Annotated in this window: 46 protein-coding genes; 29 read left to right on the top strand and 17 right to left on the bottom strand. The window is 32.6% G+C overall.

The window, feature by feature from the left end:
• The first annotated feature begins 313 nt into the window (after positions 1-313).
• Entirely contained in the window at positions 314-1,438 is a 1,125-nt protein-coding gene (locus HMPREF3247_RS02440; protein WP_000684141.1) for an FAD-dependent monooxygenase, read from the top strand.
• 91 nt (positions 1,439-1,529) lie between these two features.
• Here HMPREF3247_RS02440 and HMPREF3247_RS02435 read toward each other — a convergent pair whose 3' ends face one another.
• The 3 genes from HMPREF3247_RS02435 to HMPREF3247_RS02420 all read right to left on the bottom strand — a co-directional run bounded on the left by HMPREF3247_RS02435 (position 1,530) and on the right by HMPREF3247_RS02420 (position 4,004).
• Complete coding sequence (locus HMPREF3247_RS02435) at positions 1,530-2,483, bottom strand: 2-hydroxyacid dehydrogenase family protein (protein WP_000417016.1); 954 nt, start codon at positions 2,481-2,483, stop codon at positions 1,530-1,532.
• 361 nt (positions 2,484-2,844) lie between these two features.
• Positions 2,845-3,345: a CHAP domain-containing protein gene (locus HMPREF3247_RS02425; RefSeq protein ID WP_000737705.1), complete on the bottom strand. Its 501-nt coding sequence runs from the start codon at positions 3,343-3,345 to the stop codon at positions 2,845-2,847.
• 236 nt (positions 3,346-3,581) lie between these two features.
• Positions 3,582-4,004, bottom strand: a complete 423-nt coding sequence (locus tag HMPREF3247_RS02420) for a DUF4870 domain-containing protein (protein ID WP_000206114.1) — start codon at positions 4,002-4,004, stop codon at positions 3,582-3,584.
• 247 nt (positions 4,005-4,251) lie between these two features.
• Here HMPREF3247_RS02420 and HMPREF3247_RS02415 point away from each other — a divergent pair, with 247 nt between their 5' ends.
• The 3 genes from HMPREF3247_RS02415 (at position 4,252) to HMPREF3247_RS02405 (ending at position 7,245) form a co-directional block, all read left to right on the top strand.
• Positions 4,252-5,334 carry an NAD/NADP-dependent octopine/nopaline dehydrogenase family protein gene (locus tag HMPREF3247_RS02415; protein WP_070866185.1) on the top strand — a complete coding sequence of 361 codons (1,083 nt, stop codon included), beginning with the start codon at positions 4,252-4,254 and terminating at the stop codon, positions 5,332-5,334.
• Between the two features lie 94 nt (positions 5,335-5,428).
• Positions 5,429-6,829, top strand: coding sequence for a Na+/H+ antiporter NhaC (gene nhaC, locus HMPREF3247_RS02410; protein WP_000977737.1), 1,401 nt, complete (start codon positions 5,429-5,431; stop codon positions 6,827-6,829).
• 173 nt (positions 6,830-7,002) lie between these two features.
• Complete coding sequence (locus tag HMPREF3247_RS02405) at positions 7,003-7,245, top strand: hypothetical protein (protein WP_001789136.1); 243 nt, start codon at positions 7,003-7,005, stop codon at positions 7,243-7,245.
• A gap of 16 nt (positions 7,246-7,261) precedes the next feature.
• Here HMPREF3247_RS02405 and HMPREF3247_RS02400 read toward each other — a convergent pair whose 3' ends face one another.
• The gene (locus HMPREF3247_RS02400) at positions 7,262-8,065 is read right to left on the bottom strand and encodes a CHAP domain-containing protein (RefSeq protein ID WP_000717381.1); all 804 of its coding nucleotides are present in this window, start codon (positions 8,063-8,065) and stop codon (positions 7,262-7,264) included.
• Between the two features lie 610 nt (positions 8,066-8,675).
• Between HMPREF3247_RS02400 and HMPREF3247_RS02395 the strand changes: the two genes are divergently transcribed.
• The 4 genes from HMPREF3247_RS02395 to sarR all read left to right on the top strand — a co-directional run bounded on the left by HMPREF3247_RS02395 (position 8,676) and on the right by sarR (position 12,566).
• Entirely contained in the window at positions 8,676-10,631 is a 1,956-nt protein-coding gene (locus HMPREF3247_RS02395) for a helix-turn-helix transcriptional regulator (protein ID WP_000131836.1), read from the top strand.
• Positions 10,632-10,657: 26 nt separating this feature from the next.
• Positions 10,658-11,401 carry a SarA family transcriptional regulator gene (locus HMPREF3247_RS02390; RefSeq protein ID WP_000032848.1) on the top strand — a complete coding sequence of 248 codons (744 nt, stop codon included), beginning with the start codon at positions 10,658-10,660 and terminating at the stop codon, positions 11,399-11,401.
• 63 nt (positions 11,402-11,464) lie between these two features.
• Positions 11,465-11,791 (top strand): PH domain-containing protein, encoded by a 327-nt coding sequence (locus tag HMPREF3247_RS02385; RefSeq protein WP_000599587.1) that lies wholly within the window; start codon positions 11,465-11,467, stop codon positions 11,789-11,791.
• 427 nt (positions 11,792-12,218) lie between these two features.
• Positions 12,219-12,566, top strand: a complete 348-nt coding sequence (sarR, locus tag HMPREF3247_RS02375) for an HTH-type transcriptional regulator SarR (RefSeq protein ID WP_000036076.1) — start codon at positions 12,219-12,221, stop codon at positions 12,564-12,566.
• A 188-nt stretch (positions 12,567-12,754) separates the two neighbouring features.
• Here the strand turns inward: sarR and HMPREF3247_RS02370 are convergent, their stop codons facing one another.
• The 7 genes from HMPREF3247_RS02370 to HMPREF3247_RS02340 are packed head-to-tail and all read right to left on the bottom strand — an operon-like array spanning position 12,755 to position 17,803.
• Positions 12,755-13,591, bottom strand: coding sequence for an urease accessory protein UreD (locus HMPREF3247_RS02370; RefSeq protein ID WP_000344349.1), 837 nt, complete (start codon positions 13,589-13,591; stop codon positions 12,755-12,757).
• A complete protein-coding gene (gene ureG / locus HMPREF3247_RS02365) occupies positions 13,591-14,205 on the bottom strand; it encodes an urease accessory protein UreG (RefSeq protein ID WP_000002973.1) in 615 nt (204 codons plus the stop codon). Before ureG ends, HMPREF3247_RS02370 begins: the two co-directional genes overlap by 1 nt.
• Before the next feature lie 12 nt (positions 14,206-14,217).
• Positions 14,218-14,907, bottom strand: a complete 690-nt coding sequence (locus HMPREF3247_RS02360) for an urease accessory protein UreF (protein ID WP_000565255.1) — start codon at positions 14,905-14,907, stop codon at positions 14,218-14,220.
• On the bottom strand, positions 14,900-15,352 hold the full coding sequence (gene ureE / locus HMPREF3247_RS02355; protein ID WP_000634589.1) for an urease accessory protein UreE: 453 nt from the start codon (positions 15,350-15,352) through the stop codon (positions 14,900-14,902). The genes HMPREF3247_RS02360 and ureE overlap by 8 nt, the downstream gene beginning before the upstream one ends.
• A gap of 12 nt (positions 15,353-15,364) precedes the next feature.
• On the bottom strand, positions 15,365-17,080 hold the full coding sequence (ureC, locus tag HMPREF3247_RS02350; protein ID WP_000008673.1) for an urease subunit alpha: 1,716 nt from the start codon (positions 17,078-17,080) through the stop codon (positions 15,365-15,367).
• Positions 17,077-17,487 carry an urease subunit beta gene (locus HMPREF3247_RS02345; protein ID WP_000612128.1) on the bottom strand — a complete coding sequence of 137 codons (411 nt, stop codon included), beginning with the start codon at positions 17,485-17,487 and terminating at the stop codon, positions 17,077-17,079. The genes ureC and HMPREF3247_RS02345 overlap by 4 nt, the downstream gene beginning before the upstream one ends.
• 13 nt (positions 17,488-17,500) lie before the next feature.
• Positions 17,501-17,803, bottom strand: a complete 303-nt coding sequence (locus tag HMPREF3247_RS02340) for an urease subunit gamma (RefSeq protein WP_000545928.1) — start codon at positions 17,801-17,803, stop codon at positions 17,501-17,503.
• A gap of 259 nt (positions 17,804-18,062) precedes the next feature.
• Here HMPREF3247_RS02340 and yut point away from each other — a divergent pair, with 259 nt between their 5' ends.
• The 6 genes from yut to HMPREF3247_RS02310 all read left to right on the top strand — a co-directional run bounded on the left by yut (position 18,063) and on the right by HMPREF3247_RS02310 (position 24,284).
• Positions 18,063-18,968, top strand: coding sequence for an urea transporter (gene yut / locus HMPREF3247_RS02335; protein WP_000691094.1), 906 nt, complete (start codon positions 18,063-18,065; stop codon positions 18,966-18,968).
• A 178-nt stretch (positions 18,969-19,146) separates the two neighbouring features.
• On the top strand, positions 19,147-20,301 hold the full coding sequence (locus HMPREF3247_RS02330; RefSeq protein WP_000999206.1) for an acyl-CoA dehydrogenase family protein: 1,155 nt from the start codon (positions 19,147-19,149) through the stop codon (positions 20,299-20,301).
• Between the two features lie 213 nt (positions 20,302-20,514).
• On the top strand, positions 20,515-21,423 hold the full coding sequence (locus HMPREF3247_RS02325; RefSeq protein ID WP_000735036.1) for an ABC transporter substrate-binding protein: 909 nt from the start codon (positions 20,515-20,517) through the stop codon (positions 21,421-21,423).
• Positions 21,424-21,820: 397 nt separating this feature from the next.
• A complete protein-coding gene (locus HMPREF3247_RS02320) occupies positions 21,821-22,762 on the top strand; it encodes a nucleoside hydrolase (RefSeq protein WP_000163416.1) in 942 nt (313 codons plus the stop codon).
• Between the two features lie 120 nt (positions 22,763-22,882).
• Positions 22,883-23,437 (top strand): biotin transporter BioY, encoded by a 555-nt coding sequence (locus HMPREF3247_RS02315; protein WP_000208737.1) that lies wholly within the window; start codon positions 22,883-22,885, stop codon positions 23,435-23,437.
• A gap of 76 nt (positions 23,438-23,513) precedes the next feature.
• Entirely contained in the window at positions 23,514-24,284 is a 771-nt protein-coding gene (locus HMPREF3247_RS02310; RefSeq protein WP_000146745.1) for a GNAT family N-acetyltransferase, read from the top strand.
• A gap of 171 nt (positions 24,285-24,455) precedes the next feature.
• On the opposite strand, the gene fdhD is transcribed toward HMPREF3247_RS02310, so the two are convergent.
• Positions 24,456-25,253 (bottom strand): formate dehydrogenase accessory sulfurtransferase FdhD, encoded by a 798-nt coding sequence (gene fdhD, locus HMPREF3247_RS02305; protein WP_001030825.1) that lies wholly within the window; start codon positions 25,251-25,253, stop codon positions 24,456-24,458.
• Positions 25,254-25,542: 289 nt separating this feature from the next.
• On the opposite strand from fdhD, the gene modA reads away from it, so the two are divergent.
• From modA to HMPREF3247_RS02280, 5 genes are all read left to right on the top strand, one after another.
• The gene (gene modA, locus HMPREF3247_RS02300) at positions 25,543-26,325 is read left to right on the top strand and encodes a molybdate ABC transporter substrate-binding protein (RefSeq protein WP_000769517.1); all 783 of its coding nucleotides are present in this window, start codon (positions 25,543-25,545) and stop codon (positions 26,323-26,325) included.
• Positions 26,326-26,338: 13 nt separating this feature from the next.
• Positions 26,339-27,010, top strand: a complete 672-nt coding sequence (gene modB, locus HMPREF3247_RS02295) for a molybdate ABC transporter permease subunit (RefSeq protein ID WP_001113093.1) — start codon at positions 26,339-26,341, stop codon at positions 27,008-27,010.
• Entirely contained in the window at positions 27,011-27,616 is a 606-nt protein-coding gene (locus HMPREF3247_RS02290) for an ATP-binding cassette domain-containing protein (RefSeq protein ID WP_000913018.1), read from the top strand.
• Positions 27,617-27,785: 169 nt separating this feature from the next.
• Entirely contained in the window at positions 27,786-28,790 is a 1,005-nt protein-coding gene (locus tag HMPREF3247_RS02285; protein ID WP_000076929.1) for a ThiF family adenylyltransferase, read from the top strand.
• Positions 28,791-28,820: 30 nt separating this feature from the next.
• Entirely contained in the window at positions 28,821-29,327 is a 507-nt protein-coding gene (locus HMPREF3247_RS02280) for a MogA/MoaB family molybdenum cofactor biosynthesis protein (RefSeq protein ID WP_000503820.1), read from the top strand.
• 1 nt (position 29,328) lies between these two features.
• Here HMPREF3247_RS02280 and moaC read toward each other — a convergent pair whose 3' ends face one another.
• Positions 29,329-29,823: a cyclic pyranopterin monophosphate synthase MoaC gene (gene moaC, locus HMPREF3247_RS02275; RefSeq protein WP_000134527.1), complete on the bottom strand. Its 495-nt coding sequence runs from the start codon at positions 29,821-29,823 to the stop codon at positions 29,329-29,331.
• A 62-nt stretch (positions 29,824-29,885) separates the two neighbouring features.
• Here moaC and glp point away from each other — a divergent pair, with 62 nt between their 5' ends.
• Genes glp through moaA form a run of 6 tightly spaced genes read left to right on the top strand, consistent with a single transcriptional unit; the run spans position 29,886 to position 33,974 of the window.
• The gene (gene glp / locus HMPREF3247_RS02270; RefSeq protein WP_000259731.1) at positions 29,886-31,145 is read left to right on the top strand and encodes a molybdopterin molybdotransferase MoeA; all 1,260 of its coding nucleotides are present in this window, start codon (positions 29,886-29,888) and stop codon (positions 31,143-31,145) included.
• Positions 31,142-31,627, top strand: a complete 486-nt coding sequence (mobB, locus tag HMPREF3247_RS02265) for a molybdopterin-guanine dinucleotide biosynthesis protein B (protein ID WP_070866184.1) — start codon at positions 31,142-31,144, stop codon at positions 31,625-31,627. Before glp ends, mobB begins: the two co-directional genes overlap by 4 nt.
• A gap of 13 nt (positions 31,628-31,640) precedes the next feature.
• On the top strand, positions 31,641-32,087 hold the full coding sequence (locus HMPREF3247_RS02260) for a molybdenum cofactor biosynthesis protein MoaE (protein ID WP_000808495.1): 447 nt from the start codon (positions 31,641-31,643) through the stop codon (positions 32,085-32,087).
• Positions 32,088-32,092: 5 nt separating this feature from the next.
• Positions 32,093-32,326 carry a molybdopterin converting factor subunit 1 gene (gene moaD / locus HMPREF3247_RS02255; protein WP_000866971.1) on the top strand — a complete coding sequence of 78 codons (234 nt, stop codon included), beginning with the start codon at positions 32,093-32,095 and terminating at the stop codon, positions 32,324-32,326.
• Positions 32,327-32,332: 6 nt separating this feature from the next.
• Positions 32,333-32,932: a molybdenum cofactor guanylyltransferase MobA gene (gene mobA, locus HMPREF3247_RS02250; protein WP_000643988.1), complete on the top strand. Its 600-nt coding sequence runs from the start codon at positions 32,333-32,335 to the stop codon at positions 32,930-32,932.
• Between the two features lie 19 nt (positions 32,933-32,951).
• The gene (gene moaA / locus HMPREF3247_RS02245; protein WP_070866183.1) at positions 32,952-33,974 is read left to right on the top strand and encodes a GTP 3',8-cyclase MoaA; all 1,023 of its coding nucleotides are present in this window, start codon (positions 32,952-32,954) and stop codon (positions 33,972-33,974) included.
• 266 nt (positions 33,975-34,240) lie between these two features.
• Here moaA and HMPREF3247_RS02235 read toward each other — a convergent pair whose 3' ends face one another.
• Complete coding sequence (locus tag HMPREF3247_RS02235; RefSeq protein WP_031866192.1) at positions 34,241-34,426, bottom strand: hypothetical protein; 186 nt, start codon at positions 34,424-34,426, stop codon at positions 34,241-34,243.
• A gap of 125 nt (positions 34,427-34,551) precedes the next feature.
• On the opposite strand from HMPREF3247_RS02235, the gene sarV reads away from it, so the two are divergent.
• Entirely contained in the window at positions 34,552-34,902 is a 351-nt protein-coding gene (sarV, locus tag HMPREF3247_RS02230; RefSeq protein ID WP_000066900.1) for an HTH-type transcriptional regulator SarV, read from the top strand.
• A 101-nt stretch (positions 34,903-35,003) separates the two neighbouring features.
• Here sarV and HMPREF3247_RS02225 read toward each other — a convergent pair whose 3' ends face one another.
• Together HMPREF3247_RS02225 and HMPREF3247_RS02220 are read right to left on the bottom strand one after the other, a co-directional pair.
• Positions 35,004-36,215, bottom strand: a complete 1,212-nt coding sequence (locus tag HMPREF3247_RS02225) for an MFS transporter (protein ID WP_000184405.1) — start codon at positions 36,213-36,215, stop codon at positions 35,004-35,006.
• Complete coding sequence (locus HMPREF3247_RS02220) at positions 36,208-36,648, bottom strand: MarR family winged helix-turn-helix transcriptional regulator (RefSeq protein WP_000951058.1); 441 nt, start codon at positions 36,646-36,648, stop codon at positions 36,208-36,210. Before HMPREF3247_RS02220 ends, HMPREF3247_RS02225 begins: the two co-directional genes overlap by 8 nt.
• 161 nt (positions 36,649-36,809) lie before the next feature.
• Between HMPREF3247_RS02220 and HMPREF3247_RS02215 the strand changes: the two genes are divergently transcribed.
• The gene (locus HMPREF3247_RS02215) at positions 36,810-37,574 is read left to right on the top strand and encodes a VOC family protein (protein WP_000600971.1); all 765 of its coding nucleotides are present in this window, start codon (positions 36,810-36,812) and stop codon (positions 37,572-37,574) included.
• Here the strand turns inward: HMPREF3247_RS02215 and HMPREF3247_RS02210 are convergent.
• Positions 37,566-37,817, bottom strand: coding sequence for a hypothetical protein (locus HMPREF3247_RS02210; RefSeq protein ID WP_001566779.1), 252 nt, complete (start codon positions 37,815-37,817; stop codon positions 37,566-37,568). The genes HMPREF3247_RS02215 and HMPREF3247_RS02210 overlap by 9 nt on opposite strands.
• A 388-nt stretch (positions 37,818-38,205) precedes the next feature.
• On the opposite strand from HMPREF3247_RS02210, the gene femX reads away from it, so the two are divergent.
• Together femX and HMPREF3247_RS02200 are read left to right on the top strand one after the other, a co-directional pair.
• Positions 38,206-39,471 (top strand): lipid II:glycine glycyltransferase, encoded by a 1,266-nt coding sequence (gene femX, locus HMPREF3247_RS02205; RefSeq protein WP_000413865.1) that lies wholly within the window; start codon positions 38,206-38,208, stop codon positions 39,469-39,471.
• A 116-nt stretch (positions 39,472-39,587) separates the two neighbouring features.
• Entirely contained in the window at positions 39,588-42,755 is a 3,168-nt protein-coding gene (locus HMPREF3247_RS02200; RefSeq protein WP_000592297.1) for an efflux RND transporter permease subunit, read from the top strand.
• Positions 42,756-42,807 lie beyond the last annotated feature (52 nt).

Here is a 42,807-nt window from a genome sequence, read left to right as displayed (position 1 = left end):
TTCGAAATTCTCTGTGTTGGGGCCCCTGACTAGAGTTGAAAAAAGCTTGTTGTAAGCGCATTTTCATTCAGTCAAATACTGCCAATATAATATTATAGACCCTAGGACATTGATTTATGTCCCAAGCTCCCACATCATTGTTACAAATGTACATGATGTAAATGAATATTGCTGTCTAAATGTGCATGTAATATACAATGGTGCAGATAATACACTTAAGTCCTTAAAAATGAAACGTTAGTTCCAAGAGTCATTTTTAAACAATAGTGCATGTGATAAAATAGAAAAGAATGAAAAATATAGAGGTGACAATATGAAGATAGCAATTATAGGTGCAGGCATCGGTGGATTAACAGCTGCTGCATTATTACAAGAACAAGGTCATACTATTAAAGTCTTTGAAAAAAATGAGTCAGTTAAAGAAATTGGCGCTGGGATTGGTATCGGAGATAATGTGCTTAAAAAACTAGGTAATCATGACTTAGCTAAAGGTATTAAAAATGCTGGGCAAATCTTATCTACAATGACAGTGTTAGATGACAAAGATCGCCTGTTAACTACTGTTAAATTAAAAAGTAATACATTGAATGTGACGTTACCACGCCAAACATTAATTGACATTATTAAATCTTATGTAAAAGATGACGCAATATTTACAAATCATGAAGTCACGCATATAGATAATGAGACAGATAAAGTTACCATACATTTCGCGGAACAAGAAAGTGAAGCATTTGATTTATGTATTGGTGCTGATGGAATTCATTCTAAAGTGAGACAATCTGTAAATGCTGACAGTAAAGTATTATATCAAGGGTATACATGCTTTAGAGGTTTAATTGATGATATTGATTTAAAGCATCCGGATTGTGCAAAAGAATACTGGGGAAGAAAAGGAAGAGTAGGTATTGTTCCGTTATTAAATAATCAAGCATATTGGTTCATTACAATTAACTCGAAGGAAAACAATCATAAATATAGTTCGTTTGGTAAACCTCATTTGCAAGCATACTTTAATCACTATCCAAATGAAGTTAGAGAGATCTTAGACAAACAAAGTGAAACAGGTATCTTATTGCATAATATTTATGATTTGAAACCACTCAAATCTTTTGTTTATGGTCGTACTATTTTACTAGGAGATGCAGCACATGCGACAACGCCTAATATGGGGCAAGGTGCTGGACAAGCAATGGAAGATGCTATCGTATTAGTAAATTGTTTTAACGCATACGACTTTGAAAAAGCATTACAGCGTTATGATAAAATACGTGTCAAACATACTGCAAAAGTAATTAAGCGTTCTAGAAAAATCGGTAAAATTGCCCAATATCGTAGTCGTTTATTTGTTGCAGTTAGAAATCGTATTATGAAAATGATGCCAAATGCATTAGCAGCTGGACAAACTAAATTCTTATATAAATCGAAAGAAAAATAATACAACAATATGAAAACCCCCGTATGTTGAAACGAGAGCTCAACATATGGGGGTTCTTGTTTTTATAATGTTATTATAATAAATTCAATTATTAGTTAACGACAAATTGTGGTTTCTCACCTTGAACGGCACTAATTGCAGCATTAGCAACAATTTTAGACATCATGTCACGTGCTTCAAATGTAGCATTACCAATATGCGGTGTTAATACTACATTATTAAGTGATTTTAAGTCATCGGTAATATCTGGTTCAAATTCATATACATCAAGTGCAGCACCTTCAATTTCATTATCTTTCAATGCTTGCACTAGTGCTTGTTCGTGCACGATTGGACCACGAGAGGCATTGATTAAATACGCCGTAGATTTCATCATTTTAAATTGTTCTGTATCAATTAAATGATGCATTTTAGGATTATAAGCAGCGTTGATAGTGATAAAATCTGCATTCTTTAATAGTGTATCTAAATCTACATATTTTGCACCGATTTCTCGTTCTTTTTCTTCTTTGCGATTAGGTCCTGTGTATAGTACATCCATGTCAAATGCTCTTGCACGACGCGCTACTGCACTACCAATTTCACCTAAACCGATAATGCCGATTGTTTTCCCAGATACTTCTCTACCTCTGAAAAATAAAGGTGCCCATCCATCAAATCCAGTTGTACGTGATAATTGGTCCCCTTCAACAATACGACGCGCTACTGCAAGTACTAATCCAATTGTTAAATCGGCAGTCGCGTTTGTTGATGCTTTAGGTGTGTTTGTAACATCTATACTTTTTTCTCGGGCATACTCGATATCAATATTATTAAAACCAGCGCCATAGTTGGCAATGATTTTTAAGTCTTTACCAGCATCGATAACATCTTTATCAACGTTTGTAGATAATAAACTAATTAAGGCAGTCGCGTTTTTAACACCTTTAATTAAAGTGTCTTTATCGACTAATCCTTTACCTTCATACATTTCAACTTCAAAATGTTCTTGTAAAAGTTTTAAACCTACTTCTGGTATTGCACCAGCAACATAAACTTTTTCCATAAAAGATCACTCCTTTTATCTTAGTATAGTAGAAGATTAGACAGTATACAACTATGTCATGATGTCTTGTGTATCAATGATGTAAGCGCGTACTTTTGATGGAGGTGATATAACTTAGGCACTGTAGAACTATGAATATTGTAATGTGGAAAAACTGGATCAATTAAATTAGATAACGTAGTTTTAAAGTTAATAGTATTAGAAAAAATTAATATTTTGAATATGGGAGGAAATATAAATAAGTAGGTGGCAACGAAAAATAGCAAAAAAAGAGCTTCTCCTATAAAGGAAAGCTCAAAGTTTTTTGATGACATATGTACTAGAATTAAGTTTCAAGACAATATGTATCATCGTGTTTATATTAAATATGGATGTAGTTGTAGTTACCTGCTTCACTTGCAGAAATAGTTCTAGAACTTACTGAGAAAGGTCCGCCACTATAATTCATTTCTGAAATTGTAACTGAACCATCACTGTTTACACTTTCTACATATGCAACGTGACCAAATGGTCCTTCAGAAGATTGTAGGATAGCGCCTTTAGAAGGTGTATGATTTACTGTGAATCCAGCACCTTGTGCAGCAGCAGCCCAATTATTAGCATTTCCCCAAGTAGAACCGATTTCTCCGCCTACTTTATCATATACATACCAAGTACATTGTCCTGCAGTGTATAAGTTACCGGAATGTGAAATTGATGATGTAGTTGTCGTAGTTGTTGTAGTCGTTGTAGTTTGAGTCGTGTTGTAGTTATAGTTGTTGTAATTTGTATAATTTTCAGCAGCATCTGCATGATGTGCTTGACCTACTAATGCTGTGCCGATTCCTGCTGTTAACGTAGTTGCTGTTACTAATTTTTTCATGAATAAAGTCCTCCAAAGTTCTATATCTTTTTTTATAAATAAAACGTAGCGACTGTTTTATTCTCACATCTCGAATTGATGACAATAGTTACTTTAACAAAATTAATGCTTCTTGTGGGGAATGTTATTGATTTGTAAAAGAATAAAAAAACTTTGACTAATTTTGTAATAAAAATTAGTCAAAGTTACAATGAGATTAACAGATAATTAATAGGAAATATTTATTTGTAATATGTTTAAATAAATCGAATTGTTAAAGGTATTACATATTCTTGACCATTATAATATTTGACACACGCAATAATTGTGAATACAAAAGATAATATTGAGAAAGCGAATATGGATAAAATACCGATAAATGTAATGATGAAACCTATAATGATAATGAAACTAATATCGGTAGCAATTAGGAAAACGCCTATTAAAGTGATAACGACTAAAACGATAGACCAAATAATATAAGAAATCGTATAGTTAAGATAATTTTTTCCAGCACGATCAACTAGTTTCGATTCATCTTTTTTCAATAACCATATAATCAGTGGACCAATAATAGATGTGAATAAACTTAATAAATAGATAAGCATCGCCATAATGTTCTCATCATTGGATTTGCGATTCGGTTGATGATTTGTTACGTCGTTCATTTCAGTTGTCATATTAGACACTCCTTTGAAAATTGTAATATTATCTTTAACTATAACAAAATATAATCAAAAATAAACATGTTTATTAAACAATTATTAAAAATAAAAATAATTGGTGGACGTCGGCGTTTAAATAGGTTAATTTAAGGTTATATATACTTAACATTTATAATGATGCGTAATGAATTCGCATCATTTTTATATTGTCTTACGTATAATTTGTTTTTAATTTTAACCAAAGATAGAAAGAGGGTTGTTTATGAAAATAGCAATTGTAGGATCAGGAAATGGCGCAGTTACGGCAGCAGTAGATATGGTGAGCAAAGGCCACGATGTTAAATTATATTGTCGTAATCAATCTATAAGTAAGTTTCAAAACGCAATCGAAAAGGGCGGATTTGATTTTAATAATGAAGGTGATGAACGTTTCGTAAAATTCACTGATATTAGTGATGATATGGAATATGTTTTAAAAGATGCTGAAATTGTTCAAGTGATTATTCCATCTTCATACATAGAGTATTATGCTGATGTAATGGCAGAGCATGTAACTCATAATCAGTTGATATTCTTCAACATGGCTGCAGCAATGGGGTCAATTCGTTTTATGAATGTTTTAGAAGATAGACATATTGAAACAAAACCACAACTAGCGGAAGCTAATACGTTGACGTATGGTACGCGTGTCGATTTTGAAAATGCAGCAGTTGATTTATCTCTAAATGTACGTCGTATCTTCTTTTCAACATATGATAGAAGCTGTCTAAATGATTGTTATGACAAAGTTTCAAGTATTTATGATCATTTAGTAAAAGAGGAAAGCTTAATTAAAACAAATCTTGAAAATGGTAATCCTGAAGTGCATCCAGGACCAACATTATTGAATGTCGGTCGCATTGATTATGCTGGCGAGTTCGCTTTATATAAAGAAGGAATTACTAAACATACAGTTAGATTACTTCATGCAATCGAATTAGAACGTTTGAATTTAGGCCGTAGATTAGGTTTTGAATTATCAACAGCTAAAGAATCACGTATTGAACGTGGTTATTTAGAACGTGATAAAGAAGATGAACCATTAAATCGTTTGTTTAATACAAGCCCAGTATTTTCACAAATTCCAGGACCAAATCATGTAGAAAGCAGATATTTAACTGAAGATATTGCATATGGTTTAGTACTATGGTCAAGCTTAGGTCGTGTTATTGATGTACCGACACCAAATATAGATGCAGTAATTGTAATTGCATCAACCATTTTAGAGAGAGACTTCTTTGAGGAAGGCTTAACAGTTGAAGAAATTGGTTTAGATAAGCTTGATTTAGAAAAATATTTAAAATAAATGATGGCTTGAAGATAGAAAAGGATATAGCATTATGCAAAAGCAATAAATTGAAGAAAAGAGGTTTCTCATCAATAAGCGAAGGGGACGATAGATGATGAAAAGAAAACCCACCTTTTTAGAATCAATTTCGACAATGATTGTAATGGTTATTGTTGTTGTAACAGGCTTTGTGTTTTTTGATATTCCAATTCAAGTATTATTAATTATTGCCTCAGCATATGCCACATGGATTGCAAAACGTGTAGGCTTAACATGGCAAGATTTAGAAAAAGGCATTGCAGAACGTTTAAATACTGCAATGCCTGCAATTTTAATTATACTAGCGGTAGGAATTATAGTAGGCAGTTGGATGTTTTCTGGCACAGTGCCAGCCTTGATTTATTATGGCTTAGATTTATTGAATCCAAGCTATTTTTTAATATCAGCCTTTTTTATAAGTGCTGTTACATCTGTAGCAACTGGTACAGCATGGGGCTCTGCATCAACTGCAGGGATTGCACTTATTTCTATTGGTAATCAATTGGGGATTCCTCCAGGGATGGCAGCGGGTGCTATTATAGCAGGGGCTGTGTTTGGCGATAAAATGTCACCATTATCAGATACAACTAATTTAGCGGCGCTTGTTACTAAAGTTAATATATTTAAACATATACATTCGATGATGTGGACGACGATACCTGCATCAATCATAGGTTTATTAGTATGGTTTATTGCTGGATTTCAATTTAAAGGGCATTCAAATGATAAACAGATTCAAACTTTGTTATCAGAGCTTGCACAGATTTATCAAATTAACATATGGGTCTGGGTTCCCTTAATTGTGATCATTGTTTGTTTGCTATTTAAAATGGCTACAGTGCCAGCTATGCTAATATCAAGCTTTTCTGCCATTATAGTGGGGACTTTTAATCATCATTTCAAAATGACAGATGGTTTCAAAGCAACATTTAGTGGTTTTAACGAATCAATGATACATCAGTCTCATATTTCATCCAGTGTGAAAAGCTTGTTAGAACAGGGTGGTATGATGAGTATGACCCAAATATTAGTAACGATATTTTGCGGATATGCATTTGCAGGTATTGTAGAAAAAGCAGGATGTTTAGAAGTCTTATTAACTACTATTTCTAAAGGCATCCATTCTGTAGGAAGTTTAATATGTATTACTGTTATTTGTTGTATTGCGCTTGTATTCGCTGCAGGTGTTGCTTCGATTGTAATTATTATGGTCGGTGTGTTAATGAAAGATTTGTTCGAAAAATACCAAGTCTCTCGTTCCGTTTTATCAAGAACACTTGAAGACTCAAGTACGATGGTCTTACCTTTAATACCATGGGGAACATCAGGTATTTACTATACGAATCAACTTCATGTCTCTGTTGAAGAATTTTTCATATGGACAGTACCATGTTATTTATGCGCAATTATAGCAATTATCTATGGTTTTACAGGGATAGGTATTAAAAAGTCATCGAATTCACGTTTAACTTAATGTGAGCGTGGAATATATATAATATGTTGAAACACTTTAATCATTTATAATTGTAGCGGTTATAATTTGAAAAGGTTTTAACTTAGAATAAATATCCTCTATACATATACTGAATATGTTTTGTAGCGGAACATGTTGATATATGTAATGTAAGTTTTATGTCATGATTTGTAATGACTAAATTAATTGAGAATTTGAAGGCAAGTATATTTGTAAGTACTTTAACTAAAAATTTATCAATGTATAGCCGATTTGACATGCCTAAATTTGGGTGTGTCAATGGCTGTATGTTGTTTATTCTTTATTACAGAGTGAATCGGATTGGTGAAAATCGAAATTTTGAGATTTTTACCAATTCGATTTTTTTCATAGAAATTAAAAAAGCCAACAAGGCTCTTGAAACCTTGTTGGCGTAAACATAGCCATCACTAATTAGTGAATGAAGTTATAACCAGCAGCTTGGCTAGCTGAGATTGTACGTGAAGTTACAACACCTGGGCCATAACCATAGTTCATTTCTGAAACTCTTACTGAACCATTGCTGTTAACACTTTCAACGTATGCAACGTGACCGTATGCACCTTGAGTTGTTTGCATAATTGCACCAGCTTTTGGTGTATTGTTCACTGTGTAACCAGCTCTTGCAGCTGCGTTAGCCCAGTTACTTGCATTGCCCCAAGTTGAACCGATTTTACCACCTACACGATCAAATACGTAGTATGTACATTGACCAGAAGTGTATAAGTTACGTCCTGAAGTATAACCACTTGAGATTGAACGGCCATTTGATGATGGAGCCATAGTTGTAGTTACTTGAACATTGTTGCTTGAAGTGCTGTAGCTTGCACCTAAACCACCAGTACGGTAGCTGTTTGTGTTGTAACTATTATAGTTATTGTAGTTATATGATTGATTATTATTTGAGTAGTTGTTGTAACGGCTGTAGTTATTGTAGCTATAACCGTTGTTGTAATTGTTATAGTTATTGTAACCATTGTAGTAGTAATAGCTGTAGTAGCCATTATCTTGGTTTAATTGACTTGGATGCCAGTTACCTTTCCATGTGTAATGGTAGTTACCTTGTGCATCAATAGTGTAAGTATAGCTATATGATGTTGGGTCATTTGGATTATAACCGTAGTTATCTTGCTCAGAAGCATGAGCTTGATTTCCTGATGCAATTGCGATTGTAGCGAATCCTGCAGTTGCGATAGTAGCTGTAGCGATTTTCTTCATTTTAAAAATATCCTCCTAAAAATTTTAAATCTAAAATATTTTCGTAATGTCCGTGTGACAAAATTAATGTTATAAGTTATCTCTCGTAATTAAACGACAAGAAAGACTATAACAGAAATTAGCGTCCTTGTGTGCTTTGTTAACGTTTTGTAATTTTTTGCTAATATCTTGACACAATAGAATTTTAAAAGTATAGAAATTTGCATTTTGCAAAACTTATAACTACGGCATTCTTTGTGAAAACTGAATGTTTCGAAAATAAGTCTGTTACAAATTTGTAATATTACTGAAAATTCTAAATGTATATTTTGTGCATAATATAGGACTTTTAATCAGAAAATGCATAAAAATTCGACACGAACGATCAAGTTTCTATGATTATGAAAGCTTTGGTATTTGGATGAAAATGTATATTTAATGGATAAAATATCCTAATTTAGCATAAAAAAATGTTTTAATAAAAGTATTATTTGATATAATCGATTTATGTTTTGTTACTGCTAAAAAAACATGTGGCGATATAATTGGTAGTGAATATTAGATGTTGACAATTGATTTGAGAAAGACAAACAGGAGTAAATCAATATATTTGTATATGTGAGGATGTAAGATGACAGATAATTATTCACTACATATTTATAAAAGTATGAAAATGAGTAGTGTGAAGGAAGCGAACTTAAAAATTATATATTGGCTACAAGGTACAGGTGTAGTTTCAATCAATCTACAACAATATGATGTAAAAAGAAATGATGTCACCGTTATTATGTTGAATGATTTGTATCAAATTGATGGTCATGATGATAGTGTATGTTGTGTTGTTGAAGTAAGTGCAAAGACATTTTTGAAGTTTATGAATGCAAACTATATGATGCGTGGCAAGATATTAACAAATGAGGTTGCTAGCACTTTTAGAATCTTGATTAAGTATTTAATCTACAGCAAAATTAAACAACAGTCTTATAATGCTAATGATAAGATTATTAATTACATGTGTGTTGAATTAATGTCATTAAATACATACGATGGTAGTCGTCATTTAGTAGCCGAAGAAGTGCACGATTATTTAACAAACAACCACCATAAAAAGATAAATAGGAAAGATGTCATTAATCAAGTTAGTATTACAAACAAAGCTTTAAGTGACATGTTTAAAGCGACACCTTATAGTAATTTTATTCAATATTTAAATCATATTAGACTGGAGCATTGCTTAATTGATATTTTAACTTCTAAGAAGCCTATTGAAGAAATCGCAAGTAGTCATGGTTTTAATCATTATTCTCGTTTTATACACCTCTTTAAAGAAACGTATGGTAACACTCCTAAATTAATTAGAAAAAGATATAGTCCAACATCTCATTCAATTAACCATTCCCAATTAGTTGAAATTGATAAAAATATAATTGAATTATTTGATGATACTAATCAAAGTTCTTCAAGTATGCGCGAGATTGATATACCTTTTGAGCCTACAAAAAGGAGTCAAATGTATCAACCTAAAAACATTTATATTAAAGGAAGTAATTTTTATTGGATGGATTATTATACTATTAAACAAATCATTCAAAGATTAGGTGTTAATCCTGAAAACTTGCATATAATTGTTACAATCGACACAAGCAATGAGCTATCGATTGAACAAATCACTTTATTACTTCAAAAGATAGTGAACTACAATGTAAATGTAGTATTTCGTATTAAACATGAATATAAGGAATTGTTAACGAGTACTGAAAGAGGCAAGATAGAAAAGCTAGTAGCCACAATTTTTAATATGACATTTGAGAGTAATAGATGTAAGATTGCATTTTTAATTAACGACTTAAATACTACTGCAATTCAAAAACTGAAACGCTTAATAGATAATTATATAGGAGTATTTGAATTAATATATCATCTGGAACCAAAAGAGTTGAATACGCGCTATGATAAAGAAATTGATCATCTAATAGACTATTTTATCTTACCGCTAAGACAAATAGAACAGGTGTCTATTGCATGTTCTAAAATTATATGTGATGTAGATTTGATTAATGAGAATAATGACTTAAAAGAAAAAATCACAATATCTGATTTTAATAAGGTTACTGAACTTTTGACAAATTATACTAAATTTCGAGGACTTATTATGCACATGTCAATTATAAGTGAAGCGAGCAAAGAAATAAATTTGACTAGATTATCAATATTCATTTTTATCATAAATATACTTAATCAATTACGAGGGATTGTTATTTATCAAAATGACACGATGATTGTAACGAAGTTCAAACATGAAGTACAATGTGTCATTTGTTTGCCAGCCGCATTGTTAAATGAGAATTCAGACGCTATACGTTTATCGTGTAAGGGTCTTCAACAATTTAGCCATGCTAAAACTAAACAAATTGTTTTAAGTATAGATAAAGATAATCATACTTCCGAAAATGGTGTACTTGTGAATGATATTATGCAACAACACAGTTATTGGAAAGCTAATTTTATAGAAAGAAATATTTATGATCATTCATTAATGGTCTCAAGCAATAGTATTGTTCATTTGAAATATCATCTTGAGATATAGGCATGGTTTAAGAGAGGTTTTTAAAGATGTCTAAATTTAAAGTTAAGCGTTTAACTGCACACATACTAATGTTGAAAGTCATTAATGATATGTTGAAATATTCATTTCATCTCACTTTGACTCAAGTGAAACTATTAAATCTATTAGTTAAATATGATAATTCTGATTCCAATAGCGCTTCAATAGATAGGTTATTAAAAATGAAAGAAATCCAATCTAAGATGGCACTTCTTCAAATGTTAAGTTATTTAAACAATCATCAATGGCTATTGAAAGGAAGAGATCAAAGGGATCAACGTAAATTGACTATTTCGATTAATAAAATGCATATAGATAAAATAGAATATATGAATAATGAGCTTAGTGACTATATTGAACGTTATTTTGGTCAATATACATTTGATTTTAGTTGTGACTATGTATCGTATTTATTGTCGTCACAAGAATTATTTCGAAATCTAAAGTGTTATTTAAATATGTGTCAATTAACATTAGAAGAGTTATACGTTTTAGGAATATTAAATCTGCATAAAGGTCAATTGACGGTTAAAGAATTACAGGGTGAATTCCATCACCCGATATTTGCGGTTAGCCCGATTTTAAAGTGTTTAATTTTGAAGGGATTAGTTAAAAAAGAGAGATGTGAATTAGATGAAAGACGTGTTATTGTAACAATCAAGCGAGAAAAGTTTTCTAAAGTCACTATGCTTATTCAAGCATGTTATAATTATCTTGAAAAGGGAATACAAGTTAAGCTTAATAATAAATAGTTAATCACTTGTATTTCATATACCTATGAAGAATAGTTTATAGTTTTAAGTGGGAGGGATATTATGATTTTAGATAATGTGAATCCAAATGATTTATTTCCAACTGAAAAAAAGGGTCCGTCAGTGCTAGGAATAATTGAGTATCAAGTTCAAGGTGAGAATGAATTTGAAGGGGCATTTATAGCAACAAATGAAAGATTAATTATGAATGTAGATATGAATGGCCAATTTTATTATAGAAGTATTAGTTATAATGAAATAGAGAAGATAGATTATGATGGTCAAACTATAATGTTCAAATTTAATATTGGTAATGTCCCAATGCATGATATTAAAAGTGCTAACGTTGAAATGTTTGTTGAATATGTAAAACAACATATGATAGTATAATGTCAATGTATGTAGGTTGATAAGAAGAGTTTGAATGATAACTCATTGCATTTAAAGATAAATGGCATGCGTTATGATTTAAAGCTCTTCTTTTTTTATATTTTATAAATTTTGTGAGCAAGCCATCCAATTAATATAAAAAATATCAAATCAAACACGTTGATATAGATTAAAATTTTAAAAGTTTACATATCAGTTAAGATACAAAATATTCAGACTAATAATTTTCAATTTGGCAAAATATCTTAAACATCAAATTATTATAAGAAATAAATGTATTTAACCATATTCTAGTAATAAAAATATTGAATTTTTATACTTATTTGTTTAGAATGAACTTTATAACATAGTTGGATAGAGTTTCGATTTAATAAATTACATGTGAACCTTGCTACAACAAGATGTGCATCAGAGGAGTGGTTTAATAATGAGTAAAATTAATGACATTAATGATTTAGTCAACGCAACATTTCAAGTTAAGAAGTTTTTCAGAGATACAAAAAAGAAGTTCAATTTGAACTATGAAGAAATTTATATTTTAAATCATATTTTAAGAAGTGAGTCTAACGAAATCTCATCTAAAGAGATTGCTAAGTGCTCAGAGTTCAAACCTTACTATTTAACTAAAGCTTTACAAAAGCTAAAAGATTTAAAATTGTTATCAAAGAAAAGAAGTTTACAAGACGAAAGAACAGTTATTGTTTATGTTACAGATACACAAAAAGCAAATATTCAAAAACTGATTTCAGAATTAGAAGAATACATTAAAAATTAAATCAAGGTTAATTGCGTTTAATAACATTGAACGATAACAATTTATTAAAACGAAGTTATTTATTCAGCATTGGGACATAAAATTAACTTAAAATTTAAATATTGAAGATGCTTTAATTAAAGTTAAAGACTAGCCATACCTTATTTCAGCTTATTAAGCTTGAAACAAGGTACACTAGTCTTTTTATTTTAATATTTTCTTAGAAAATCAAGTTTACGATCATAAATATTTTCTGCGATATAGCTTTGGATGGTTCCAAGTATTTTCTCTATAATTTGTGTGCGATAAGCAAAAATTCTAACTGCAAAACCATGTGTAGGCAATGGAGAAATAGCAACACGACAATCGAATGTATTGCTATAAGAACTAATGGTTTCATAAACTGAATCGATTAGTTTTTGGTTAACATCTTCGTGTATGAAGTAAGCAGAGCCATAATGAGAGTAATGTTCCATATAACCTATTTCATTGATCGATTGTTTATTAGGATTCAATAATAAATTATCATATGTGACTAACTCATCTTCAATATAAATTTCATTTATTAAATGCATATATTGATACTTGAAGGCTTCGCCAGTTTTTGAATAACCAGGAGTTAAAATATCAGTATAAAATAATGAACTAGAATTATTGAGATTGAACGTATTGTGTTGATAAAATTTAGCATTTTCATATGCGATGATTGGATCAGCGACATATTCTAAATATGCGTTATCTTTCAAATTAAAAGTTTGATACTGCTCAACATGATTGGAAGGTGTCTTGTATATTTTTGTTGCACCTTGAGATGTCAATGTCACTTTAGCGTTATCTTCGACATTCACATTCATACGGTAACGATCTCCATCTAAATAGCCACCACCTACATTTACTATATAAAATGTAGGAATGGTAGATTGATTTAGATAAACTGGACGTATCACTTTAAGTGCTTTTTCAAAGAAAATATCTCTTGATACTGATCGATTGCCATCGAAAAACACTGTTAAATCAAGTTGCCCAGTCCATTGTTGTTCATCCATTATGATAATCCTTTGAGTAAAGTGTCGCGTTCAATCCAATCGATAACTTCATCCAAACCTTCGTCGGTTTTTAAGTTAGTAAAAGTAAATGGACGTTTACCACGAAATACTTTAGTATCTTCAGCCATTTGTTCTAATGATGCACCTACATAGGGAGCTAAATCAGTTTTGTTAATTACAAAGAAATCTGACTTAATCATACCTTGACCACCTTTACGTGGAATCTTTTCACCTTGAGCAACATCGATAATATATATTGAAAAGTCAACAAGTTCTGGACTAAATGTTGCTGCTAAGTTATCGCCACCAGATTCTATGAAAATTAGTTCTATATCGTCATGACGTTCTAATAATTCGTCTATTGCTGCAAAGTTCATAGATGCATCTTCACGAATCGCAGTATGAGGACATCCACCAGTTTCAACACCAATGATACGACTTTCAGGTAGAACTCCTGAATTTACTAATATCTTTTCGTCTTCTTTTGTATATATATCATTTGTAATAACGCCGATACTCATTTCTTTTGAAAGACGTTTTACAACTTTTTCAATTAATTGTGTTTTACCTGCACCTACAGGACCACCAATACCAATTTTAATCGGATTTGCCACAATTATAACCTCCTATGATATGAAAATTCTAACATTGACGTTCTCATGCGCCATTTGATTTAGTTCTAAACCAGGCGCTGTCATGCCAAAATCTGCTTCTTTTAATTCGAAAATCTGCTTTCTTGTTCCTTCTATATAAGGAATCATGTGAGTAACTATCTTTTGACCAGCAGTTTGTCCAAGTGGAATAGCACGAACAGCATTTTGAGTTAAACTTGAAACATTTTGATATAAATAGTAATCAATAATCGTTTCAATATCTACACCTAAATGATGGCCTAGCATAGTAAAACAAATAGCTGGATTTAACTTTGCTTTCTTATCTTGCATTTGTTGATGATACCAAGCAATCCATGGGCTATTATAAAGTTCTAAAGCCAATTTAACCATGCGAGTCCCCATTTGTTTTGCACCAACACGTGTTTCTTTAGGTAAGTTTTGAACAAACATCAGTTTATCTATGTGTAATACTTTTTGTGTATCATCATTTTCCAATGCATCATAAACTAAACGCATGGCTAAACCATCAGAATAGGTAAGTTGCTCTTGTAAAAACATTTTTAACCAAGCAATAAAAGTATGATCGTCATGAATTATATTTCGTTGAATATATGTTTCAAGACCAAATGAATGACTGAAAGCACCTGTTGGAAACTGTGAATCACAGAACTGAAATAATCTTAAGTGTGTATGATCAATCATGAGAATGCCCTATATGTCTGAAAGCCTTATTAACTTTACGGTCTTCTCGAACATATGGGATGCCTAAACTTTTTAATAAATCTTCAACTAAATAATCATATTGTACTAGCATTTCAGTCTCTGTAAATTGTGCTGGCAAATGACGATTTCCTAATTGATGGGCTATATCTCCCATTTCTTGCAATGTTCTTGGTTGAATCACTAAAAGATCTTCTGAATTAACATCCACAATAATCATATTATGGTCATCTGCGTATAAAATATCTCCATATTGTAAGTCAATAGGTTGTTTTAAACGAATGCCTATTTCAGTGCCATGGTCTGTAACGACTCTTTGAATACGTTTAACAAGATCTGAATTTTCAAGGTATACTTTTTCGACGTGCTTTTGTTTTTCTGAATTTGACAAATTGGCAATATTGCCTTGGATTTCTTCAACAATCATTCTATGTTCCTCCTAGAATAAGAAGTATCTTTGAGTTAATGGTAACTCAGTTGCTGCATTACTTGTAATTTTTTCTCCATCTACATATACTTCATATGTTTGTGGATCAACGTCTAATTTAGGTGTTGCGCTGTTATTTTTCATATCTGCTTTAGATAATTGTCTAATATTTTTAACTGGACGCACCATGCGTTTTAAATTTAATGCACGATTGATACCATTTTCATAAGCAGTTTTAGACACGAATGTCATTGACGTACTTGTAAGGTTTCCGCCGTATTGACCATACATTTTACGGTACTTCATCGGTTCAGATGTAGGTATAGAACCATTTGCATCGCCATTTACGGCAGAGTTAATTAATCCGCCCTTTACAACTAATTCAGGTTTAACACCAAAGAAAATTGGATCCCATAAGACAATGTCAGCTAGTTTGCCCGGCTCGATAGATCCTACATATTCAGAAATACCATGTGTAATTGCTGGGTTAATTGTATATTTAGCGATATAACGTTTGATGCGATTATTATCATTATGTTCAAAATCACCATCTAAAGGACCACGTTGTTCTTTCATGCGATGTGCTACTTGCCATGTTCGTGTAATTACTTCACCTACACGGCCCATTGCTTGTGAATCGGAACTAATCATACTGAATACACCCATATCTTGCAGAACATCTTCTGCTGCAATCGTTTCTTTACGAATACGTGAATCTGCGAATGCGATATCTTCAGGAATAGCCGCATTTAAATGGTGAGTAATCATTACCATATCTAAATGTTCATCTACAGTATTATGTGTATAAGGCAAAGTTGGATTTGTAGATGAAGGTAAAATATTTGAAAATGCAGCGGATTTAATTAAATCAGGCGCATGACCGCCACCAGCACCTTCAGTATGGTACATATGAAGTACACGGTCTTTAACAGCAGCCATTGTGTCTTCCATAAATCCTGCTTCATTTAAAGTATCTGCATGTAATGCAATTTGAACATCAAATTCATCAGCAACATCTAATGCATGACTCAAAGCAGATGGTGTTGCCCCCCAGTCTTCATGTACTTTTAATCCAATTGCTCCGGCATTGATTTGTTCAATGAGTGCAGTTGGATTTGTTGCTTGTCCTTTACCTGTAAAACCGACATTAATCGGTAAACCTTCGGCAGCTTCTAACATTCTATGAATATGCCATGGACCTGGAGTTACAGTTGTTGCTTTAGAACCTTCTGAAGCACCAGTACCACCACCAATATGAGTCGTAATACCACTTTCTAATGCGACCTCTGCTTGTTCAGGATTAATAAAATGAACATGAGTATCAATACCACCAGCAGTGACGATTTTACCTTCAGCGGCAATGATATCTGTTGTTGAACCTATAATAATGTCGACATTATCCATTATATCTGGGTTGCCGGCATTACCTATGGCGAAAATATAACCATTTTTAATGCCTATATCAGCTTTAACCACTTTATCGTAATCGATAATAACGGCATTAGAAATGACAAGGTCTGCAACGTTCACGTCATCACGTGTTACACGAGGATTTTGCGCCATACCGTCTCTAATAGATTTACCACCACCAAAAGTAGCTTCTTCACCATAAACCGCATAGTCTTTTTCTATTTGAGCAAATAGATTCGTATCACCTAAACGAATGGAATCTCCAACAGTTGGACCGTATAAGCTCGTATATTGATTTTGCGTCATTTTAAAGCTCATGATCTTTTTCCTCCTTTTTTATTCACGTTTTCAGCACCGTTATCTCCGAATACACCTGCATATTCATCATTTTCATCAGTTGGGCGATAGACACGTGACTCATCGATAGGACCATTGACCATACCACGAAAACCAAAAATTTTACGTTTGCCAGCATATTCAACTAATTGAACTTCTTTTTTATCCCCAGGTTCAAATCGAACAGCTGCTCCAGCTGGAATATCTAAATGTTTTCCATATGCCATTTCACGTTCGAAATCTAATGCTGCATTTGCTTCATAAAAATGAAAATGTGAGCCCACTTGAATTGGTCGATCTCCTGTATTTTCAACTTCGATAACTGTTTCAGGATGATGGTTATTAATTTCAACCTCTGTACTTTTTGTAATAATTTCTCCTGGTATCATTTGACTGCCTCCTTTAAACAATAGGGTGATGTACTGTGATTAACTTAGTACCATCGGGGAACGTAGCCTCGATTTCGATATCTGTAATCATGTGTTCGACACCATCCATGACATCTTCTTTGTTTAGAATTTGTCTACCATAACTCATTAACTCTGCAACGGTCTTACCATCGCGTGCACCTTCTAATAATTCATCGCTGATTAAAGCTAATGCCTCAGGATGATTTAGTTTCAAACCACGTGCTTTACGACGACGTGCAACTTCCGCCGCCACTACAATCATTAATTTGTCTTGCTCTCGTTGTGTAAAATGCAAATTAAAACCCCCAATTTCATATTAGATACAATTTACAAAATTTATATTAATCCTAATTGTTGTGATAAACAAGTAATATACAAAGTTCAATGTGTAATTAGAAAATTATATTTTTAGCATATCCGCTATTGAAGCAAACAATCTAATCGAAAACAAATAGCGGAATATATTTATGTAAAAACCAAAATAGTTTTTAATATAACTTTTCATAGAATAGTAGTATATTAATGAGTAATGATTCAAAGGAAAGGTGAAAGATTTGAAGATAATAGATGTGCTTTTGAAAAATATATCTCAGGTTGTGTTAATTAGTAATAAATGGACAGGATTATTTATCTTAATAGGATTATTTGTTGCCGATTGGACAATTGGATTAGCGGCTATTGTAGGTAGCATCATCGCCTATACTTTTGCGCGTTTTATAAATTATAGTGAGGCAGAGATTAATGATGGGTTAGCTGGATTTAATCCAGTGTTAACTGCCATTGCGTTAACAATCTTTTTAGATAAGTCAGGATTAGATATTGTTATAACAATGATAGCAACTTTATTAACGTTACCAGTTGCTGCTGCAGTGAGAGAAGTTTTAAGACCATATAAAGTTCCGATGCTGACGATGCCTTTTGTCATTGTGACTTGGTTTACAATTTTACTTTCAGGACAGGTTAAATTTGTAGATACATCGTTAAAGTTAATGCCTCAAAACATTGAAACGGTTAATTTTAGCAACAATGATCGAATACATTTTATTCAGTCATTATTTGAAGGATTCAGTCAAGTATTTATCGAAGCGAGTGTAATTGGTGGCGTATGTATTTTAATCGGCATATTGATAGCATCAAGAAAAGCAGCACTCTTAGCTGTTATAGCTAGTTTGTTAAGCTTTATCATTGTAGCTCTATTAGGTGGTAATTATGATGATATTAATCAGGGATTATTCGGTTATAACTTTGTATTAATGGCAATCGCACTAGGATATACATTTAAAACAGCGATTAACCCTTATATTTCGACTTTTTTAGGTGTGTTATTAACAGTAGTGGTGCAACTAGGTACAACAACATTGCTTGAACCGTTTGGCTTACCTGCATTAACATTGCCATTTATTATCGTGACATGGATTTTATTATTTGCTGGTATTAAACATGACAAAGTAGATGCTTGATAGTTAAATCAAACCTAATATAGTTTAAGGTGTATTTTTATGGATAAAATTAAGTGCATACTTAATCGAATTATCAGTTTTCTTTTAATTGTTCACAGCACGTTCCTTTTTATTTTTAAAGTCGAGTGTTAAACTAGGAATAAATAATTTATATTGTGTGTTGTGTGGGGTGACTAATATGAATGATATGGATAATTCCTTTTTAATAACAACGGAAATTCAAAGAAAATGGATTGAAAAATTCAAAGTAATTAGAGATACATTTAAGGCTAAAGCTGAATATAATGATCAACATAGCCAATTTCCATATAAAAATATTGAATGGTTAATTAAAGAAGGTTATGGAAAATTAACGTTACCAAAAGCATATGGTGGTGAAGGTGCGACCATAGAAGACATGGTTATTTTGCAATCATTTTTAGGCGAACTTGATGGTGCCACAGCATTATCTATTGGTTGGCATGTGAGTGTCGTAGGACAAATTTATGAACAGAAATTATGGTCTCAAGATATGTTGGAGCAATTTGCTGTTGAAATTAATAATGGTGCATTAGTTAATAGAGCAGTTAGTGAAGCTGAAATGGGTAGTCCAACAAGAGGGGGAAGACCAAGTACACATGCTGTTAAAGCTGATGATGGGTATATTTTAAATGGTGTGAAGACATATACATCAATGAGTAAAGCACTAACACATATTATTGTTGCTGCTTATATAGAAGAATTAGAAAGTGTTGGTTTTTTCTTAGTGGACAGGAATTTGCCTGGTGTTGAAATTGCCGATAATTGGGACGTATTAGGTATGCGAGCGACAGAAAGTCATGATTTAATATTAAATGATGTAAAAGTACCATTAAAACATTTAGTGGAAACAGAGAAAAGTAAAGCGCCAAATGGTTGGATATTGCATATACCAAGCTGTTATTTAGGTATAGCACAAGCTGCTAGAAATTATGCTGTAGACTTTGCAATCCAACATAGCCCTAATAGTATTGAAGGAACGATTGCAACATTGCCAACTGTGCAACAAAATTTAGGGAAAATGGAAACGCTATTGTTATGTGCGAGACAATTTTTATGGAGTACAGCAAAAGGGTATCAACAATATAAAGATGACAGTCAGATAAGAAATTCAACAAGTGCGAGTAAAGTGATGGTAATGAATCAAGGGCTTGAAGTGATTGATTTAGCGATGAGAATAGTTGGTGCTAAAAGCTTAGAAATGAATCGACCATTACAACGTTACTATCGTGACATGCGTGCAGGATTACACAATCCACCTATGGAAGATGCAGCATATACAAATATTGCTAAGAGTATTACAGATACATTTTAAATTTAAAAAGGTAAATCGATCGTTGATTGGCATAAAGAGATGAAATTTGACGTTCGGATTTACCCTTTTTTGTGGGGATTTATAGGGATGTTAAGATATTTTGCTAAATTTTTTGCGAAAATAAAAAAATAAATAGCACTAGCTATTGTAAATGTATATGCAATCTTGTATAATTTTGGAATAATTGATAATCATTTTCAATAGGAGGAAATTATGAAAAAACTATTATTACCATTAATAATTATGTTATTAGTGTTAGCTGCGTGTGGGAACCAAGGTGAAAAAAATAACAAAGCTGAAACTAAATCTTATAAAATGGACGATGGCAAAACGGTAGATATTCCGAAAGACCCTAAACGCATTGCAGTAGTTGCGCCAACATATGCTGGTGGACTTAAAAAATTAGGTGCAAACATTGTAGCTGTAAATCAACAAGTCGATCAAAGCAAAGTATTAAAAGATAAATTTAAAGGTGTTACAAAAATTGGTGATGGCGATGTAGAAAAAGTTGCTAAAGAAAAGCCAGATTTAATTATTGTATACTCTACTGACAAAGACATTAAAAAATATCAAAAAGTAGCACCAACAGTAGTTGTTGACTATAATAAGCATAAATATTTAGAACAACAAGAAATGTTAGGGGAAATTGTTGGTAAAGAAGATAAAGTAAAAGCTTGGAAGAAAGATTGGGAAGAAACAACTGCTAAAGACGGTAAAGAAATTAAAAAAGCAATTGGACAAGATGCAACAGTGTCATTGTTTGATGAATTTGATAAAAAATTATACACTTACGGCGATAACTGGGGTCGTGGTGGAGAAGTATTATATCAAGCATTTGGTTTAAAAATGCAACCAGAACAACAAAAGTTAACTGCAAAAGCAGGTTGGGCTGAAGTGAAACAAGAAGAAATTGAAAAATATGCTGGTGATTACATTGTGAGTACAAGTGAAGGTAAACCTACACCAGGATATGAATCAACTAATATGTGGAAGAATTTGAAAGCTACTAAAGAAGGACATATTGTTAAAGTTGATGCTGGTACATACTGGTACAACGATCCTTATACATTAGATTTCATGCGTAAAGATTTAAAAGAAAAATTAATTAAAGCTGCAAAATAATTCAGCTATATAAGTTAGTGAAATGAGAGTCTGAAACATATCATCTTTTGATATTGTATTAGGCTCTTATTTTTATAGCTAGAAAGTTAGATATTTGTATTTTTTTAAATAATAAGTGCCGTTGTTATCGTTCAATTTAATTAATGATAGATTAGTATTATTATAGCTAAAGTAGTATACCTGAGAAAATAGCTCAATGTATCTCTTTATTGATAAGTTATATCATAATTATATTAGTGCATACTTTATGGAAGGGATATCAGGGAATGGCTATCAATAAAAGAAGAGGTTTAAAAGGATTACAACAGAATGTTATGATTTTGTAGAAAGATATATAACAACGTTTTATAAAAACATAATATTGTTAATGGAAAATGAAATGTAAGGGGGATTTCGAGTGACTAAGAAAGTTTATTTTAACCACGATGGTGGTGTAGATGATTTAGTATCTCTATTTTTATTATTACAAATGGAAAACGTTCAATTGATAGGGGTCAGTACAATTGGTGCTGATTGTTATTTAGAGCCATCTTTGAGCGCATCAGTAAAAATTATTAATCGTTTTTCAAATGAAGATATTCAAGTTGCGCCATCATATGAACGAGGAAAAAATCCATTTCCTAAAGAATGGCGTATGCATGCCTTTTTTATGGACGCATTGCCAATTTTAAATGAGCCAGTCAAACATGTTGCTTCAAATGTGAGCGACAAAGAAGCCTTTGAAGACATTATTCAAACTTTAAAGAGACAATCAGAAAAAGTAACATTATTATTTACAGGCCCGCTTACAGATTTAGCAAAAGCACTACAAAAAGATTCATCTATCGTTCAGTATATAGAAAAATTAGTTTGGATGGGTGGCACCTTTTTACCAAAAGGAAATGTTGAAGAACCTGAGCATGATGGTTCTGCAGAATGGAATGCATATTGGGATCCAGAAGCGGTTAAAATTGTTTTTGATAGCGATATAGAGATTGATATGGTTGCTTTAGAAAGTACGAATCAAGTACCGCTAACGTTAGATGTTAGACAAAGATGGGCGAATGAACGCCAATATACGGGCATTGATTTTTTAGGAGTAAGTTATGCAGCGGTACCACCATTAACACACTTTATAACAAATTCTACTTACTTTTTATGGGATGTTTTAACGACTGCTTATATTGGTAACAAGGACTTGGTTCATTCAATTGAGAAAAAAGTCGATGTAATAAGTTATGGACCAAGTCAAGGTAAGACATTTGAGTGTAAAGATGGGCGCAAAATTAATGTCATAAATCATGTAGATAACAACGCATTTTTTGATTATATAACTGCACTTGCTAAAAAAGTAAATTAACAGCTGTGTAGAATAATTAAGGTTTTAATTTATATAGAACAACTTATTGTAAACTTTTCATTTCTTAAAGTTTACAATGGTGCTATAATAATGGTCATGAAATACGAAAGGAAGTAAAAAATGACAACAAAACAGTTAGTATATACAGCTTTAATGACAGCGATTATCGCTATTTTAGGATTGGTACCGGTAATTCCACTACCATTTTCTTCAGTACCAATTGTACTTCAAAACATTGGTATTTTCTTAGCAGGTGTGATTTTAGGACGTAAATATGGCACATTAAGTGTTATCGTCTTTTTATTATTAGTAGTTGCTGGCTTGCCACTGTTATCAGGCGGTCGCGGTGGCATTGGTGTATTCGCAGGTCCTTCAGCAGGGTTTTTACTATTATATCCAGTTGTAGCATTCATGATTGGTGCGATTCGTGATAGATTCATCAATGAAATTAATTTCTGGATTTTATTCGTTGGTATTTTAGTTTTTGGTGTTATAGCATTAGATGTTATTGGTACATTGATTATGGGCATGATTATTAACATACCATTTACGAAAGCTATTTCAATTTCATTAGCTTATTTGCCTGGTGATATATTAAAAGCAATTGTAGCAAGTTTGATTGGTACAGCTTTACTTAATCACTCGCAGTTTCGTCAAATTATGGGATTAAAATAATCATATTTAAGTTAAGATAATAAAGTAATTGAATAAGTTGCTTTGAAATTTATAAAAGTGAAAGGAGTAGGTGTCAATGGCTAGTATAAGTATGTCAGATATATATTGTAACGGCACTATATTTGAAAATGACGACGAGCAGTTAATTTATTTAACGCCTTCTTTTCCACAACGATACACAAGCAACACATGGATATATAAAAAGACGCCTACCCAAGAGCGATGGCTGAAAGACTTAGAACGTCAACATCAATTACATACAAATCAAGGTTCAAATCATTATGCGTTTAGTTTCCCGGAAAATGAACAACTTGATAATCATTGGATGGCTATGTTTAAAGATATGAATTTTGAACTAGGTATTATGGAATTGTATGCCATAGAAAGTGATGCGCTTGCTAATTTGCCGCGTAACTCTGACGTTGAAATTGCCATCGTTGACGAGTCGCATATAGATGCCTATTTAAAAGTTGCATATCAGTTTAGTCTGCCATTTGGAAAAGACTATGCAGATGCACATGAAGAAATGGTAAGGGAACATTATCAAAAAGATGTGATTAAACGCTTAGTAGCTTATTTAAATAATGAACCTATTGGCGTTGTAGATGTCATTGAAAGTGAAAATTACATTGAATTAGATGGATTTGGTGTATTAGAACAATTTCGGCACCAAGGAATTGGATCTACAATTCAATCGTTGATAGGTGAATACGCCATATCAAAAAATCACAAACCAATCATATTAGTTGCAGATGGTGAAGATACAGCAAAAGATATGTATGCAAAGCAAGGTTATGTTTACCAATCATTTTGTTATCAAATATTAAAAGAAGATATTGGCAATTAACGATTGATGATAGGTTTGTATTAGAATAAAAAAGCAGTAAGCTGGTTTCGAGTAGAAATCAACTTACTGCTTTTTAAATTGTTTTGAGCTACTTATACTTATAAAAATAGTGCGTTTAAATTGTTGATTCATGTAGAATATCGTTCATTATGACACACTATAATGAATATGTTATTGTTCAGAATCAATGATACGTTCTGGATGACTGTATATATTAAAGCCACCATTTCGAATAAATCCAACTGCCGTAATATTTAGGTCATTAGCTAAGGTTACAGCAAGCGTTGTCGGAGCTGATTTAGATAAAATGACGCCAACACCAATTTTTGCGGCTTTAATTAAAATTTCTGATGAAATACGTCCACTAAAAATTAATACTTTATCTCGGACAGTAATATGTCGCTGAATACAAAATCCATATAATTTATCTAGAGCGTTATGTCTACCAATGTCTTGTCGATGTACAAAAAATGTCAAACCATCGCTTATAGCAGCATTATGTAAGCCACCTGTTTCTTGGTAAATATGACTTGCACTTTGTAATCGAGTCATCATGTTAATAATTTGCATTGGAGTTAAAGTGATTTTAGACATAGATGTTTTAGCGATAGCAGCATCATTTTGAAAATAAAACTCACGACTCTTTCCACAACAAGATGCAATCATTCGTTTTGTGGAATATTGAAAGCGATCGCCTAAATCTTTATTAAGTTCAACATGGGCAAAACCTTTACTATCATCAATCAGCACAGATTTTAATTCATCTCGCTTTAAAATGGCACCTTCCGAAGCCAGAAATCCAATGACTAACTCCTCAAGGTTTGTTGGACTGCATATAACAGTCGCAAATTCTTCACCATTCACCATAATTGTAAGTGGAAATTCTGTCACATATTGATCTGTTGTATTGAATAATTTTCCATCTTCATATCTAACAATTGGTTGACCTAAAGATACATCTTTGTTCATTATCTAACCCCTTTAATTAGCTTAAACTTTATTTTAAAGCAATTTGCTTAAAATTTTAACATATTTGCTTAAGTTTGAAATTTGATTGATAAAAATTAATAGCGAGCAATCTGTTTGATTTAAATTGAATTCGAGAATATACATACTAGGGCATCAATTAATAAATATCAATCTTATGCAAATTTGACAATTGTTTGAATCAATATATAAACAGGCAACGGTTCTTTTCAAATATAATAGTAAGTGTATAATGAAAATGTAAATATTATTAAAAATGGGGGTTCACTCAATGAAATTGAAACGTTTATTTGCTGTTGTGATTGCAATGCTTTTAGTATTAGCTGGTTGCTCTAATTCTAACGATAATAATGAAAGTAAAAAAGATGACGCAGACAATGGTAAGAAACAAGAGATTCAAGTTGCAGCGGCAGCAAGTTTAACAGATGTAACCAAGAAATTAGCTTCAGAATTTAAAAAAGAGCATAAAAATGCTGATATTAAATTTAACTATGGTGGATCAGGGGCATTAAGAAAACAAATTGAATCAGGCGCACCTGTTGACGTATTTATGTCTGCAAATACTAAAGATGTAGATGCATTAAAAGACAAGAATAAAGCGCATGATACATATAAATATGCGAAAAATAGTCTAGTATTAATTGGTGATAAAGATTCAAATTACACTTCAGTAAAAGACTTAAAAGACAATGATAAATTAGCATTAGGTGAAGTGAAAACTGTACCAGCAGGAAAATATGCGAAACAGTATTTAGATAACAATAACTTATTTAAAGAAGTCGAAAGTAAAATCGTTTATGCTAAAGATGTAAAACAAGTATTAAATTATGTTGAAAAGGGTAATGCGAAACAAGGTTTTGTGTATAAAACTGACTTATATAAACAAAATAAAAAAATTGATACTGTAAAAGTAATTAAAGAAGTAGAACTTAAGAAGCCAATCACATACGAAGCTGGTGCTACATCAGATAGTAAATTAGCAAAAGAGTGGATGGAATTCTTAAAATCAGATAAAGCTAAAGAAATACTAAAAGAATACCACTTTGCAGCATAAGGAGTTGTAATCCATGCCTGACTTAACACCTTTTTGGATATCAATACGAGTTGCTGTAATCAGTACGATTATTGTAACGGTTTTAGGTATTTTTATATCTAAATGGTTGTATCGTCGTAAAGGTTCGTGGGTTAAAGTATTGGAAAGTTTATTGATATTACCTATTGTTTTGCCGCCAACGGTATTAGGTTTTATTCTATTAATCATCTTCTCGCCAAGAGGACCAATCGGTCAATTCTTTGCGAATGTACTACATTTACCTGTAGTGTTCACTTTGACAGGTGCTGTGATAGCATCTGTCATTGTTAGTTTTCCACTAATGTATCAACATACTGTGCAAGGCTTCAGAGGTATAGACACGAAAATGATTAATACAGCTAGAACAATGGGAGCAAGTGAAACGAAAATTTTCCTCAAATTAATTTTACCATTAGCTAAACGCTCTATTTTAGCAGGTATAATGATGAGTTTTGCTCGTGCATTAGGTGAGTTTGGTGCTACATTAATGGTTGCAGGATATATTCCAAATAAAACGAATACACTACCTTTAGAAATATACTTCTTAGTGGAACAAGGTAGAGAAAATGAAGCGTGGTTATGGGTATTAGTGCTAGTCGCATTCTCTATTGTGGTTATATCTACAATTAATTTATTGAATAAAGATAAATATAAGGAGGTCGACTAGATGCTTAAAATCAATGTGAAATATCAATTAAAGAACACTTTAATTCGCATCAATATAGATGATACTGAACCAAAAATTTATGCAGTTCGTGGTCCATCTGGCATTGGTAAAACTACTGTTTTAAATATGATTGCCGGATTACGTAAAGCAGATGAAGCTATTATCGAAGTGAATGGGCAATTACTTACTGATACGGCAAAAAACGTGAATGTTAAAATTCAACAACGACGTATTGGATATCTGTTTCAAGACTACCAATTGTTTCCTAATATGACGGTCTATAAAAATATTACTTTTATGGCTGAACCATCTGAACACATCGATCAATTAATTCAAACTTTAAACATTGATCATTTGATGAAACAATATCCTATGACATTGTCAGGTGGAGAGGCACAACGTGTAGCACTTGCACGTGCACTTAGCACGAAACCAGATTTAATTTTATTAGATGAACCTTTTTCTAGTTTGGATGATACTACAAAAGATGAGAGTATTACATTAGTTAAACGTATTTTCAACGAATGGAAAATACCAATCATATTTGTGACACATTCAAACTATGAAGCAGAACAAATGGCTCATGAAATTATTACAATTGGGTAATCATTTATTTGCCATTAAAGAGTTTAGAACGTATTTAAAATTGTAGAAGTGAATGCTTCTATCAGCATTTTAATGATGTTTTAAACTCTTTTTTAGGGGCAGTTTTTTTGAGAGACATTGACGCGCGTCATATAATGAAAGTAATGATAAAAAGAAAGGATAACTTAATGTGAGTCAAGAACGTTATTCAAGGCAAATTTTATTTAAACAAATAGGTGAAATAGGTCAAAGCAAAATAAATCAAAAATGTGCGTTGATTATTGGTATGGGCGCATTAGGTACACATGTGGCCGAAGGACTTGTTAGAGCAGGCATTGCTAAACTAATCATTGTTGATAGAGATTATATTGAATTTAGTAATTTACAAAGACAAACATTGTTTACTGAAGAAGATGCTTTGAAAATGATGCCTAAAGTGGTTGCAGCTAAAAAGCATTTGCTAGCGTTACGTAGTGATGTTGATATTGATGATTATATTGCCCATGTGGATTATTATTTTTTGGAAACACATGGACAGGACGTTGACGTTATTATTGATGCAACCGATAACTTTGAAACACGACAACTGATTAATGATTTTGCATATAAATATCGTATACCTTGGATTTATGGTGGTGTTGTACAGAGTACATATACAGAAGCTGCATTTATACCTGGTAAAACACCTTGCTTTAACTGTTTGGTACCACAATTGCCAGCATTAAATTTAACATGTGATACAGTAGGGGTCATTCAACCTGCCGTGACGATGGCAACAAGTTTACAATTAAGAGATGCGATGAAAGTATTAACGGAACAACCAATTGACACAAAAATAACTTATGGCGATATTTGGGAAGGTAGTCATTATTCATTTGGTTTCAGTAAAATGCAACGTTCAGACTGTACAACTTGTGGAGATGTACCAAGTTATCCGTATTTAAACAAGAATGAACAACGTTATGCAACATTGTGTGGTAGAGACACTGTACAGTATGAAAATGCATCAATTACACACGACATTCTTGTTCAATTTTTAAAACAACATCAACTAAATTATCGCAGTAATTCGTATATGGTTATGTTTGAATTTAAAGGACACCGCATTGTTGCTTTTAAAGGTGGAAGGTTTTTAATACATGGCATGACACGCACATCAGATGCCACACATCTAATGAATTTATTGTTTGGATAAAAAAAGATAAGACAAAAGGAGTGTAATATTATGGGCGAACATCAAAACGTTAAATTGAATCGTACAGTTAAAGCAGCCGTACTAACGGTATCAGATACTAGAGACTTTGATACAGATAAAGGTGGTCAATGCGTGCGCCAACTATTACAAGCAGATGACGTTGAAGTGAGTGACGCACATTATACAATTGTGAAAGATGAAAAAGTAGCCATCACGACGCAGGTGAAGAAGTGGTTAGAAGAAGATATTGATGTCATCATTACGACTGGTGGAACAGGTATTGCACAACGTGATGTGACGATTGAAGCAGTAAAACCACTTTTAACTAAAGAGATAGAAGGCTTTGGGGAATTGTTTAGATATTTGAGTTATGTTGAAGATGTTGGCACGCGTGCATTATTGTCTCGTGCTGTAGCAGGTACAGTTAATAATAAATTGATATTTTCGATTCCAGGATCAACAGGCGCAGTTAAATTAGCATTAGAAAAGCTCATTAAACCAGAATTAAATCATCTGATTCATGAGCTTACAAAATAATTTATTGATTTGATTGGCGTTGAAAATCTCCAGATTTACCGCCAGACTTGCTTTCAAGGTAGGTTTCGCCAATAATCATACCTTTATCAACTGCTTTCGTCATGTCGTAAATGGTTAAAGCCGTTGCTGATGCAGCGGTTAAAGCTTCCATTTCAACACCGGTTTTGCCAGTTGTAGAGACAGTTGTTTGAATGTTTAAAGTATAAAGGGGTGCATTTGTTTCATCCCAGCTGAAGTGAACATCTATGCCAGTCAATGGTAATGGATGGCACATCGGAATAATTGTTGATGTATTTTTGGCAGCCATAATACCAGCGATTTGAGCAGTGTTCAATACATTGCCTTTGGTATTGGTGTTATTAGAAATCTGCTTAAAAATAGTTTCATTTACAGTAATGCTTGAATGAGCGACAGCAGTTCTTTTTGTAATTTGTTTGTCTGATACATCGACCATTTTGGCGTGGCCTTGTTGATTAATATGAGTAAACTCAGTCATTTTACCCCTCCTAGTGCATCTAGTATATCATGAAAAAATAAAAGTTTTGGAGATGATTTTTAATGGTAGTAGAAAAAAGAAACCCAATCCCAGTTAAAGAAGCAATTCAACGTATCGTTAATCAGCAGAGTTCAATGCCGGCAATTACGGTAGCACTTGAAAAAAGTCTAAATCATATCTTAGCAGAAGATATTGTAGCTACTTATGATATACCAAGGTTTGATAAATCACCTTATGATGGTTTTGCAATTCGCAGTGTTGATTCACAAGGGGCAAGTGGTCAGAATCGCATTGAGTTTAAAGTGATTGATCATATTGGTGCAGGTTCAGTTTCTGATAAATTAGTTAGGGATCACGAAGCGGTGCGTATTATGACTGGAGCACAAATACCTAATGGCGCAGATGCTGTTGTTATGTTTGAACAAACGATTGAACTAGAAGATACATTTACAATTCGTAAACCATTTTCAAAAAATGAAAATATATCTTTAAAAGGTGAAGAAACAACGACAGGCGATGTTGTTCTAAAAAAAGGACAAGTAATTAATCCAGGGGCTATAGCGGTCCTTGCAACATATGGCTATGCAGAGGTTAAAGTTATTAAGCAACCGAGTGTCGCTGTTATTGCAACAGGAAGCGAATTATTAGATGTTAATGATGTATTAGAAGATGGAAAAATTCGTAACTCTAATGGCCCAATGATTCGTGCCTTAGCAGAAAAATTAGGTCTTGAAGTTGGTATTTACAAAACACAACAAGATGATTTAGATAGTGGCATACAAGTCGTTAAAGAAGCTATGGAAAAACATGATATCGTTATTACAACGGGAGGAGTTTCTGTTGGAGATTTTGACTATTTACCTGAGATTTATAAGGCTGTAAAGGCGGAAGTGTTATTTAATAAAGTAGCAATGCGTCCTGGTAGCGTAACAACGGTTGCATTTGCAGATGGAAAGTATTTGTTTGGATTATCTGGAAATCCATCAGCTTGTTTTACAGGATTTGAACTATTTGTGAAACCAGCTGTTAAACATATGTGTGGCGCACTAGAAGTCTTCCCGCAAATAATTAAAGCAACATTAATGGAAGATTTTACCAAGGCAAACCCATTCACACGATTTATACGTGCTAAAGCAACGTTAACAAGTGCTGGAGCTACTGTAGTACCTTCAGGATTCAATAAATCAGGTGCGGTTGTAGCGATTGCACATGCTAACTGTATGGTCATGTTACCAGGAGGGTCACGTGGTTTTAAAGCGGGGCATACAGTAGATATTATATTGACTGAATCTGACGCTGCTGAAGAGGAACTTCTTTTATGATTTTACAAATTGTAGGTTACAAAAAGTCTGGTAAGACAACATTGATGAGGCATATTGTCTCTTTCTTAAAGTTACATGGTTATACAGTTGCTACTATTAAACATCATGGGCATGCTAAGGAAGATATTCAATTACAGGATTCAGACGTCGATCACATGAAGCATTTTGAAGCGGGGGCAGATCAAAGTATTGTACAAGGTTTTCAATATCAGCAAACTGTAACACGTGTAGATAATCAAAATCTTACTCAAATTATTGAGAAATCTGTTACAATTGACACCAATATCGTATTAGTTGAAGGCTTTAAAAATGCTGATTTTGAAAAAGTCGTAGTCTATCGAGATGAAGAAGAGTTGCAAGTATTACAACAATTGTCGAATGTTTGTTATAGCATTAATGTAAGGGAGCATGAAGATTTTACAGCATTTGAGCAATGGTTATTAAATAAAATTAAAAATGATTGTGATACACAATTAACATAGAGGATTGAAATGAATGAAACAATTTGAAATCGTGATAGAACCGATACAAACAGAACAATATCGTGAATTCACTATAAATGAATATCAAGGTGCAGTAGTTGTTTTTACCGGTCATGTTCGCGAATGGACTAAAGGCGTCAAAACGGAATATTTAGAATATGAAGCGTATATTCCAATGGCTGAAAAGAAATTGGCACAAATTGGAGATGAAATAAATGAAAAATGGCCTGGAACGATAACGAGTATTGTTCATAGAATAGGGCCATTACAAATTTCAGATATCGCTGTATTAATTGCAGTTTCTTCACCGCATCGTAAAGATGCCTATCGAGCAAATGAATATGCAATTGAGCGTATAAAAGAAATTGTTCCGATTTGGAAAAAAGAAATTTGGGAAGATGGTTCAAAATGGCAAGGGCATCAAAAAGGGAATTATGAAGAAGCGAAGAGGGAGGAATAAGAGAGATGAAGGTACTTTACTTCGCAGAAATTAAAGATATATTACAAAAAGCACAGGAAGATATTGTGCTTGAACAAGCATTGACTGTACAACAATTTGAAGATTTATTGTTTGAACGTTATCCGCAAATCAATAATAAAAAGTTTCAAGTTGCTGTAAATGAGGAATTTGTACAAAAATCAGATTTCATTCAACCTAATGATACTGTTGCATTAATTCCACCGGTTAGTGGAGGTTAAGGGAGCATGAAAGCAATAATTCTTGCAGGTGGTCATTCAGTGCGATTTGGTAAGCCCAAAGCTTTTGCGGAAGTGAACGGTGAGACCTTTTATAGTAGAGTAATTAAGACATTAGAATCAACAAATATGTTCAATGAAATTATTATTAGTACAAATGCGCAATTGGCAACGCAATTTAAATATCCAAATGTTGTTATAGATGATGAGAATCATAATGATAAAGGTCCATTAGCAGGAATTTATACAATCATGAAGCAACATCCTGAAGAAGAATTGTTTTTTGTCGTTTCTGTTGATACACCAATGATTACTGGTAAAGCTGTAAGCACGTTGTATCAGTTTTTAGTTTCTCATCTTATTGAAAATCATTTAGATGTCGCAGCTTTTAAAGAAGATGGACGTTTTATTCCAACAATTGCATTTTATAGTCCGAATGCATTAGGCGCTATAACTAAAGCACTACATTCTGATAATTACAGTTTTAAAAATGTATATCATGAATTATCAACGGATTATTTGGATGTCAGGGATGTAGATGCGCCCTCATATTGGTACAAAAATATAAATTATCAGCATGATTTGGACGCTTTAATTCAAAAATTGTAAGCTGTTAGGAGGTCCACAAATGGTAGAACAAATAAAAGATAAACTAGGACGTCCCATCCGTGACTTACGGTTATCTGTGACAGATCGGTGTAACTTTAGGTGTGATTATTGCATGCCTAAAGAGGTATTTGGAGATGATTTCGTATTTTTACCTAAAAATGAACTGTTAACGTTTGATGAAATGGCTAGAATCGCTAAGGTATATGCAGAATTAGGTGTAAAAAAAATACGCATTACAGGTGGAGAACCATTGATGCGACGCGATTTAGATGTACTTATAGCTAAATTAAATCAAATCGATGGTATTGAAGATATTGGTTTGACTACAAATGGTTTGTTATTAAAAAAGCATGGACAAAAGTTATATGATGCTGGGCTACGCAGAATTAATGTCAGTTTGGATGCTATTGATGATACGCTATTTCAATCAATCAATAATCGTAATATTAAAGCGACTACGATTTTAGAACAAATTGATTACGCGACGTCTATTGGTTTGAATGTAAAAGTAAATGTTGTTATACAAAAAGGTATTAACGATGATCAAATCATACCAATGCTTGAATATTTTAAAGATAAACATATAGAGATTCGATTTATAGAATTTATGGATGTTGGTAATGATAATGGATGGGATTTCAGTAAAGTTGTAACTAAAGATGAAATGCTTACAATGATAGAGCAGCACTTTGAAATCGATCCTGTAGAACCAAAATATTTTGGGGAAGTAGCAAAATATTATCGCCATAAGGATAATGGTGTTCAATTTGGTTTGATTACAAGTGTTTCACAATCATTTTGTTCTACATGTACACGCGCAAGGCTGTCATCAGATGGGAAGTTTTACGGATGTTTATTTGCAACTGTCGATGGATTTAACGTTAAAGCGTTTATTCGTTCTGGCGTGACCGACGAAGAATTAAAAGAACAATTTAAAGCTTTATGGCAAATAAGAGATGATCGATATTCAGATGAGAGAACTGCTCAAACAGTTGCCAATAGTCAACGTAAAAAGATAAACATGAATTATATTGGTGGTTAATGTGTAGGGACCACTACATATTAAATCATTAGAGATGTTTTAATATTTCTGTCTTACTCCCTAAAATACAATATTATTTATTAAAGTAAAAACGGTCATATCTATGCCAGATTTAATAGAAATGATCGTTTTTAAAGTTTTTACAAGTTGGCGGGGCCCCAACACAGAAGCTGACAAAAAGTCAGCATACAATAATGTGCAAGTTGGCGGGGCCCCAACATAGAAGGTGACGAAAAGTCAGCTTACAATAATGTGCAAGTTGGGGATCAACGAAATAAATTTTGTGAAAATGTTATTTCTGTCCCACTCCCAAAAATCACTACATAATAAATCTTTAAGGGCTCTTTAACATTGATGTCACACTCCAAGTCATTGAGTTGTAATATATCTTTTTTAGGTATAAATGTTGTCGAATAAACAACAAGTTGTCCAAAAGATATAAATCTAAACAAGATATAGCCAGCAATTTAATATTTGTAATAGATAAAATGCTAAGTTTGATATATAATAAATTTAAGTAATTGTATAATAATATGAATTACAAACATCTAAGAAGAAACATAGGAGGCATCATATTATGAGTAATAAAGTTCAACGTTTTATAGAAGCAGAAAGGGAGTTAAGTCAGTTAAAGCACTGGTTAAAAACAACACATAAGATTTCAATTGAAGAATTTGTAGTACTTTTTAAAGTGTATGAAGCTGAAAAGATTAGCGGTAAAGAATTGAGAGATACATTACATTTTGAAATGCTATGGGATACAAGTAAAATCGATGTGATTATCCGTAAAATCTATAAAAAAGAGCTTATTTCTAAATTGCGTTCTGAAACGGATGAAAGACAAGTATTCTATTTCTATAGTACTTCTCAAAAGAAATTGTTAGATAAAATTACTAAAGAAATAGAAGTGTTAAGCGTTACAAACTAAAAACTTAAAAAGCATGCCAATCAGTACATCATAATTGCGTCTTGGGGACAGACAAATGATGAATAGAGATTGGCATGCTTTTTATTTTTGAATATAAATATTTAGTTCATGGCATTTCTAGTTACATGACGTCCATGAATTAAGAAGTAAACAAGCATAGTAATGATTGCTAAAGCGGCCATAAAGCCGAAGATTTCACTATATGAAAACATATGAGTAAATAACCCAAGGAATGATGGACCGAAGCCGACACCTGCATCTAGACCAACGTAAAAAGTAGATGTCGCGATACCATATTTAATCGGAGGTGAGACTTTTATCGCAATAGATTGCATTGCAGATGATAAATTTCCATACCCTAAACCTAGGCAAGCACCAGCAAGTAATATTAACCAGCTTTGATAGCTTGAAATTAAGCATACAAATGAAAGGAAAAGCATGATAAATGCTGGGTAGACAATAATATTTTCATTTTTATCATCCATCAATCTACCAGCAATAGGTCTAGTAATTAACGATGCTATAGCATAGCAAATAAAGAAATAGCTTGCTGCAGTTACTAGGTGTCGCTCTAAAGCAAATGCTTGTAAATAAGTTAGGATGGACGCATAGGTAACGCCAATTAAAAGCATAATTACAGCAACAGGAATGGCCTCTTTTGCAATAAATTGATGAATACTAAATCTTGGTTTATCAATGACTTTAGTTTCAGTTTTGTTATTTGTTACTTCGAAATCAACTTTTATAAATAATGAGATAATGAGTCCGAGTATGCCTAATATGACACAAATAATAAACAGTAAATCAATTGCGTATTTTGTAATAAGTAACATGCCTAGAAATGGGCCAATCGCTGTACCTAATACTAAACTTAAAGAAAATAAACTGATGCCTTCACTTTTTCTATTAACAGGGGTAACGTATGCCGCAATAGTACCTGTTGCAGTTGTCACAACTGCAGTTGCGATACCGTTTATGAGACGTACAAAGATTAAAAAAGCTAAAGATCCATCAATAAAATAAAGTAATTGCGTGATAATTAAAGCAATTAAACCAATAAATAATAATCGTTTAGGTCCGATTTGATTTACAAATTTACCTGTAGCAAATCGACCAATTAAAGACCCGACAATAAATAGTCCTACAACTAATCCGGCTAATGAATCGGAAGCGTCGAAAGCTTGCTTACTATAGCCAGCAATAACTACAAGTAACAAATACATGCATAGGTATACGATAAAGTTGACAAAAAAGTTGATTGTAAAACTTTTGGTGAAAATAGGTGATTTATTTAATGAGCCTTGATTAGTCATTGTGTGCCTCCTTTAATAATATTTCATGAATTTGATTCATCACATTTATGGTTTCTTGCATTTGATCTTGCGAAATGTTTGTTTTGGCAACTACTGCTTGTTGGAGCTTTTGTACATCAAGACAAACAATCTCATATAATTCATGCCCTTTAGGTGTTAAAGTTAAAAACTTTTGTCGTTTATCCTCTAAACTGTTTTCTACTGTTATAAGGTCATTTTCTATTAGAGCTTTTAAAGTTTTTCTTGCAGTAGGCTTTTCAATTGCACGTCTATGTGAAATTTCAATGAGAGTAGTGGGCTGATGTTTAGCGATATCGCGTAAGATTAACCATTGGCCATAATATATATTGTGTTTTTCTAAAATCGGCTCGGCTAATTTTAAATAGGGGCGATATATTGTTATAAAACTATTGAAAAATTCTTGTGATAGCATAGTGACATCTCCTAAGAAAAAATAGTTAGCTTAGCTAACCTTTTTACAACAATAGTAATTATAAAACGGGAGCAATTAGAAATCAATATATAATTATTAAGAGCAAAAATAATTATACTTTGTTAAAATAAGCGTAATTACATGTAAATAGGGGGATACTAATGATATTGAAATTTGATCACATCATTCATTATATAGATCAGTTAGATCGGTTTAGTTTTCCAGGAGATGTTATAAAATTACATTCAGGTGGGTATCATCATAAATATGGAACATTCAATAAATTAGGTTATATCAATGAAAATTATATTGAGCTACTAGATGTAGAAAATAATGAAAAGTTGAAAAAGATGGCAAAAACGATAGAAGGTGGAGTCGCTTTCGCTACTCAAATTGTTCAAGAGAAGTATGAGCAAGGCTTTAAAAATATTTGTTTGCGTACAAATGATATTGAGGCAGTTAAAAATAAACTACAAAGTGAGCGGGTTGAAGTAGTAGGTCCGATTCAAATGGAAAGAGATACACATAAAGATGGTAAGGTAAAGTGGCAATTGCTTTATATAATGAATCAGGATGATGATGAAATTAAGCCACCATTTTTTATTCAATGGGAAGAAAGTGATTCCATGCGTACTAAAAAATTGCAAAAATATTTTCAAAAACAATTTGCAATTGAAACTGTTATTGTGAAAAGTAAAAACCAATCACAAACAGTATCGAATTGGTTGAAATGGTTTGATATGGACATTGTAGAAGAGAATGACCATTACACAGATTTGATTTTAAAAAATGATGATATTTATTTTAGAATTGAAGATGGTAAAGTTTCAAAATATCATTCGGTTATCATAAAAGACGCACAAGCAACTTCACCATATTCAATTTTTATCAGAGGTGCTATTTATCGCTTTGAACCATTAGTATAAATATACGTAAGTGCTATGAGCGAGAATGCCCATATGAATAATGGCAAGCACAATGGAAAGAATTGTTAATATATTATTTAATCGTGATGACTTAATTAAAATGAAAAAGATTGATAATATAAATGTGAAAAAGATAAGTATAACCCGTAAACTAAAGTAATTCACGGTGAGAGGTTGACTCAATGTCATAATGATTGCAACGATGTTCATAATTATAAATAGACTTAAAATAATTGTTCTCATATCAAACACCTCATTGTTAGATTATTGACATTATAACAGGGGTAATTGTATATGAACATTAATGTGGTTGCTTGAGGAAAAATTTATTCATTGAAGTCAAGTTGGTTCATTTTAGAAATGAATATCGTGTTAGATGATGAAAGTATATTGAAGTATAGGTAACTAGTTGAAAAGTATTAATTGTACGATAACATTAAATTTAACACGAAACATAGATATAAAATGATTCACAATTAAAATGGGTAAATTTGAACTTGCTAAACTATTAATTGGAGCATGGACATTTCAAAAATAAGAGTTCAAATCTTACACAAGCTCTGAATCGACACTATAAGATACAGACTGTATAATTAAAGGTATTGTTAAATAGAAGGAGATATCATAAATCATGGAAAAGATGCATATCACTAATCAGGAACATGACGCATTTGTTAAATCTCACCCAAATGGAGATTTATTACAATTAACGAAATGGGCAGAAACAAAGAAATTAACTGGATGGTACGCGCGAAGAATCGCTGTAGGTCGTGACGGTGAAGTTCAGGGTGTTGCGCAGTTACTTTTTAAAAAAGTACCTAAATTACCTTATACGCTATGTTATATTTCGCGTGGTTTTGTTGTTGATTATAGTAATAAAGAAGCGTTAAATGCATTGTTAGACAGTGCAAAAGAAATTGCTAAAGCTGAGAAAGCGTATGCAATTAAAATCGATCCTGATGTTGAAGTTGATAAAGGTACAGATGCTTTGCAAAATTTGAAAGCGCTTGGTTTTAAACATAAAGGATTTAAAGAAGGTTTATCAAAAGACTACATCCAACCACGTATGACTATGATTACACCAATTGATAAAAATGATGATGAGTTATTAAATAGTTTTGAACGCCGAAATCGTTCAAAAGTGCGCTTGGCTTTAAAGCGAGGTACGACAGTAGAACGATCTGATAGAGAAGGTTTAAAAACATTTGCTGAGTTAATGAAAATCACTGGGGAACGCGATGGCTTCTTAACGCGTGATATTAGTTACTTTGAAAATATTTATGATGCGTTGCATGAAGATGGAGATGCTGAACTATTTTTAGTAAAGTTGGATCCAAAAGAAAATATAGCGAAAGTAAATCAAGAATTGAATGAACTTCATGCCGAAATTGCTAAATGGCAGCAGAAGATGAAAACATCTGAAAAGCAAGCTAAAAAAGCGCAAAATATGATTAATGATGCGCAAAATAAAATTGCTAAAAATGAAGATTTAAAACGAGACCTAGAAGCTTTAGAAAAGGAACATCCTGAAGGTATTTATCTTTCTGGTGCACTATTAATGTTTGCTGGCTCAAAATCATATTACTTATATGGTGCGTCTTCTAATGAATTTAGAGATTTTTTACCAAATCATCATATGCAGTATACGATGATGAAGTATGCACGTGAACATGGTGCAACAACTTACGATTTCGGTGGTACAGATAATGATCCAGATAAAGACTCAGAACATTATGGATTATGGGCATTTAAAAAAGTGTGGGGAACATACTTAAGTGAAAAGATTGGTGAATTTGATTATGTATTGAATCAGCCATTGTACCAATTAATTGAGCAAGTTAAACCGCGTTTAACAAAAGCTAAAATTAAAATATCTCGTAAATTAAAACGAAAATAGATTAACGACTGAAATCTGAACGCTCATAAGACTGTCATTTGCGTTCAGATTTTTTTACACAATATAGAATGGTTGAGTAAAATATTTTTGAATATAGTGAAAGAGGGGGAAGTACTGTGATAAAAAAGCTATTACAATTTTCTTTAGGGAATAAGTTTGCTATCTTTTTAATGGTTGTTTTAGTTGTCTTGGGCGGTGTATATGCGAGTGCTAAATTGAAATTAGAATTACTACCAAATGTACAAAATCCAGTTATTTCAGTTACAACAACAATGCCGGGTGCAACGCCACAAAGTACCCAAGATGAAATAAGTAGTAAAATTGACAATCAAGTAAGATCATTGGCATATGTGAAAAATGTTAAAACGCAATCCATACAGAATGCTTCAATTGTAACAGTTGAATATGAAAATAATACAGATATGGATAAAGCAGAAGAACAGCTTAAAAAAGAAATCGATAAAATTAAATTTAAAGATGAAGTTGGTCAACCAGAATTAAGACGTAATTCGATGGACGCTTTTCCGGTTTTAGCATATTCATTTTCAAATAAAGAGAATGACTTGAAAAAAGTAACGAAAGTACTGAATGAACAATTAATACCAAAATTACAAACGGTAGATGGTGTGCAAAATGCGCAATTAAATGGGCAGACGAACCGTGAAATCACCCTTAAATTTAAGCAAAATGAACTTGAAAAATATGGGTTGACTGCTGATGATGTAGAAAACTATCTAAAAACGGCAACAAGAACAACACCACTTGGATTGTTCCAATTTGGTGATAAAGATAAATCAATTGTTGTTGATGGTCAATATCAATCTGTTGATGCTTTTAAAAACATAAATATTCCATTAACGTTTGCAGGAGGACAAGGGCAATCTCAATCCCAAAGTGACAATAAACAAAATTCAGCCATGTCAGACGTTAATCAGGCATCACCACAGCAAAATTCAAAAGCGTCAGCACCAAATAATATAAGTGGTATGCCGACAGCGAAACTAGGAGATTTAGCTGATATTACAGTTGGTGATGTGCGTACTTCTATTTCTAAAACGAATGGAAAGGATGCGGTTAATCTACAAATAACTAAAGCTCAAGATGCCAATACAGTTCAAGTAGCCAAAGATGTACAACGTAAAATTGATACATTCGTTGATGAAAATAAAGATTTTAATGTCACAAAAACAATGGATACTGCAAAGCCTGTTGAGAAATCACTTTATACGATGGTTGAAAAAGCATCATTAGGTACAATCGTGGCAATTATAGTTATTTTGCTGTTTTTAAGAAACATTCGTACGACGGCAATTTCTATTATATCCATTCCGTTATCACTTCTTATGGCGCTTATTGCTCTGAAATTGAGTGATGTTTCATTGAATATACTAACGTTAGGTGCATTAACAGTAGCGATTGGACGTGTGATAGACGATTCGATTGTAGTTGTTGAAAATATTTATCGACGCTTAACAGATTCAGAAGAACAATTAAAAGGTGAAAATTTAATTATCAGTGCGACAACTGAAGTATTTAAACCAATAATGTCATCGACACTAGTTACAATTATCGTCTTCTTACCACTTGTGTTTGTATCAGGTTCAGTAGGCGAAATGTTTAGACCTTTTGCATTGGCTATTGCATTTAGTTTATTAGCATCGTTATTAGTGTCAATTACACTCGTTCCAGCTTTGGCAGCAACACTATTTAAAAAAGGCGTTAAACGTCGTAATAAACAACATCAAGAAGGATTAGGTGTTGTTAGTACAACTTATAAAAAAGTATTGCATTGGTCACTAAATCATAAGTGGATTGTAATTATATTAAGTACTTTAATTTTGGTTGTAACTATTGTATTTGGAGGACCGAGACTAGGCACTAGCTTTATTTCAGCAGGTGACGATAAATTTTTAGCTATTACTTATACACCGAAGCCTGGTGAAACGGAGCAAGCAGTGTTGAATCATGCGAAAGATGTTGAAAAATATTTAAAACAGAAAAAGCATGTAAAAACAATTCAATACTCAGTTGGTGGTAGTAGTCCAGTAGATCCAACGGGTAGTACAAATAGTATGGCAATCATGGTTGAATATGATAATGACACGCCTAATTTTGATGTAGAAGCGGATAAGGTTATTAAACATGCAGATGGCTTTAAACATCCTGGAGAGTGGAAAAATCAAGATTTAGGAACAGGTGCAGGTAATAAATCTGTAGAGGTTACTGTAAAAGGTCCATCAATGGATGCCATAAAATCAACTGTAAAAGATATTGAACAGAAAATGAAACAGGTTAAAGGACTAGCCAATGTCAAATCTGATTTATCGCAAACATATGACCAGTATGAAATTAAAGTTGATCAAAATAAAGCGGCAGAAAATGGTATTTCTGCAAGTCAACTTGCAATGCACTTGAATGAAAACTTACCAGAAAAAACAGTTACGACTGTTAAAGAAAATGGTAAAACTGTTGATGTTATAGTCAAACAAAATAAGCAAACAGACTGGTCAGAAGATAAGTTGAATAATATAACTTTGAAAAAGCCGACTGGTGGTACGATTAAATTGGGAAATATCGCTACGTTAGTTAAAACAACGACACCAAGTAAATTGACGCAAGAACAAGGAGATTATGCAACGACGGTATCTGCTAAAGTAACAAATAAAGATGTGGGTGGCACAACACGACAAGTGATGTCTAAAATAAATAATTTGGACAAACCGAATAATGTAAAGGTTAATATCGGTGGTGCATCAGATGATATTAACAATGCAATGACACAATTAGCCTTTGCAATGTTAGCTGCGATCATTATCGTATATTTAATCCTAGTTATTACATTTAAAGGTGGCTTAGCACCATTTACAATTCTATTCTCTTTACCATTTACAGTTATCGGTGTAATTATTGCACTATTAATCACAGGAGAAACAATATCAGTACCAAGTTTAATTGGTATGCTAATGTTAATTGGAATCGTAGTAACAAATGCCATTGTGTTAATAGACCGTGTCATTAATAATGAGCAGCAGGGCATGGAGATGAAAGAAGCATTAATCGAAGCAGGCGGTACTAGAATTAGACCGATATTAATGACGGCGATTGCAACAATCGGTGCATTAGTTCCTTTGTTATTTGGTCAAGATAGCTCGATTCTTATTTCGAAAGGATTAGCTGCTACAGTTATTGGTGGTTTAATTTCATCAACTTTATTAACACTTGTAGTTGTACCAGTAATATATGAAATTCTCTTTACTTTGAAAAAACGATTCACTAAACGATAGATAATATAAAAGCCATAAAAGGCTGGGACATAAATCCCTAAAAAACAGCAGT

It is taken from the genome of Staphylococcus sp. HMSC36A10, from assembly GCF_001838845.1.
In the GTDB taxonomy this organism is placed as follows: domain Bacteria; phylum Bacillota; class Bacilli; order Staphylococcales; family Staphylococcaceae; genus Staphylococcus; species Staphylococcus aureus.
The sequence above is the reverse complement of the archived record's forward strand: the minus strand, read 5'-3'. Positions and strand labels throughout refer to the sequence as shown.

Bases quoted from the DNA above. Each gene is read 5' to 3' on its own strand.
- HMPREF3247_RS02440 (WP_000684141.1), top strand. From the start codon at position 314: ATGAAGATAGCAATTATAGGTGCAGGCATCGGTGGATTAACAGCTGCT.
- HMPREF3247_RS02435 (WP_000417016.1), bottom strand. From the start codon at position 2,483: ATGGAAAAAGTTTATGTTGCTGGTGCAATACCAGAAGTAGGTTTAAAA.
- HMPREF3247_RS02425 (WP_000737705.1), bottom strand. From the start codon at position 3,345: ATGAAAAAATTAGTAACAGCAACTACGTTAACAGCAGGAATCGGCACA.
- HMPREF3247_RS02420 (WP_000206114.1), bottom strand. From the start codon at position 4,004: ATGACAACTGAAATGAACGACGTAACAAATCATCAACCGAATCGCAAA.
- HMPREF3247_RS02415 (WP_070866185.1), top strand. From the start codon at position 4,252: ATGAAAATAGCAATTGTAGGATCAGGAAATGGCGCAGTTACGGCAGCA.
- nhaC (WP_000977737.1), top strand. From the start codon at position 5,429: ATGATGAAAAGAAAACCCACCTTTTTAGAATCAATTTCGACAATGATT.
- HMPREF3247_RS02405 (WP_001789136.1), top strand. From the start codon at position 7,003: ATGACTAAATTAATTGAGAATTTGAAGGCAAGTATATTTGTAAGTACT.
- HMPREF3247_RS02400 (WP_000717381.1), bottom strand. From the start codon at position 8,065: ATGAAGAAAATCGCTACAGCTACTATCGCAACTGCAGGATTCGCTACA.
- HMPREF3247_RS02395 (WP_000131836.1), top strand. From the start codon at position 8,676: ATGACAGATAATTATTCACTACATATTTATAAAAGTATGAAAATGAGT.
- HMPREF3247_RS02390 (WP_000032848.1), top strand. From the start codon at position 10,658: ATGTCTAAATTTAAAGTTAAGCGTTTAACTGCACACATACTAATGTTG.
- HMPREF3247_RS02385 (WP_000599587.1), top strand. From the start codon at position 11,465: ATGATTTTAGATAATGTGAATCCAAATGATTTATTTCCAACTGAAAAA.
- sarR (WP_000036076.1), top strand. From the start codon at position 12,219: ATGAGTAAAATTAATGACATTAATGATTTAGTCAACGCAACATTTCAA.
- HMPREF3247_RS02370 (WP_000344349.1), bottom strand. From the start codon at position 13,591: ATGGATGAACAACAATGGACTGGGCAACTTGATTTAACAGTGTTTTTC.
- HMPREF3247_RS02360 (WP_000565255.1), bottom strand. From the start codon at position 14,907: ATGATTGATCATACACACTTAAGATTATTTCAGTTCTGTGATTCACAG.
- ureE (WP_000634589.1), bottom strand. From the start codon at position 15,352: ATGATTGTTGAAGAAATCCAAGGCAATATTGCCAATTTGTCAAATTCA.
- ureC (WP_000008673.1), bottom strand. From the start codon at position 17,080: ATGAGCTTTAAAATGACGCAAAATCAATATACGAGCTTATACGGTCCA.
- HMPREF3247_RS02345 (WP_000612128.1), bottom strand. From the start codon at position 17,487: ATGATACCAGGAGAAATTATTACAAAAAGTACAGAGGTTGAAATTAAT.
- HMPREF3247_RS02330 (WP_000999206.1), top strand. From the start codon at position 19,147: ATGAATGATATGGATAATTCCTTTTTAATAACAACGGAAATTCAAAGA.
- HMPREF3247_RS02325 (WP_000735036.1), top strand. From the start codon at position 20,515: ATGAAAAAACTATTATTACCATTAATAATTATGTTATTAGTGTTAGCT.
- HMPREF3247_RS02315 (WP_000208737.1), top strand. From the start codon at position 22,883: ATGACAACAAAACAGTTAGTATATACAGCTTTAATGACAGCGATTATC.
- HMPREF3247_RS02310 (WP_000146745.1), top strand. From the start codon at position 23,514: ATGGCTAGTATAAGTATGTCAGATATATATTGTAACGGCACTATATTT.
- fdhD (WP_001030825.1), bottom strand. From the start codon at position 25,253: ATGAACAAAGATGTATCTTTAGGTCAACCAATTGTTAGATATGAAGAT.
- modA (WP_000769517.1), top strand. From the start codon at position 25,543: ATGAAATTGAAACGTTTATTTGCTGTTGTGATTGCAATGCTTTTAGTA.
- modB (WP_001113093.1), top strand. From the start codon at position 26,339: ATGCCTGACTTAACACCTTTTTGGATATCAATACGAGTTGCTGTAATC.
- HMPREF3247_RS02290 (WP_000913018.1), top strand. From the start codon at position 27,011: ATGCTTAAAATCAATGTGAAATATCAATTAAAGAACACTTTAATTCGC.
- HMPREF3247_RS02280 (WP_000503820.1), top strand. From the start codon at position 28,821: ATGGGCGAACATCAAAACGTTAAATTGAATCGTACAGTTAAAGCAGCC.
- moaC (WP_000134527.1), bottom strand. From the start codon at position 29,823: ATGACTGAGTTTACTCATATTAATCAACAAGGCCACGCCAAAATGGTC.
- glp (WP_000259731.1), top strand. From the start codon at position 29,886: ATGGTAGTAGAAAAAAGAAACCCAATCCCAGTTAAAGAAGCAATTCAA.
- mobB (WP_070866184.1), top strand. From the start codon at position 31,142: ATGATTTTACAAATTGTAGGTTACAAAAAGTCTGGTAAGACAACATTG.
- HMPREF3247_RS02260 (WP_000808495.1), top strand. From the start codon at position 31,641: ATGAAACAATTTGAAATCGTGATAGAACCGATACAAACAGAACAATAT.
- moaD (WP_000866971.1), top strand. From the start codon at position 32,093: ATGAAGGTACTTTACTTCGCAGAAATTAAAGATATATTACAAAAAGCA.
- mobA (WP_000643988.1), top strand. From the start codon at position 32,333: ATGAAAGCAATAATTCTTGCAGGTGGTCATTCAGTGCGATTTGGTAAG.
- moaA (WP_070866183.1), top strand. From the start codon at position 32,952: ATGGTAGAACAAATAAAAGATAAACTAGGACGTCCCATCCGTGACTTA.
- sarV (WP_000066900.1), top strand. From the start codon at position 34,552: ATGAGTAATAAAGTTCAACGTTTTATAGAAGCAGAAAGGGAGTTAAGT.
- HMPREF3247_RS02225 (WP_000184405.1), bottom strand. From the start codon at position 36,215: ATGACTAATCAAGGCTCATTAAATAAATCACCTATTTTCACCAAAAGT.
- HMPREF3247_RS02220 (WP_000951058.1), bottom strand. From the start codon at position 36,648: ATGCTATCACAAGAATTTTTCAATAGTTTTATAACAATATATCGCCCC.
- HMPREF3247_RS02215 (WP_000600971.1), top strand. From the start codon at position 36,810: ATGATATTGAAATTTGATCACATCATTCATTATATAGATCAGTTAGAT.
- HMPREF3247_RS02210 (WP_001566779.1), bottom strand. From the start codon at position 37,817: ATGAGAACAATTATTTTAAGTCTATTTATAATTATGAACATCGTTGCA.
- femX (WP_000413865.1), top strand. From the start codon at position 38,206: ATGGAAAAGATGCATATCACTAATCAGGAACATGACGCATTTGTTAAA.